The following is a 57,671-nucleotide window of genomic DNA, read 5'->3' as shown; positions in this document are numbered from 1 at the left end:
GAGGCCAGGATGAAGCCGATGATGAACGACAGCACGCCGGTCCAGAACAGGTTGGCGTGCGGCAGCATCAGCGTGAACGGCGCCACGCCGAGGATCGACGCCCAGATCACGCGCTTGCGGCCGATGCGGTCGCCGATCGGGCCGCCCAGGATGGTGCCGGCCGCCACCGCGAACAGGAACGCGAACAGGTAGATCTGCGAGCTCTGGCGGTCCAGGCCGAAGCGCTCCATCAGGTAGAACGTGTAGTAGGTGTTCAGGCTCGCCATGTAGAAATACTTGGAGAACACCAGCAGCATCAGCACGATCATGGCGCGCACCACGGTGCTGCGCGGCAGCGGCGAGACGGCGGCGGCGGCCTTGCGCTTGCGCGCGGTGTGGGCCAGCTCGCGGCCGTACCAGCCGCCGATCTGCCACAGCACGGCGATGGCCAGCAGCGCCGCCACCGAGAACCACGCCAGGCTGCTCTGCCGGTGCACGATCGCCGCGGCCAGCAGCGGGCCCGCCGCGCTGCCGGCGTTGCCGCCGACCTGGAAGATCGACTGCGCCAGCCCGTGCTGGCCGCCCGAGGCCATGCGCGCCACGCGCGACGACTCCGGATGGAAGATCGAGGAACCCGTGCCCACCAGCGCGGCCGCCACCAGCAGCACGCCGTAGGTCGGCGCCACCGACAGCAGCAGCAGCCCGCACAGCGTGAAGCCCATGCCGATCGGCAGCGACTTCGGCTTGGGATGCTTGTCGGTGTACAGGCCCACCACCGGCTGCAGCAGCGACGCCGTGATCTGGTACGTCAGCGTCAGCAGGCCGATCTGCGTGAAGCTGAGGTTGAAGCCGCCCTTGAGCATCGGATAGATGGCCAGGATCAGCGACTGGATCATGTCGTTGAGGAAATGCGAAAAGCTGATCGCCGACAGCACGCGGAAACCGGTCCGCTCGGCGGACTGCGTACTGTGGGAAGGCTGCGCCTGGCCCTGCGGCGAGGCGGTCGCGCCGCCTGGCGCGGTGTCGATGCGGCTGCTCATGATGGAGTCGGGGGCTGGAGAGACAACAAGATTGGGAATCTGGCAGCCATGCTAATTGGCGCGATGGCGCCTGTCCTGCGAGAATAGGGCCAGAACCTTGGAGAAAAGGACATGCCGCGCCGTCCCGCCACCGCAGCCGCCGCGGCTACCGCAGCCACGACCGCCGCTACCGCCGCTACCGCCGCTACCACCATTACCGCCACGACCGGCCAGCGCCGCCGCCCGGCCACCGCCCGCGCGCGCGCGGATGATGCGGATGGCGCGCCGGCCGCGCCGCCGTCCGGCATGCCCGGCGTGCCGCTCGCGCCGCCCGATCCCCTCGATCCGTCACACCGCCCTCCCCACCTCGCGCCACACCTCCCGGCCCACGCCGAGGACCGCGCCGACACCTACAGCGCCGCGCCGGCCTACCTGCGCTACGACCGCGGCCCCATGCCCGTCACCGCGATGGCGGCCGACTACCTGCCCGGCCACGTCACCAAGCCCCACCAGCATCCGCACGCGCAGCTGGTCCATGCCGTGCACGGCGTGATGGTGGTCGCCACCGCCGAGGGCCAGTGGATCGTGCCGCCCACGCGCGGCATGTGGATGCCGGGCGGCACCGTGCACTGGATCCGCATGGTCGGCCACGTGCGCATGCGCACCGCCTACATCCGCCCCGACGCCGCCGCCGACCTGCCCACGCGCTGCACCGTGCTCGGCATCAGCCCGCTGCTGCGCGAGCTGATCCTCGCCGCCATCGACATCCTGATTCCCTACAAGGCCGATTCGCGCGACGGGCGCCTGATGCGGCTGCTGCTGGACGAAGTGATGCTGGTGCCCACCCTGCCCCTGCACCTGCCGCGCCCGGCCGACGCCGGCCTGCGCCAGATCTGCGAGGCCATCGTCGGCGCGCCCGACACGGCGCTCACGCTGGCGCAGTGGGGCGAACGGCTCGGCATGGACCCCAAGACCATCCAGCGCCGCTTCGCGCGCGAGACCGGCATGACGTTCGGGCAGTGGCGCCAGCAGGCCCGGCTGCTGGCCGCGCTGGAGGGGCTGGCCGCGGGGGCCAAGGTGGTGGACGTGGCGCTCGACCTCGGCTACGACAGCCCGAGCGCCTTCTCGACGATGTTCCGCAAGCAGTTCGGCGTGCCGCCGAGCGCTTTCTTCAGGTAGCTCCGGCACCGGCCGGGGATGCCTCGCCGCGTACCCGGGACTGCGTGCCCGAGCCTGCCTGCTTGGCCTGCCGCGTACCTGGCCGGCGCGCACGGCCGGCAAACTCTGGCTGGCGACAGCCGGGCCGGCAGCCAAAATCCCGGACCGCGAACCCCGCCGCCAGACATTCCCGGCAAAACGCCCTCAGGCCCGGCATGGCTGATGCAGGTACGGCCGTTAATAGCGAAATTCACGAGAACCCGCGCGCCATGCCGGCGCGAAGACATGCGCCGCGGCCGGGCGCGGACCGGCCCCGACGCCGCGCCGCCGCCATGTCATCGTCACTCCATCGCCGCGCCGTCGCCGCACTCCGGCGCGGCACCGCGGGTCACGCCAGATACCGCTCCACCAGCCGCGTCCAGTACGCCGCGCCGATCGTCAGGTTCTCGTCGTTGAAGTCGTAGCCGGCGTTATGCAGCAGCGGCTGGCCGGTGCCGTTGCCCATGCGCACGAAGCAGCCCGGGCGCTGCTGCAGGAAGTAGGCGAAGTCCTCGCTGCCGGCGATCAGCGGGAAATGCCCCACCACCTTGTCCGGGCCGACCAGTTCCTCGGCCACCTGCCGGGCGAACTCGGTCTCGCGCTCGCTGTTGACCAGCACCGGGTAGCCGCGGATGTAGTCGATCTCCACGGTGGCGCCATAACCTTCCACGTGCGACGTCACCAGCCGCGTGATGCGCGCTTCCAGCGTGCGGCGCACGTCCGGGTTGAACGAGCGCACGCTCAGTTCGAGCTTGGCGCTTTCCGGGATCACGTTGGGCGCGTGGCCGGCGTGCAGCGTGCCGATGGTGACTACCGCGGTCTCGTTGGGGTCGACATTGCGCGAGACCACGCTCTGCAGCGCCATCACGAGGCTGCCGGCGACCAGGATCGGGTCGATCGACTGGTGCGGGCGCGCGGCGTGGCCGCCCTTGCCGCGGATGGTGATGGCCACCGTATCGCAGGCGGCCATGAACGGCCCGCTGCGGAACATGAAGGTGCCGGTCTCCACGCCGGGATGGTTGTGCAGGCCGAAGATCGCGTCGCACGGGAAGCGCTCGAACAGGCCGTCGGCCAGCATGCGCTCGGCGCCGCCGCCCGCGCCGATTTCCTCGGCAGGCTGGAAGATCAGGTGCACGGTGCCGTTGAAATTGCGCGTGCGCGCAAGCTGGCGCGCGGCGCCCAGCAGCACGGTGGTGTGGCCGTCGTGCCCGCACGCATGCATCTTGCCGGCGTTGAGGCTGGCGTAGGGCAGGCCGGTGCGCTCGTGGATCGGCAGCGCGTCCATGTCGGCGCGCACGCCGACGGTGCGCGGGCTGTCGCCCTGGCGCAGGCGGCCGACCACGCCGGTGCCGCCGACGTGGCGCGTCACCTCGTAGCCCCAGCCTTCGAGCTGGCTGGCGACCAGCTCGGCGGTGCGCACTTCGTCGAAGGCGAGTTCCGGATGCTGGTGGATGCTGTGGCGGATGGCTTCGAGCTCGTCGCGGCTGTCGACGGTGTCGGCGAGTTCGCAGAAGCGGGCAACGCGGGCGGAGAAGACGGAAGGGCCGGAAGCGCAGCCGGAGGATGGGCCGGAAGATGGGCTTGATTGCGAGCGGGAAAAAGCGGAATCGGGATCGGAGTCGGCGAGCAGTGACTCCATCAGTTCGGGGGCGTGTTCTGACATGGCGGGCTCGTGTTCGAGGCGTATAGAAAACAGTATTTCACGCTGGCCGGGGAGCGCAAACGGTTTAACCCTTTGTAGCGAAATCGCGCGGGAAGTGTTGCGAACGGGGGACGGTTTGCGCGCGCGGGGATCACAGGGGGAACTCGCGGCGGGGGATGGGATCACAAGCCGCCGTTTCCCGCGGCGGTTTTCCTGGGGATGGCCTGCCGCGTGGCTTGCCGGCATGAGGTGTCGCCGGCGGTACAGCTTCGATGCGGAGGTGCTTTGTTTGCGTTGCGCGCGTGGCGCCATGCGGGTGTGGGGCGATGCGATCGCGATGGCTTCGGCGGGCGCCGGCCCTCCCCCCCGGCCCCTGTCCCGCCGGGCGGGAGAGGGGAGAAAACCATGCGCCAAAGCAAGGCGCGGCAGCAAAGAAAAAGGCGGCCGATTGCTGGCCGCCCTTCCCTTCGCTTTTCCTTCGCTTTCCTTCGCCGCCACTTCGCACGCACCGGCCGGCGGCGTCACCCCTTGGCGTAGGCCACCACCGTCTGCGCCTGCTCGCCGAGGCCGTCGATGCCCAGGCGCATGCGGTCGCCGGCCTTGAGGTAGCGCGGCGGCTTGAAGCCCATGCCCACGCCCGGCGGCGTGCCGGTGCAGATCAGGTCGCCCGGGTGCAGCGTCATGAAGCGGCTGACGTAGCTCACCAGCGTGGCCACGTCGAACACCATCGTGGCGGTGCTGCCCTTCTGCACGCGCTCGCCGTTCACGTCCAGCCACAGGCCGAGCGCCTGCGGGTCGGCCACTTCGTCGCGCGTGACCAGCCACGGGCCGACCGGGCAGAAGGTGTCGCAGCCCTTGCCCTTGTCCCAGGTGCCGCCGCGCTCGATCTGGAATTCGCGCTCGGAGACGTCGTTGACCACGCAGTAGCCGGCCACGTGCGAGAGCGCTTCCTCGCGCGAGACGTCGCGCGCGAGCTTGCCGATCACCACGCCCAGTTCCACCTCCCAGTCGGTCTTCGCCGAGCCGCGCGGCAGCATCACCGCGTCGTCGGGGCCGTTGAGCGAGCTGTTGGCCTTGAGGAAGACGATGGGCTCGGCCGGCAGCGGCATGCCGGCCTCGGCGGCGTGGTCGGCGTAGTTCAGGCCGATCGCCACGATCTTGCCGATGCCGCTCCAGGGCACGCCGAAGCGCTCGCCCTGCACCACCGGCAGCGCGGCCGGGTCGAGCGCGGCCAGCTTCGCCAGCGCCTCGGCCGACAGTTGCTGCGGCCCCAGGCCGTCGATCACGCCGGACAGGTCGCGCACGCGGCCCTCGGCATCGATCAGTCCCGGGCGCTCGGCGCCGGGCTTGCCCACACGTACCAGTTTCATCGTTGTTTCTCCTTGGCTTGGCTTTGGTGACGGAACGGCCGGCGGACTTTCTTTTGGCTGCCCGCTTTCGGCTCACCGGCGCAGCATATCCGCATTGGCGGCGGCACGCTTATCCGTCCGCCTTATTCATCCGCCTGCCCGTCGAGCCGCACGTGCCCGGCGAGATGCGCGACCACGGTGGCGATGCGGCGCAGGTGGCGCGACTCGGGATGGGTCAGCAGCCACAGGTCGGTGTCGCATTCGTCGAGCGCTCCGGTGAGCTGCACCAGCCGGCCGCTGCGGCGCCCGATCATCAGCGAGATGATGCCGATGCCGAGTCCGCCTTCGATGACCTCCACCACGCCGGCGATACTGTTGACGCGGTACTGCGGCGACACGCGCGGCAGGTGCCTGCGGCGCCAGCGCACCGAAGGATGGTCGGGCATGGCTTCGTCGGGCGCGGCCCAGGGCAGGGCGGCCAATGCCGCCGGCGCCACGCTGCCGCCGTCGCGCGGCGGCGCCACGCCCGCCACGGCGAGCAGCTCGCGCGAGGCGAACACCGCCACGCGCAGCGGGCCGAGCCGCCGGCCGATCAGGTGGTCGGGCGGCTGCCGCGTGGCGCGCACGGCGATGTCGGCATCGCGCCGGGTCAGGCTGGCGAGTTCGTTGGTGGCGGTCAGCTCGAAGCTCAGGCCGGGATGGGCGCGCCCGAGCGGCGCCAGCGCCGGCAGCACCATGCCGTGCAGCACGGTGTCGGTGGTGGTGATGCGCACCAGCCCCGTGACCGTGCCCGCGCTCACCGACGCCTGCGCGCGCGCCGCTTCCAGCTCGGCCTCGATGCGCTCGGCGTGCTGGGCGAACTGCTGCGCGAGTTCGGTGGCGAGGTAGCCCGCGCGGCTGCGCTCGAACAGGCGCCGGCCCAGGCCTTTCTCGATGCGCTGCAGGGCGCGGAACACGGTGGAGGCGTCGAGCCCGAGCCGCCGCCCGGCCTCGGCCAGGGTCGCGCCGCGCACCAGCGCCAGCACGATGTCGAGATCCGGGGAGGTCAGTTGGTAGGGCATTGCAGATCCGCATTGATTGCTTGCAGCCGCGCGCATTGCGATTGCATATTCGCAATCCTAGACTGCCCGCACGCCCGTCACAAGCCGTGGCGGCAAACCCCGAAGCCTCCCAGAGGAATCATCCCGATGAAGCTCTACTACACCCCCGGCGCCTGCTCGCTCGCCGTCCATATCGCGCTGCGCGAAGCGGGCCTGCCGTTCACGCTGGCCAAGGTGGACCTCGCCACGCACACGCTGGCCGAGGCCGAGAACGGCAGCACCGATTTCTACGCGGTCAGCCCGCGCGGCTACGTGCCGATGCTGCAACTCGACGACGGCTCGCGCCACACCGAGGCCGCCTCGCTGCTGCAGTACGTGGCCGACCTCGCGCCCGCCGCCGCGCTGCTGCCGCCGGCCGGCACGGTGGCACGGCTGGAAGCGGTGGGCTGGCTCACGCTGGTCTCTACCGAGCTGCACAAGGTGTTCAGCCCGTGGCTGTGGCGCAAGGAAACCGCCGAGAGCACGCGCGAGGCGTGCAAGGCCAAGGTGGCGCTGCGCTTCGCCGAGCTCGACCGCCACCTCGCCACGCGCGACTACCTGGCCGGCGACCGCTTCGGCGTGGCGGATGCGTACGGCTTCGCCATCGTCAACTGGGCCACGATCCTGCGCATGCCGCTGAACCCGTATCCGGCGCTGCAGGCCTACCTGTCGCGCGTGGCGGCGCGGCCCCGCGTGCGCGAGGCGCTGGTGGCCGAAGGGCTGGCGCGCGATTGAGCGGGACCGGGCGCGGTCAAGCGCGGCCGGCGCGGCTGGACACGGTTGAGTGCGATTGAGTGCGATCGATGGCGCGGCCGGACGCGAGCGGGGCGGACCGGCGCCGGTCGCGCGGACGGCCCGGCGTCAGGCGCGCGCCGCGGGCATGGGCGGCAGCCGGTAGTCGTCCTGGCTCAGCAGGTCCAGCCCGCACGCCAGCGTGGCCACCCAGTCGATGAACTGCGTCACCATCGCCTTGCCGCGGAACGACGGGCCGTGCTGCGGCACGATCCACTCGATGTCGAGCCCGCGCGCCATGTTGGCCCACAGCCGGCACGCGCGGTTGCCGCTCATGTAGCGCTGATGGAAGGGCAGCATGGCGCGCGTGTGCGCATCGAAATCGCGCACCGTTTCGCTGGCCTCGCTCGCGCTGGTCAGGGCCGCGCCGAGGTCGCCCGAGAACAGGATCTTGCTGACCGGGTCGTAGAACTGGAAGTTGCCTTCCGAGTGCAGGAAGTGCGCCGGCACCGCCAGCAGCGTGCTCTGGCCGAGCGCGATCGGCATGCCGGCGTCGGGGATGGAGATGATGCGCCCCTCGGTGCGGCCGGCCTGGCAGAAATGCGGCAGGAAGCGCGCCCACACGCGCGAGATCGCGATGCGGCTGTCGGAGGCGGAGAGCCAGCGCCCGACCGAGGCGACGATGTCCGGGTCGGCGTGCGAGGCGAGCACGTAGTCGAGCTGCTTGGGCGGGAAGTAGCGGCCGATGGCGAGGTACAGCTCGCTGTAGGTCATCTGCCCGCCGGGGTCGATCAGCGCGCCGTGGCCGTGGTCCACCACCAGGAACTGGTTGGTCTGCACCACCTCGCCGTGCTCTTCCTCGACCAGGTCGGAAAACATCAGGCAGGTGTGTCCGCCGGCGTCGTACAGCGTGATGGCCATCGCTCTTGTCTCTCCCCAAAGCGGCGAAAGTAGCGACGGCGGCGCGGTGGCGGCTTGACGCGGATCAAGGAACGGTGGAATCGGGTGCCGAATCCGGCGCCGGATCGGGTATGGCATGCGGCGCCGAGGCGCCGGACCCGCCCGCCTGCGCCGCGGCGATCTCCGCGCGCAGCGCGTCGAACAGCAGCGCCAGCGGCGCGCCCAGCCGGCGCGGCAGCGGCGCGTGCAGCAGCCACGCGGTCAGGCCGGCGCGGAAGCCGCGCACGTCGAGCACCTGCACGGCATCGCGGTGCGCGCTGCGCGCCAGCACCTCGGGCGTCACCGCGCCGATGCCGACGCCGCGCGCCACCAGCGACAACTGCAGCTCCGCGCCGAACGCCTCCACCGCCACGTTGAACGGCAGGTGCGCCGCGTCCAGCGCGCGGCGCAGCACCGAGCGCATGCCGCAGCCGTCCTGGTTGAGCACCCAGGCATGCCCGGACAGCTCGCGCAGGCTCAGGCCCGCGGCCGGCGCGCGCATGCCGCGCGCGGCCACCACCAGCGTGGCGTAGCGGCCCAGCTCGCGCGCCGTCAGATGCGCGGGCGGCACCACGCCGTCGGGCAGCAGCGCGGCCACGGCATCCAGGCGCGCGCTTTCCACCTGCTCCAGCAGGCCCGGCGACCAGCCCGCCGTGACCCGCACCGTCAGCCGCGGAAACTGCTCGCGCAGGCGGTCGATGGGCAGGGCGAGCGCCATGTCGGAGAGGAACGGCGGCATGCCCAGGCGCAGTTCGCCCACCACCTCGGCGCCGCGCGCCGCGCGCGACATCAGGTCGTCGGTGGCCAGCAGCACGCGCTTGCCGAGTTCGTAGACCTCATGGCCGGCGGCGGTGGGCCGCAGCGGCTTGGCCTGTCGGTCCAGCAGCGCCACGCCGATCAGCGCTTCCAGGCTCTGCACGCGGCGCGTAAGCCCGGGCTGGGTCAGGTGCAGGCGGCTGGCGGCCCGCACCATCGAGCCGGCTTCGACGACCGCGATGAAGGCTTCGATGTCACGCGTGTTCATGGCGGGCTCCGTGGGCGAACCGCGGCGTGCGAGCCGGCACGCGGCCCGGGACATGCAAACAAACCGGCATAAAGATTATCCCTATATTTCAATTGCCGCATGGATAGCCGGATCCTAACATTGCCAGCCCGGGCCTGCCGGGCCGGCGCACGCCAATGTGGCGCGCCGCACCGGCGCGGGCCCTCTTGCCGGAGATGCCATGTCTTGCCCCGCCCTCGCCGAACCCGCCGTGGTCCATCCAGCCGCGCCGCCGCCCGCCACCGCCCTGCCCGAACTGACCGGGCGCCTCGCGCTGTTCCTCGCCGCCGCGGTCGGCGTGATCGTGCTCAACCTGTTCGCCGCCCAGCCGCTGACCGGCCCGGTCAGCGCCTCGCTCGGCCTGCCGCCGGCCTGGCGCGGGCTGGTGGCAATGCTGCCGCAGCTCGGCTACGCCGCCGGCCTGGTGCTGCTGGTGCCGCTGGCCGACCTGCTGGAAAACCGCCGCCTGGTGACGGGCACGCTGCTGCTGTGCGCGGCCATGCTGGCGCTGGCCGCGGCGGCGTGGTCGGGCGCGGTGTTCTTCGTGGCGGTAGCCGCGGCCGGCGCCGCCTCGTGCGCGATCCAGATGCTGGTGCCGCTGGCCGCGCTGATGGCGCCCGAAGCCCGGCGCGGGCGCGCGGTCGGCAATGTGATGAGCGGCCTGATGCTGGGCATCCTACTGTCGCGCCCGCTGGCCAGCCTGCTGGCCGGCGCGGGCGGGTGGCGCGCCTGCTACGCCGTGCTGGCGGGGCTGGACGCGCTGCTGGCGGTGGTGCTGATGCGCTGGCTGCCGCGCCGCCAGCCGGCGGGCGGCCACCGCTACGCCGGCCTGATCGCCTCGATGTGGCACCTGCTGCGCGGCCAGCCCGTGCTGCGCCGGCACGCGCTCACGGCGGCGCTGTCGATGGGCGCGTTCAGCGCGTTCTGGACGGCGGTGGCGCTGCGGCTGGCGCAGCCGCCGTTCGCGCTCGGCAGCCACGGCCTGGCGCTGTTCGCGCTGGCCGGCGCGGCGGGCGCGGTGGCGGCGCCGCTGGCCGGCCGCCTGGGCGACCGCGGGCACGGCCACGCCGGCACCGGCGCCGCGCAACTGGCGGTGCTGGCCGCGCTGCTGCTGGCCGGCGCGGCCGGCGGCGGCTGGTTCGGCTTCGACGCGCAGGCGCACCGCGCCGCGGCGATCGGCCTGCTGGTGGTGGCCGCGATGGTGCTGGACGCGGGCGTGACCGCCGACCAGACCTTCGGCCGGCGCGAGATCAACCTGCTCGACCCCGCCGCGCGCGGGCGCCTCAACGGCCTGTTCGTCGGCATCTTCTTCGTCGGCGGCGCGGCCGGCGCGCTGGCCGCCGGCGCCGCGTGGGCCGCGGGCGGCTGGCGCGCGGTGTGCGTGGCTGCCATCGGCTTCGCCGTGCTCAACCTGCTGGCGCACGCCGCGATGGGACGCCGCCAGCCCGGCTAGCGCGTGGCGTTCAGCAACTGCTCGATCTTGCCGACGAACTGCTTGTCGTCCGGCTTGGTCGCGCTGTTGAAGCTGCCCGCCACCTCGCCGTTGCGGTCGATCAGGTACTTGTAGAAATTCCACTTCGGCGTGGTGCCGGACGCCTTCGCCAGCAGCGCGTACATCGGATTGGCCTCGCTGCCGCGCACGTGCGACTTGCCCAGCATGGGGAACTTGACGCCGTAGGTGTTGTAGCAGAAGTCCGCGATCTCCTTGGACGAGCCCGGCTCCTGCGAGAAGTCGTTGGACGGGAAGCCCAGCACCACCAGGCCGCGCTCGCGGTACTTGGCGTAGAGCGCCTCCAGCCCTTCGTACTGCGGGGTGAAGCCGCAGTAGCTGGCGGTGTTGACCACCAGCACCACCTTGCCGGCGTACTGGCACAGGTTCTGCGGCGCCTCGTCCTGCAGGCGCGGGAACTTGAAATTGAGCGCGGCCGGGCAGGCGCCCGCGGGCTGGGCCGCGGGCGTGGGCGCGTCGGCGGCGCGCGCCGGGCGCGGCGTCACGATGGCGGCGGCCGCGGCGAGCGCCAGCGCGCCGGCCAGCGCGGCGGTCGATACGGTGGTCGAACGCAGCGCGCGCGGGCGCTGGGCGGGAAGACGGCGCATGGAGGGCACTCCGGGATCAGGGTGAGCGTAGTTTACGCCGACCCGCGGGCAACGATGCGCCGGGCCCCTCAATCCATCGCCAGCGCGGCGCCGTGCTCGGTCACGCTGCTGCGCAGCTCCGCGTCCGGCATGCGCCGCACGATCGCCAGCGCCAGCAGCGCGGCCAGCGCGCCGCCGGCGAAGATCAGCCGGAAGCCGGTCTCCACGCCGCCGGTGAGCGTGTCGCGCACCGCCGGCGAGAGCCGCGCCAGCGTCTCGCTGCCGTGGCGCAGCGCGCCCAGGTCCAGCGCCTGCGTCACGCCCGAGGCATGCAGCGCGTTGTGGAAGGCCAGCGTCAGCAGCGTGCCCGCCAGCGCGCCGCCGAAGGCGCTGCCCAGCGAGCGCAGCACCAGCAGCGCGCCGGTGCCGGCGCCGGTGTCGCGGCGCTCGAGCACGTTCTGCACGCTCATCAGCGTGCCGACCATCGTCATGCCCAGGCCCACGCCGGCCACCGTCATGGCCAGCAGCTCCAGCGCCACCGGCGTGCCGGGCGAGACCGCCACCAGCCCCAGCAGGCCCAGCGCGGCGGCGATGAAGCCGCCGGTCAGGATGCCGCGCATGCGCCCCAGCCGCGGCGCCAGCCCGGCCACCACGAAGTTGCCGGCCACCGTGGACAGCAGGAATGGCACCACCAGCAGGCCCGACTGCGCCGCGCCGGCGCCGCGCACCAGCTGGAAATGCAGCGGCAGCGCGAAAATGCACAGGAAGATGTTGAGCGCCGCCATCGCCGACGCGGCCACGCCCAGCACGTAGGCGCGGTTGCCGAACAGGCGCGGCGGCAGCATCGGGTCCGCCGCGCGGCGCTCCTGCCAGACCAGCCCGGCCAGCGCGGCCACCGCCAGCAGCGCCAGCCCGACGATCTGCGGCGACACCCAGTCGTAGACGTCGCCGCCCCAGCTCATCGCCAGCAGGAAGGCCACGATCGACACCGTGAGCAGCAGCGCGCCGCCCCAGTCCACGCGCGCCGCGCCGCCGCGCGCCTGCAGCTGGCTCAGGCCGCGGTGGCACATGAACATCGCCAGCACGCCGAGCGGCACGTTGATCCAGAACAGCCAGCGCCACGACAGGTGGTCCGAGGTCCAGCCGCCCACCAGCGGGCCGGCGATCGACGCCACCGCCCACACCGTGGCGAGGTAGCCCTGGTAGCGCCCGCGCTGGCGCGGCGCCACCACGTCGGCGATGGCCGCCTGCGCGAGCGACATCAAGCCGCCGCCGCCGATGCCCTGCAAGGCGCGGAACAGGATCAGCTGCTCCAGCGACGCGGCCAGCGCGCAGGCCACCGAGGCCAGGATGAACAGGGCGATGGCCAGCATCAGCAGGCGCCGCCGGCCGTAGCTGTCGGACAGCTTGCCGTACAGCGGCGTGGATACCGTGGAGGTGATCAGGTAGGCCGTGACGATCCACGACAGGTGCCCGAAGCCATTCAGGTCGTTGGCGATGGCGGGCACCGCCGGGATGACCACGGTCTGGTCGAGCGAGGCAAGCAGGATGCAGAGGATGATGCCGCCGATCACGCGCATGATGTCCTGGTGGCTCAGGGCGGGCGTGGCGGGGGCGGAAGCGGAGGCTGGCATCGGGGCGGGCGGGAACGCGTAGGCCGGACGGCCGTCCGCGGCGAACAGCCGGCAACGTGTGGCGTTTGCCGGCGTACAGCAGCGAACATGGCCGCAACAGGGAATTCAGCCGAGCTAGTGCGTACCCGGTGCTGCGCTTGTGCGCGGCGGACCGGCCTAATTCAGCGAACGCATAATTATATGCGGATAATGAATATCAAGTGCAAGGCTAACTCGGTTTGCGCGCTTGCGCGGAAGGCCGCCGCGGCGCGTTGCCGGACGTTGGCGTGTTTTGGGGGCTTGCCGCGGCACGGTTGCGCATCGTTGCGCACCGTTGCGCGCGATTGCGCATGACCGCGGACGGAACGCGACGTACCGGATTCAGCGGGGGAAGTGTCGCGCGCAACCCGCGGCCGCCGCCCGGACGGACGGCGGCCGCGCGGGTCGGGCAGGGCGGCGCTACGGGTGCACGCTGCCGGTGATGTAGTGCTCGAGCTGCTCGATGATGAATTTCTGCTCGGAGATGATGTCCTTCACGAGGTCGCCGATGGACAGCATGCCGATCAGCTTGTCGCCGTCCATCACGGGCAGGTGGCGCAGGCGGTGCTGCGTCATCAGCGCCATGCATTCGTCGGTGCTCTGCTCGGCGCGCACGTAGATGACCGCCGAGGTCATGATGTCGCGCACGAAGGTCTCGCGCGAGGTGCGCTGCATCAGGATCACCTTGCGCGCGTAGTCGCGCTCGCTGAGGATGCCGACGATGTCGCCCTGCGCGATCACCAGCAGCGCGCCGATGCCCTTTTCCGCCATCAGCTGCAGCGCGGCATACACCGTGGCGCCGGGCGTGATGCTGTAGATAGCCTGGGTCGGCTTGGATTCCAGAACCTGCCGTGCGGTTTTCATCACCCACTCCTTGTTCCGTCCGAAGGATTTGCAGCCTCGATTTGCCACCGCCCGCGCGCCGGCGGCGGGTACACCCGGCTACGCGCGCAACTCCCGCGCGGCACGGTGCTTTCAGATTAGCACTCGCGGCGCGCGTCTTACAGGGTGACGCCCACGAATCTTTGTAAAAACGCTTCAGACCAGAATGCAGGGAAATGAACAACGGCGGCGGCCCGCGCCGGCATGGTGCGCGGCGGATAACGGCAGCAGCAATGGCAGCAGCAACGCCGGCGGCTTACTCCGCGCTTTGCAGGTAGCGCAGGCGCGCTTCTTCCTCGAGGCGCACGTCCTCGACTTCCTGCAGCACCGCGTCCACGTCCACGGGCGTGTCGTCGACCGCCACCTGGCCGCTCAGCGCGATGCCGGGATGCAGCAGGCCGGCCTGGTAGAGCGCCCAGATTTCCTTGCCGTAGCGCGTGCCGTTGAGTTGCGGCACGAACTGGCCGAAGTAGAAGGCGAGGTTGTCCACGTCGCGCTCGAGCATCGCGCTGGCGTCGTTGTTGCCGGCGGCGTCCACCGCCTGCGGCAGGTCGATGATGACCGGGCCTTCGGCATCGACCAGGATGTTGAACTCGGACAGGTCGCCGTGCACCACGCCGGCGCACAGCATGCGCACCACCTGGCCGAGCAGCGCGTCGTGGAAGGCCAGCGCCGTGGCCTCGTCCAGCGCCACGTCGTTCAGGCGCGGCGCGGCGTTGCCGGCGGCGTCCACCACCAGCTCCATCAGCAGCACGCCCTCGAAGCACAGGTAGGGCGTGGGCACGCGCACGCCGGCGGCGGCCAGGCGGTACAGCGCGTCCACCTCGGCGTTGTGCCAGGCTTCCTCGGCCACCTTGCGGCCGTAGCGCGAGCCTTTTTCCATCGCGCGCGCCTGCCGGCTGTTCTTGACCTTGCGCCCTTCCTGGTAGGTCGCAGCCTGGCGGAAGCTGCGCTGCGCCGCGTCCTTGTAGACCTTGGCGCAGCGGATCTCGCCGCCGCAGCGCACCACGTAGACGGTGGCTTCCTTGCCGCTCATGAGCTGGCGCATCACTTCGTCGACCAGGCCTTCCTCGACCAGCGGCTGCAGCCGCTTCGGCGTCTTCATCGGGCGCGGCCCCGCGGCAGCCGGCGCGCCGCCCTCACTCGGTCAGCATGCGCACTTTCACGCGCTTGCCCTTGACCTTGCCATCGTTGAGCTTGCGCACGGCCTCGCGGCCGATGCCGCGCGCCACCGCCACGTAGGTGGACATCTCCATCACGTTGATCTTGCCGATCTGCTCCTTGGCGTAGCCGGCCTCGCCGGTGAGCGCGCCGAGGATGTCGCCGGGGCGCATCTTCTCCTTGCGCCCGCCGAGGATCTGCAGCGTGACCATCGGCGGCAGCAGGCGCTCGCTGCTGGCCGGCGCCAGCGCGGACAGCGGCTGCCATTCCATCTCCACGCCGAGCTGCTGCTCGATGTTGCCCACGCGGCCCATCTCGTTCATGCTGGCCAGGCTCAGCGCCATGCCGTCCTGGTCGGCGCGGCCGGTGCGGCCGATGCGGTGGACGTAGACCTCGGGGTCGGGCGTGACGTCGACGTTGATGACCGCCTCCAGCTGCGCGATGTCGAGGCCGCGCGCGGCCACGTCGGTGGCCACCAGCACCGAGCAGCTGCGGTTGGCGAACTGCACCAGCACCTGGTCGCGCTCGCGCTGCTCCAGCTCGCCGTGCAGCGCCAGCGCCTCGAAGCCCTGCGCGCGCAGCAGCTCCACCAGATCGCGGCAGCGCGCCTTGGTGTTGCAGAACGCCAGCGTGCTGACCGGGCGGTAGTGGTTGAGCAGCAGCGCCACCGCGTTCAGGCGCTGGCCTTCCTCGACCTCGTAGAAGCGCTGGCGGATCTTGCTGTCGTCGTGCTGCTCCTTGAGCTTGATCTCGTGCGGCTTGCGCAGGAACTGCTGGCTCAGCCGCGCGATGCCCTCGGGATAGGTGGCCGAGAACAGCAGCGTCTGGCGTTCCTTGGGGCACTGGCGCGCCACGTGCGCGATGTCGTCGAAGAAGCCCATGTCGAGCATGCGGTCGGCTTCGTCGAGCACCAGCGTGTTGAGCCCGTCGAGCACCAGCGTGCCGCGCTCCAGGTGATCCATGATGCGTCCCGGCGTGCCCACGGCGATATGTGCGCCATGCGCCAGGCTGTCGACCTGCGGGCGCATCGGCGTGCCGCCGCACAGCGTCAGGATCTTGATGTTCTCCTCGGCGCGCGCCAGGCGGCGGATCTCCTGCGTGACCTGGTCGGCCAGCTCGCGCGTGGGGCACAGCACCAGCGCCTGCACGTCGAAGCGGCGCGCGTCGAGCCGGTTGAGCAGCGCCAGCGCGAACGCGGCGGTCTTGCCGCTGCCGGTCTTGGCCTGCGCGATCAGATCCTGGCCGGCCAGCGCCACCGGCAGGCTGGCGGCCTGGATCGGCGTCATGGTCTGGTAGCCGAGCTGCTCGAGCGTCGCCAGCGTGGCGGGCGAAAGGGGCAACCGGGAGAAAGAGGCGCCGGCGGCAGACGCCGCGGCGGATTCGGGGCTTGAGTTCATGCCGGATTATAGCGGGCTGGCGCCCGCCCTCATTTGGCTGCGCCGCGGGCCTTGGCGGCGGTCTTGGTAGTGGTCCTGACGGTGGTCTTGATTGCGGTCCCGGTGACGACTTCGGTACCGGTCTTGCCGCCGGCCTTGCCGCCTTCGTCCCACGGCGGCGGCGCCCATCCGAGGCGCGCCAGCAGCGCGCCGGCCGCCGCGGGCGCGCGCTCCTTGGCGCCGTTGATGAAGAAGACGAAGACCTCGCACCCGCGCGCGGCCGCGGCCTTGCCTTCCACGCGCGGCAGGTCTTCGGGCGCGCCGCCCGCGGCCCAGGCCTGCACGCGGTCGCGCCACGCATCGAGGTCCGCCGGCGCGTAGCCGGTCCCGATCTTCTCGCTGCTGCACATCAGCCGCGCGTAGACGAAGTCGGCGGTGAGGTCGGCGAACGACGGGAACTTCGGCGAATCGGTAAACACGGTGGCGGCCTTGTACTTGCGCGCGAGCCTGAGATAGTCCGGCGTCATGAAGCTGTCGTGCCGCACGTCGAGCACGTGGCGCAGCCTGCGGCCTTCCACCGCATCGGGCAGCAGCGCGAGGAAGGCCTCGAAGTCCTCCGCCTCGAACGGCTTCGTCGGCGCGAACTGCCACACCACGGGGCCGAGCTTGTCGCCCAGCTCGGCGATGCCGCTGTCCAGGAAGCGCTCGACCGACTCGCCCGCCTCGGCCAGCACGCGGCGGTTGGTGGCGAAGCGCGAGGCCTTGAGCGAGAACACGAAATCGTCGGGCGTCTCGTCGCGCCACCTGGCGAACGAGGTGCGCTTCTGCGTGCCGTGATAGGTGCTGTTGATCTCGATGGCGGTGAGGTGGCGGCTGGCGTATTCGAGCTCCCGGCTCTGCACCAGCTTCGCCGGATAGAAGCTGCCGCGCCACGGCGCGAAGTTCCAGCCGCCGATGCCGACGCGGGCGCTCTGGACGCTCTGTGCGGCCGCCGCCGCGTTCTTTTTCCCGGCACTGGTTCCAGCCATGCGCGCGCATCCTTGTCAGAAAGGCAAAGCAAGAAGAAAGAAAAACGGGCAAGCGGATTCAGCAGAAACGCAGGCAGTGCACCGGCGGCAGATGCGCCGTCAGCAGCTTCCAGTGCTCGCCGCCATTCTCCGACATCCACAGGCTGCCGGTGGTGGAACCCAGCGCCAGGCATTCGCCGCTATTGTCCACCGCCAGCCCGTGGCGGTCGACCACGTCGTAGGCCGGCGCGGCGGGCAGGCCGTCGTCGCAGGGCTCGAAGCTGCGCCCGCCGTCGCGCGTGCGGCTGACCGCCAGCCGGCCGTCCACGGGCACGCGGCAGTGGTCGGCGGCCAGCGGCACGAACCACGCCGTGTTGGGCCGGTGCGGATGCGCCGCCACCGTCAGGCCGAAGCCCGCCGTGCTCAGCATGCCCGCCATGCCCGCCGTGCCCGCGCGCAGGCGCTGCCACGTCATGCCCGCGTCGCCGGAGCGGAACATGCCGCCGCGGTGCTGCACCCACATGGCATGCGCGTGCCCCGCGCACTGCACCAGCCGCAGCGGGTCCTGGTGCTGGCCGTGCTCGTCGCGCGACGGCGCCATGCCGGTGACGGTGCGGACCCAGCTGATGCCGCTGTCCCGCGTCTGCCACACGCCGCCGCACGACACCGCGATGGTGACGTGGCGGCTGTCGTGCGGATCCACGCAGACCGAGTGGATGCCCGGCACCTCGCAGCCGTGGCCGGCCCACGCGCGGCGCTCGGGGCGCTCCCACAGCGGCCGGTTCAGCGCCCAGTTGCCGCCCTCGTCGGCCGAGCGGAACAGGCCGCCCGGCATGGTGCCCGCCCACAGCGCGCCGGGGTCGTCCGGCCCGCCCGCCTCGAGCACCCAGATGCGCTGCAGCGCGAGCCCGCCCGGCCCGGCGCCCGACACCAGTTGCGGCGGATAGGCCGGCAGGCCGCAGCCGTCCCAGTCCGCGTCGCGCGGCCGGCGCCGCCACAGCCGCACGCCGCGCCCGCGCCCAAGTGCCGCATAGAGCGTGCCGCTGCGCGGATCGGCCAGCGCCGCGCTCACCGGCGCGCCGAGGAAATGCACGGCCGCCTGCCGCCAGCCGCCCGCGCCGTCGCGCCGCCACATGAACAGGCCCTTGCCGGTGCCAACGAGAAGCTGGTCGCTCATGCCGGACTCCTGTACTAGAGCCGGCACATGGCCGGCGGCGGGGCCGATCCTTAGCAGTCTAGGAAATTCTGCCGGGAATGCGCGCGGGATCGCGCCCTGGCGGTACTCGGAGTGTTGTGGCGGATGCGCGGCAAGGCAGGGGGTGGTTTGCGCGCCGCGCTGATGAACGGGGGCTCGCGCGTGGGGCGGGTGGTGACTTCGTGGGGGCGCCGGCCCTCTGCCCCGTCCCCTCTCCCGCGGGCGGTGTACAGGCGGGAGAGGGGAGCAAACCGTTCGGCATTTGCCGTGCGTCGCCGGCATTGTCGGAAATGCCGGCAATGCCGGCGATCGCGCTACGGATTCAGCGTCGACAGCGACTTGCCCGCGGCGTACAGCGCCTTCACTTCGGTGGCATCGAGCACGCGCGACCAGAAGGCGAGGTCGTTGTACTCGGGCGCGACCGCCGTCGGCGCGGTGTAGCCGGGATAGGCGGTGCCGGTGGTGTCCTCGTTGAGCACCAGGCGCGTGTCGCGCAGGTTGGCCATCGTCAGCGTGCCGAGGTTCATGGCGGTGCTGCGCACGCCCAGCACCGGGTCGGCGATATAGGCGGTGGCGGTCTTGGCCACGGTGTCGACGGTCAGCGCGACATACACCCACTGGTTGGCGGTGAAGCCCATGAACGCATCGGCGCGGCGCGAGCCGTCGCCGAAGTTGAAGGTCATGGTGCCGGCCGAGGACTGCCCGATGATGAAGCCGCGGTTGGCGCCCGAATTCCAGTCCTTGTTGGTCAGCACCGGCAGCCACGCCTGCTGCGCGTCCGACTTGTACCAGAAGCCGACCGAGAACTGCGGCTGCAGCGGCACGTCGCTCGGCAGGTCGTAGCTGGTCCTGTCCGGGTCGATCGCCAGCGACCTGCCGCCGAAGCCGTCGTCGCCGGACAGCGGCGCCGGCGCCGGGGTCTCCAGCGCGCGCAGCGCGTCGGCGCTGCGGGTGTCGGCCAGGCCGGTGTCGAACGAGAAGAAATGCATCAGGCGGTCGAGCAGCGTGGCTGGCAGCACGATCGGCGGCACGTAGGCGATGGCCGCGCGGTAGGCGAGCGGCACCGCGCCGGCCATCACCACGTAGTCGAAGCGGTAGGTGCCCTCGGGCTTGCCGGCCAGGCCGACGTCGGCATCGACATAACCGGTGGCGTCGCCGGCGAGCGTGGCCACCTTGGCGCCGTCGCGGTAGATCTCGATCCGCGCGGGCGGAGGCGCGTCCGGCGCCAGCTTCCAGCTCAGGCTGACGCTGCCGGCGTCGCGCCCGGCGCTGGCGCGCAACTGCTGCACGCCGGGCGTGCCGAGCAGCGACTGGCCCTCGATCGCGTACTGCGCGGCGACCGGCGCCACGCCGAGAAAGTCCAGCACCGTGGGCGTCACGTCGGCGATGCCCGGGCGCGTGTAGAGGTCGGCCCTGGAGGCCGGCATCGCGTCCCTGGCCGAGGCGGCGAAGACGGCGTTGCCGGCGCGGTTCAGGCCGATGAAGCTGGTGTCGTCGATGGCCGCGGCATCCGGCGCGTAGTCCTTCGCGCGCATCGGGCGGCTGGTGGTGGCGACCACCAGCCAGTCCTCGCCGGGACGGGCGGTGCTGCTGGCCTGCAGCGCCGCCATCAGCCGGCCCACTTGCTGGTCCAGCGTGGCGAGGGCGCGGCGGTAGTCGCTGTCCAGGCCGCCGGCGGCCTGCGCCGGCGCGTGGAAGTTGGCCACCACCACGCCATAGTCGCGGTCGGCCACGGCGCGCAGCGCGGCGTCGGTCACGCAGGCGTCCACGCCGGCGCAGTCCACCAGGCTGTCGATGCGGCTGGCCCAGGCGTCGGCGCCCAGCTGCTGCGCGAGCGTGCTCCAGCCCGCGGCCACGGCGATCTTGCCGCCCGCGCGCGCCTGCCGCAGCCGCGCGAACAGCGTGTCGGCGCGCAGCAGCTGCCCGCCCTGGTCGGTGGTGATGCCGTGCCGGTTGGCCCAGGTGCCGGTGAGCAGGGTGGCCCAGCCGGGGCCGGCCAGCGCTTCCTGCTGCGTGACCGTGCCGCTGACGCCGCCGGTGTAGGCCGGCCCCAGCGTCAGTTGCGCCAGCGCCGGCGCCTGCTGCTGCGCCAGCGCGGCGCGCAGCTCGGGATAGTTCACGCCGTCCATGCCGATCAGCAGCACGCGGCGCGTGCCGGCGGCGGGCGGCGCGTCCGCGGGCGGCAGCGCGCCGGCGGCCGGGGCCGTGCCGTCGCCGCCGCAGGCGGCCAGCAGCGTGGCCAGCGCCAGCGCGCCGGCCGCGAGAGTGCGCATGGCGCGCGTTCCGATTTTGCTCATGACGGTTCCTGTGCGGGCGCGGTTCACAGCATGTCCACCGCGGCGCCGCCGATGCGCGGATCGGTCAGGCTGTGGCGGCCGGTTTCGATATGGCCCGCGAAGCGGCGCAGGAAGCCGTCGCCGGCGTCCGTGGTGAGGCGCACGTCGAACCACTGGCTGGTCGCGCTCAGGTCCCAGCTGTCCTGCTGCGAGGCGCCGGGCGCGAGATGGTAGGTGCGCGCGTCGGCGCTGTCGTAGCCGTCGGCGGCGTACATCACGCACGCCTGCTTGCCCTGGTTGACCAGCGTCAGCAGCAGCTTGCCGTTGGTGATGTCGTAGCAGGCCGCCACTTCGGGCCCGGCCTGCCCGAGCTTGCCGCGGAACTGGTTGAGGAAGCCGTTGGGACCGTAGACGGAGAGATCGTAGCGGCCATCCTGCGCGCCGGCCGGCTGCGGCATCCAGTTGTCGGACAGGCTCTTGCCCGCCTCGACGGTGTACTGCCACACGCCGCCGCCGTTGTTGAGCGCGTCGAAGGTGGCGGGCGGGAACACCGTGTCGTCCTGGTCGTGCGGCTTGTCCGGCTCGGCGTAACTGGTGCCGCCGTTGGCATAGACGATGAAGCCCGCGCCGGCCGCGCCGGTGTTGGCGAAATCGATCCAGAAGCGCTTGCCGTCGGCATCCGCGCGGCCATGCGCGAACAGCTCGTAGGGCAGGGCGCGCGCGCGGCGCTGGCCGACCTCCTGCACCGGGCGCGTGGGCGCGGACGGCACCGCCGGGCTAGGACGGGTGCGGGCCGCGTCGGCGTCCGCCTTGTAGTACGTGGTGTTGGGCAGGTCGGTGGGCAGGTCGCCGTTGGGCTTGGTGAAATCGAAGGCCGAGGTCAGGTCGCCGCAGACCGCGCGGCGCCACGGCGAGATGTACTCGCACGGCACGCCGAAGCGCGCCTCGATGAAGCGCAGCACCGAGGTGTGGTCGAACACCTGCGAGCACACCCAGCCGCCCTTGCTCCACGGCGACACCACCATCATCGGCACGCGCGGCCCCAGGCCGATCGGCACGCCGTTGTAGTTTTCCTCGTCCACCGACACCGTGCTCTGGCCCTGGTAGCCGTACATGGCGGTGTTGACCGGCGGCACGTAGGCCGGCATGTGGTCGAAGAAACCGTCGTTCTCGTCGTAGTTGATGATGAACACGGTCTTGGCCCACACCTCGGGATTCGAGGTCAGCGCCTTGAGCAGCTTGTCCACCAGCGCCTGGCCGGCCGCCGGCGAGGCGTCCGGGTGCTCGCAGTAGGCATCCGGGCAGATGATCCACGACACCTGCGGCAGCGTGCCGTTCTGCACGTCCTGGGCGATGGCGTTGGCCAGCTCCTCGTCGTAGGCGGCCTCGTTCGAGGCCAGCTTGTTGCCCACGTAGGCGCGCCCGCGGCGGTACTCGTCGGACTGCTTGTCGAGCTTGCGGAAGGTCTTGTGGAAGGCGACGGAGTTGCAGCCGTAGTTGGAATACGCCTGGTACACGCGCCAGTCGATCTTCTTTTCCTGCAGCCGCTCGGCGTAGCACTTCCAGGTCAGCCCTTCCCAGGCCTCGTCGAGGTCCATGTTGGCGGTCCAGTTGTTGTCCAGCTCCTGGCCCTTGAGGCGCTTCCGGGTGCCGGCCTGGTAGCCGCTCATGGTGTAGACGCTGGCGCCGCTGGTGTAGTACTGGCGGTTGGGCTCGGTGTTGGCGAAGATCGAGCAATGGTTGGCGTCGCAGATGGTGAAGGCGCTGGCCAGCTGGTAGTAGAACGGCAGGTCCTTGCGCGCATCGTAGTAGCCCATCGACATGCGGCTCTTCAGCGGCACCCAGGCGTCCCAGTGCTTCCAGATGCCTTGCTCGAGCTTCCAGTTGTGGTCCGTGCCGCCGAGATGCTGCGCGTTGGTCGTGGTGGTGTCCAGGCGGAACGGCAGCACGTACTTCTGCTGCGCCTGCAGCACCGGATCGCTCTCGTACCACTGGCTCGTCTTCGGCCAGTTCGCATAACCCACGTTGGCATAGCCGGTGCGCGCATCCGCGTTGCGCCCGGCCGGCTGATACCACACCGGCCTGCCGCTGCGCAGCGGCACCGGCTTCGGATCGCCGAAGCCGCGCACGCCGTTCATGGTGCCGAAGTAATGATCGAACGAGCGGTTCTCCTGCATCAGCACCACGATGTGCTCCACATCCTGGAGCGTGCCGGTGCGGCGGTTGGCGGAAATGGCCAGCGCGTCGCGGATGCTTTGCGGCAGCACCATCGAAGCGGCGGCGGCACCCGCCGAAGCGGCTCCGAACTTCAGAAACTGGCGACGACTCTTCAGGGACTTCGAGGACATGTGACGGCGATCCGGTGAGCTGGCTTATTTCGGGCTGACGGCAGGCGCGCAGCGGATGACCGCATCGGCCACGGGCGCCTGCGGCGCGGGGGCCGCGGGCGTGGCAACGGTGTTCGCGCCGTCGTCGCCGCCGCCGCAAGCGGACAGGCACGACAACGTCATCAGCAACGCAAGCAGGGTCTTGGACATGGAATGGAAAGCGCGGCCCGCGCGGGCATGGGCGAACGAAAGCCGGCACGCCGACGGCCAGGAGGAAGCGCTAGGGATGGGACGGGAGCGGATTGTGGCGGGTACGTATTACGGGGGCGTGAATGAACGTATCAATACATATGGGATTGGGGGGCGGATTTTCTTGTTCGGGCTTTTGTGGGCCTGGCGGCTCGGGCTTGATTGGTGGTTTGGGCTTTGGGTCCTTGTTCTAGCTTTCGTGGGCCTTGAGGCTCGAACTTGATTGGTGGCTTGAGCTTAGGGTCCTTGTTCGGACTTTCGTGGGCCTTGAGGCTCGAACTTGATTGGTGGCTTGAGCTTAGGGTCCTTGTTCGGACTTTCGTGGGCCTTGAGGCGCGAGCGGTTTTGGTGGTTCGGGCTTGGTGAAGATCGTTACTTTTCTTTGTCTCGACAAAGAAAAGTAACCAAAAGAAAACGACCCCTTGCAGGGGGGCTGGGCGCTCAGACGTTATGGCTGGTGCTGGTTTCGTGGTGCGGGCGCTGGCTTCGATGAGACTGCTGACGCTACCGGTTTGCTTGCCTGCGGCATCGCGAATGGCGTTCGATTCGTGGTGGCGCTGCATGATGGCGTTGGCCCAGGCCCTTCGGGCTGCTGCCGCGACCGGAGCGGATGGGTTCGTCATAGGGACGATGCTGGTTTCGTGGTGGGCGCGGTGGCCCCGGCTTGAAACGTACCGACACGAGAACGCTCAACGCTGATCGAAACCCGACACACCCGCGCCGGGTCCACCATGCCCACCACGAAACCATGAGGGTGCTATGTCGTGGTGTCCAAAGCCGGTAACGGCAGATGGCCGAACCAGCAGTGCACTCGCCATCATAGGTCTGACCACGAAGCCACTACAGCCAGCAGTGTCGTGGCCGCTCGCACCGGTAACGGCAGATGCACGCAGAACCACCGGCCCCACCACGAAACCACCAACAATTAGAAATCCCAACGTTTCTGCCCCTGCCGGCCAGGCAGTCCGCTTTCTTGGCCTACTTTCTTTTCGGACAAAAGAAAGTAGGTCGCTCCGGAGGAGCGAAAGCCTTTGACTTTGACTTTGACTTTGACTTTGACTTTGACTTTGACTTTGACTTTGACTTTGACTTTGACTTTGACTTTGACTTTGACTTTAACTTTAACGTTAAGCAGCCGACTTCGAAGCCAAATCCCTTGAAGCCGAAGTCAAAGTCGACTCTAAAGAAATCAAACACCCCCCCAATCCTATTCCCCTCCCGGCACCGGATACTTCCCCGCATTCACCACCATCTTCGCCTTCACCGCCGCATCCAGATCCACCCCCAACACATTCAGCAACTGCGACAGATAAATCGCAATATCCGCCAGCTCCTGCTCCACATGCTCCCGCTCGTCGGTCGCCATGATCCCGCGCGATTCCTCCTCGGTCTTCCACTGGAAAATCTCCACCAGCTCGGCCGCTTCCACGCTCAGCGCCATCGCCAGGTTCTTGGGGCTGTGGTATTTCCCCCAGCCGCGGGCTTCGCCGAATTCGTGCGCGGCGCGCTGGAGGTTCTTGGTGTCGATCAGGGTCATGATGGTCTGCGATGCAATGGAACGAACGCTATTGAACCACGGTGCCGCGCCGCGGGCCGCGCTTAGCATGGCTTCTGCGCAAGCCGTGCGCAGATCCGCTACGATAGCGCCTCCCGAAAAATAAAACAGGCGACAAGTTCAGATGGCGACCTCGGCAAACTGGCCACGGCTCGAAAGCGATATCCTGTCCTGCATGCCTCCCCAGGCGGAGGCGCGCATCTTCTCCGGGGAGCTGCTGTCCCGCGTGCAGGCGAAGTATGGCGAGCAGGCGCCGGGGCGCGACACCGTGATCCGCGCGCTGGACCGCCTGTGCGAGGAAGGCCTGGTCGGCAAGGAAGGGCGCTCGCGCGACAAGAAATGGTGGCGCACCGGCAAGAAGGCGGTCTCGGGCACGGCGCGCCGGCCGCCGCTGGAGCTGGCCATCGCGCTGCTCACGCTGCAGCGGCATGCGCCCAATCATCTCCCGAGCCACGTCATCAGCCAGCTCGAGGATTATTTCGTCGGCGCCGCCAGGGTGCTGCAGGAAAGCCCGGTGGACCCGGCGCTGGCCACCGCGCGCGCGTGGGCGGCCAAGACGGTGCGCATCGACGCCGGTTATCCGCTGCGCTCGCCGCCGATCCGCGAGGACATCCTCAACGCCGTGCGGCGCGCGCTCTATGCCACCCAGGTCCTGTCGGTCTGCTACCGCAATTCCCGGCTCGACAGCGAGGAGCCCGCCGCGTTCAACGTGGTGCCGCTGGCGCTGGTCGAGCGCGGGCCGGTGCTTTACCTGGTGGCGAGCCGCGAGCGCAGCGACGGCAGCTTCAAGCGCTACCAGCTGCGGCTGGACCGCTTCGTCCAGGCCACCTGCACCGAGGTGGCCGGCAGGGCCGACCCGGACTTCGACCTGGACGCCTACGTCCTGCACAACCAGTTCTTCTCGTTCTTCCCCGAGGCGCCGGTGCGCGTGGAACTGCGCGTCAGGGAAGACGGCGAGATCAAGAACCTGTTCCGCGAGCAGAAGCTGGCCGACGACCAGGAGATCGTCGAGGAGGAGGGCGGCTTCCGCCTCACCGCCACGGTCATTCCCTCGGTGGAGTTCCGCAACCTGCTGATGGAGCGCTCGGCCCGCGTCGAGATCCTGTCGCCGGCGCATCTGCGCAGGGAGATCGCCGGGAACCTGTCGCAGGCGTGCCGCGCCTACGCGGACGCGCTCGCATCGGGGGCGCCGGAGGCGTCAGGGACATAGGGCGTCATAGCGCCGGCACGCACGGCGCCGGCCACGGATAGGCGATGGTGATGTCGGCCGCGAGGTCGAGCGAGCCGGTGTCGCGCCGGTGCGCGCGGATGCGCTGCAGCAGGTTCGGGTTGAACGAGTCCACGTGGTCCATCACGTGCGTCTGCGCGGCCACCAGCAGGCGCGCGGGCATCGAGTACGAGCGTTCGACCGCCGTCCACAGGACCGAGACGATGCGCCGGGACAGGGCCTCGCGGTCCTGCTCCTGCTCGCGCGCCAGCACGCACAGCGCGTTCATCGACGCCAGCTCGTGAAACCCCGTGCGCCGGCCCGCGCCGGGCGCCAGCAGCGGCTCGATGGCGGTGCGCGCGAGGATGTCCAGCGCCGCGGCCAGGCTGCGCTCGCCGGCCAGCACCCAGCAGCCGTCGCGCTCGGGCGGCAGGTGCTGGGCCGAGCCCAGCACCAGGGCGATCTCGCTGGTGCCGCGCCGGCGCGCGCGGCGCATGGCGTCGACCGGGCCCATCGCGTTCCAGCGCGCGCCGCCGAACACGCCGCTCAGGCGCGTGGCATCCACGAGGTGGATGACCAGGTCGGGCCGCGGCCGGGCCTGCTCGTCCAGCGTCCACGCCAGCCGGCCCTCCAGCGACGGCAGGTCGAGCAGCAGGCCTGCGGCCTCCTGCTCGGAGAAGCCCCAGCGGCGCAGCAGCACGCGCTGCGGCCGGACCTGCGAGGTGGCGATGGCGGTGCCGGAAACGGTTCCGGGAATCGTGACGAATTGCATGGCTTGCCCTCCTGTTCTGCCGAGGAGTGCAGTGTCGCCACGCATCTGCGCATCCGGTGCGCAGATGCGGCACCGGCATGCAATCCGTCGCGGGAGGCGGGCAACGGGACGCCGTGCCCGCTCTCCCCAGCCTCTCCCGCGCCCCTCCCGCGCCGCCCCGGAGAACCTACAGCCGGTCGTACAGCAAACCCGCCGCGCGCTCGGACAGCACCAGCACCAGCTTCATCGTCGCCCGCGTCGCGCCGACGAACAGCCGGCGGATCTCCTTCTCGCCGAGCGTCTCGAAATCGATCTCGGCGAACACGATGGCGGGCGCGGACTGTCCCTTGAAGCGGAACACCGATTCCGCCAGCACGTCGCCCTGCGAGTAGACCGGCTGGCCCTGCGCGTCGTAGGCGCCGGTAAACGAGCGCAGCCGGTTCGGGCCGAGCTGGTCGTAACCGAGCAGGCGGGAATTGTCGCGCCCGCGGTAGCTCAGCAGCACCACATCCTCCTGCCGGAAGCCGTCGGAGTAACACAGGCGCAGGCCGTCCTTGACGCGGTCGAGCAGTTCATGGTCCCGGTACACCAGGAATTCCACCTCCGCCGTGGCGATCGGCGCGGTGGCCTCGATCTCCACCTCGGGCGGCAGCAGCGGCTGCAGCAGCTTCACCACCGGGCGCGGGCTGCGGAAGTTGCTGCGCGCGCGCAGGCGCACCCAGCCCGGCAGCTCGGCCGGCGGGTGGCCGTACAGGTTCTGCATCGGGTCTTCCAGCCACAGCGCGCGCGCCGCCGGGCCCGCGTGCCGCAGCACCAGGTCGCGCCAGTGCGGCGCGAAGTCCTGGCCTTCGTCCACGATCAGCGTGTCGAAGACGAATTCGCCGGGCACCGCGAGCCGCGCCACGTCGTCCACCAGCTTCGTGAACGCGTCGGGCTGCGTGAAGTCCGGCACGCCGCCGTGATGGCGCAGCAGCGATTCGCACAGCATGTGGAACGTGCAGGCCAGCCCGCCCGGCGGCGCGATGCGCGCGAAGTGGTCGGCCAGCGGGCGGTTGAAGCAGACGTAGAGCGGGCGCCGCCCGCGCGCGATCGCGTCGCGGTACTCGGCCAGCGCGAGCTGGGTCTTGCCCGAGCCCGCGGTGCCGGTCACGCGCAGGCGGAACGGCTCGATGTCGAGCTGCCGCGCCCAGTGCGACAGGCCGCCGGACACGCGCGTCACCAGCGTGCGCGCCTGGCCGATCAGCGCGCTGACGTCGGTGTCGAGCTCGATGGTGTCGCACAGGAAGCGATGGATCCGCTCGGCCACCGGCGCGTCCTCGCCCGGCGGCAGGATCGCCCGGATGATGGCGCACAGCTGCGCGCGCCGGCCCGCGTCGACGATGCGCTGCGGCGACAGCCCCGCCGTGACCGGATTGCGCACCGTGTAGTCCGGGCAGTACAGCAGGTGCTCGATGAACACCGGCTGGCCGCCCAGGCTGCGCATCAGCTTGCCGCGCAGGCCGTCCGCGGTGCGGCCCATCTGCACCGAGACCACGCGCGAGCGCGTGCCGTAGTGCTTGACCAGCCCCTCGGGCGTCTCGTCGAGGAAGCCGCTCTTCTGCTCGATGATGAGCAGCTGCCCCGCGCGGTTCACCACCACGAAATCGATCTCGCCGTAGATGGCGTGCACGTGCGCCACGTTGGTCCAGTGCACCGAGTGGTAGACCGTATAGCCGTCCGGCAGCCCGGCCGCCAGCACCGCGAGCGTCTCCAGCTCGCGCTGGGCGGGGCCGCTGGCCTCCAGGGTTTCCCAGCCGTCGGGAATGATGCGCGCCACGGGAATGCTCCGTCGTCTCTTGGAAAGAGCACGAGAATACCCGAGCGGCCGCCACGCGGCCATCGCGGCGTGCGGCACAATGGCGGCACGATGACAGCACAAAGGCGGCGTCCCCCGCCGGCACGACAAGACAGAAAGACCATGCGCTTATTATCGAAATCCAAACTGATGGCCTTCCGGCAATGCCCGAAGCGGCTCTGGCTGGAAATCCACCGCCCGGCGCTGCGCAGCGATTCGGCCGCGACCGAGGCGAGCTTCGCGATCGGGCACCAGGTCGGCGAGATCGCGCGCCGGCTCTATGACCCGCGCGGCACCGGCGCGCTGGTGGATGCGCAGGCGGAAGGCTTCGAGGCCGCCTTCGCGCGCAGCCAGGACCTGCTCGGCAGTTCGGCGCCGGTGTTCGAGGCGGGCTTTCGCGCCGAGGGCGCACTGGCGTTCGCCGACGTCATGCTGCCGGACGGCGCCGGCGCGGCGCGCACCTGGCGCATGGTCGAGGTCAAGTCATCCACCAGCGTGAAGGACTACCACCTCGACGACACCGCCGTGCAGGCGTTCGTGGCGACGCGCGCGGGCGTGCCGCTCAGCGGCATCGCGCTGGCGCACATCGACAGCCAGTGGGTCTATCCGGGCGGCGGCGACTACCGCGGCCTGCTGGCCGAGGCCGACGTCTCCGAACAGGCCTTCGCGCGCGCCGGCGAGGTCCAGGGCTGGATCGCGCAGGCGCAGGCCGTCGCCGCGCGGGCCGGCGAGCCGGAGCAGGCCACCGGCCGGCACTGCGGCACGCCCTACGAATGCGGCTTCCTCGACCATTGCCGCGGCCAGGAGCCGGCGGCGCAGTATCCGGTGCGGTGGCTGCCCCGCATCCAGGCCAGGGCGCTCAAGGCGCTGATCGAAGAGGACGGCGTGGCCGACATGCGCGACGTGCCGGACCGCCTGCTCAACGACCGGCAGCGCCGCGTGAAGGCGCACACGCTGTCCGGCGAGGTCTTCTTCGACACCGCCGGCGCCGCGGCCGAGCTCGCCGCGCACAAGCTGCCGGCCTTTTTCCTGGACTTCGAGACGATCCAGTTCGCGGTGCCGGTCTGGCCCGGCACGCGGCCGTACCAGCAACTGCCGTTCCAGTTCAGCCTGCACCGGCTGTCGCGCACGGGCAAGCTGGAGCACCGGTCGTTCCTCGACCTGTCCGGCGACGATCCCTCGCTCGCGTTCGCGCGGGCGCTGGTGGCCGGCTGCGGGCAGGCCGGCCCGGTCTTCGTCTACAACGCCGCCTTCGAGACCGCGCGCATGCGCGAGCTCGCCGCGCGCTTTGCGGCGCTGGAAGCGCCGCTGCTGGCCATCTGCGCGCGCGTGGTGGACCTGCTCCCGGTTGCCCAGCAGTACTACTACCACCCGGACCAGCAGGGCAGCTGGAGCATCAAGAAGGTGCTGCCGGCCATCGCGCCCGACCTGCGCTACGACGCGCTGGACGGCGTGCAGGACGGCGGCATGGCCATGAGCGCCTACCAGGAAGCCATCGCGCCCGGCACCGCGCCCGCGCGCAAGGCGCAGATCGAGCGGCAGCTCACGGACTACTGCGGCCTCGACACGCTGGCCATGATCCGGCTCTGGCGGTTCTTCACGGGCCGCGGCGACACGGCGGGCTAGGGCGCGCCGGCCACGCTCATCGCGCTCATCGCGCCCACCGCATTCACAGGCGGCCGAGCAGCGCCGGCATCTGCGCGACCAGGTACAGCACCGCGCCGATCAGCCCGCCCACCAGCGTGCCGTTCATGCGGATGTACTGCAGGTCGCGCCCCACGCTGAGCTCGATCTGGCGCGCCATCTCGCGCGCGTCCCAGCCGCGCACGGTGCTGCTGATATGGCGCGTGACGAATTCCGCGAAGTCCGGCGCCATGCCGCGCGCGGCTTCGCGCAGATGGTCGTTGAGCGAGGCGCGCAGCGACGGGCTGCGCGCCAGCTCGGCGCCGATCCAGTGGCCGGCTTCCATGACCTTGCGGTGGACCACGGAATCCGCGCGCGCGAGGTCCTGCTTGAGCCAGCCGCGCCAGTCCGCCCACAGGCCGCCGAGGTAGGCGTTGAGCGCGCTGTCGCCCTGGAGCTGCTGCCGGATCCGGTCGGCCCGGGCGTGAAAGGCCGGGTCGTCCTTGAGGCGCGCGATCAGCGTGGCCACGGCGTCGTCGAACGCGCGGCGCAACTGGTGCGTGGTGTCCGCCTCCACCTGCCCCAGCACGCGGCCCAGCGCCGCGGCGACGAGGTCGGCGCCGTTGCTGCCGATCCACTCCGTGGGCAGGATCCGCTCCTTCTTCGGATGCTCGCTCTTGAGCCATTCCACGATGCGCTCGGCGATGAACGCGCGCGTGCCGGGCTCGTTGAGCAGCCGGATCAGCTGCGCCAGCGAGGCGTCGAGCAGCGCCTGGTGGCGGCCGTTCTCGGTCAGGCTCTCGAGGATGGTGGCGGCCGAGCGCGACAGGTCCACCTTGCCGATCATGGCGTGCGCCGCGTGGCGGATCGCGGCCTGGATGTCCCGCTCGTCCATCAGGTCCAGCGCGGTGCCGGCCACCTTCGCCACCACGTCGCCGATCTCGCGCGTGTTGCCGGGCGCGGCCAGCCATTGCGCCACCGCCTGCGCGGGATTGTGCCGGTCGATCAGCGCGACCACCGACGGCACGTCGAGGAACTTGTCGCGCACGAAGGCGGCGAGGCCGTCGGCGATGTCGTCCTTCTTGCGCGCGACGATGTTGGTGTGCCCGGCCAGCCCCGGCAGCGGAATGCGGCGGAACAGCGCCGCCACCGCGAACCAGTCGGCCAGCCCGCCGACCATCGCGGCCTCCGACGCGGCGCGCACCCAGCCGGCGGCGAAGCCGTGCGGCACGAACAGGGTGGCGATGAAGACCGCGAAGGCGAACAGCAGGAATGCCAGCGCCTTGCGCTTGGCGATGCGGAGTTCGGTGTCTTGCTGCATGCGTGGCGAGGTAGTCAAAACGTGGATGGAGGATAACTTGCCCGGAACGGGCCGGCACAGTCTGTCCGCGTATCTGCGCACGCGATGCGCAGATACGCGGACAGACTTCCGCGAAGCCGGCGCGATCCCCCCCGAAAGCAGGACTCCATTTTTGCGGGCCGCTGCCGATAGTAGGTCACTTGACGTTCGCATCGCGCCCCGGCGGCAGAACCGGGGCCGGCACGGGCGGCGCGGGCAGGCCACGCCCGGATGCCGCGCAATACATGGGGAACACGCTTTGAACGAGAACACCACCGGGGGCGGGCGGCTGGCGGCGCCCGAACGCGGCCCCCGCCCGGGCGCGCCGGACGACGGCGCGCGCTTCGCCGCGCGCGCGCCGCGCTTCCGGCTCGGCGCCGACGTCATCCTGTCCGACGCCACGGCGCTGCGCCTTGCCGAATGCCTGACCAAGCTGCGCCACCGCAAGACCATCTACGTCGACTGGGACTTCGGCGCCGTGGACCCGCTCGGCCTGAGCACCATCCTCAACTTCTACGGCCCGCCCGGCACCGGCAAGACGCTCGCGGCCGAGGCCCTGGCGGGCACGCTGGACCTGCCGTTCATGTCGCTGGGCATCGCCGAGCTGGAAAGCAAGTTCATGGGCGAGACCGCGAAGAACATCCAGGCCGCGTTCGACGCCGCGCGCGCGGCCGGCGCGCTGCTGTTCTTCGACGAGGCCGACACCCTGCTCGGCAAGCGCCTGTCCTCGGTGACGCAGGGCGTGGACAACGAAGTCAACGCCATGCGCTCCACGCTGCTGATCGAGCTGGAGCGCTTCGACGGCGTGGCGGTCTTCGCCACCAACTTCGCCAAGAACTACGACGAGGCGTTCCGCAGCCGCATCGGCTATCACGTGCACTTCGACCTGCCCGACCTCGACGCGCGCCAGCGCCTGTGGTCGCGCATGCTGGTCGCGGGCATCCCGCTGCGGGATCCGCGCGAGCCCCTGCTGGCGCGCTGCGCCGCGCTCAGCGACGGCTTCTCCGGCCGCGAGATCCGCACCTGCATGCGGCTGGCGCTGCCCAAGGCGCTGCACGAGGCCGAGCGGCACGGCCAGCCGCCCGGCCTGGCGCTGGCGCACCTCGAAGCCGCCATCGGCGAGGTGCGCAAGGCCGGCGACGAGGTAGCCGGTTCACCGGAACACCGCCGCGGGCCCGCGGCCGACTCCGCAACGACCCGGCGGCTGCTGGGCGTCGACTAACAGGAAAAGAGGGAATCATGGGGCTGTTTTCATTTGCAAGATCGGTCGGGAGCGCCTTCGTCTCGGCCGCCAAGAGCATCTACGACACGGCGCGGAACATCGCCGTGAAGGCCATCGACTGGCTGGCCGACGAGGCCGAGACCTTCGTGGGCACGGTCAAGGAAACCTGGCGCAAGGTGCGCCCGGTGCTGCAGCGGATCAAGCCGTACTTCGCGGTAGCGGCGACCGCGGCGAAGAATATGGGCCTCCCCTGGCTCGGCGACGCCATCGTGGCGATCGACACCGCGCTGACCGCGCTGATGAAGCTCGAGAACAGCCCGGTCCTGCAAAAGCTGGAGAAAGCCATCAACTGGGCGATCCAGCGCGCGCGCGCGCTGCGCAAGAAGATGAACGCCGAGGAAGAGGCGCAGGCCCGCCGGCACAAGAAGACCTTCGAGGAAGCGCGCTCGCGCCTGCCCGAGACAGCGCGGCACGGGCTCGACCTCGCCGCGCTGGTCAACGACTACGTGCTGGCCACCGCCGGCGTCGACAACCTGCTCGAAGCGGGCGAGCTGCAGAGCTTCGACCACTACCTGCGCCTGCGCGCCACGCAGAAGCTGCTCAGGTCCGCCGAGCACAAGCTGGAGAAAGCGCGCGACATCGCCGACATCTCGGCCGACGACGTCTTCCTCGTCAAGGTCGCGTCGGACCTGATCGCGCCCGAGCCGACGCTGTCGGCGGCCGACACCGACAGGCTCGACGCCATCATCGCCGCGCGCCACGGCAAGAAGCTGCTGCCGTTCGTGTTCGAGGAACTGACCAAGGCCTGGGACGTCGCCCTGCAGGCCGACGAGAAGCAGTGGCAGGCGGACAACCAGCGCCTGGCCAGGGAGCAGGTGCTGCTGCGCCGCCTGGAGACCGCCCGGAAGCTCGGCGATCTCGCGCCCGACGAGGCCGCCATGCTGGCCGAGCTCCAGTCCACCGTGCCCGCGCTCAAGGCGCAGGCCGACAGCCTGGCCAAGCGCAACCGCGAGCGGCGCAACTACGTCTATGCCAGCGAAGGCTTCATGCAGATGCTGGAGAAGAGCGAGGAGCAACTCGCCAGCGAGGACCGCGCCTACCTGCTGCGCCAGGGCAGCGAGGTCGGGACGATCCTGATCGACTGCGCGCAGAACGGCAAGGCCTGGGAGGCGCTGAACGAAGACCAGCAGATGCTGATCATCGACTTCGCCAACATCTTCGAGGAAGAATGCCGCGCGCGCAGCGGCGAACTGGAGGTCGAGAGCCGTGCTTGAACAGATCCTGCACTTCATCCTGCCGCAGGTCCTCCCGCCGGAGTGGCTGCAGATCGGCTTTTTCACCGTCATCTTCGTGGCGGTGATCCATGCATGGCGCGGCGTGCGCCGGCACGCGACGCCCGACAACTGGGCGAGGAACTGGCACCGCGAGGTCGACGGCAAGGCGGGCCATGAAACGGGCAATGAAGCGGGCAGCGACGCCGGCCAGCTGGACGTAGAGCACGGCTCCGTCAACGACCTCAGCGCCGCCGTGGCGACGCCGCAGGAAAAGCTCGCCGACATCCTGCCCGGCATGCTGCTGATCGTGGGCCTGCTCGGGACGTTCGTCGGCCTGGGCCTGGCGCTCGACAAGGCGTCCGTGATCCTGTCGCAGGCCACCGGCAGCGGCGGCATGGACAGCATGATGGACAACCTGATGTCGATGATGCACGGCCTCGGTTCCAAGTTCAAGACGTCGACCTGGGGCATCCTGGCGTTCCTGACGCTGAAGATCTATTGCAGCCGCAACGGCTTCGAGGAGCGCCGCCTGAACTGGTGCATCGGCAAGATGAAGACCGAGGTGGACCGCCGGCGCAAGGAGGCCCGCGAGCTGCAGGTCGCGGACAACCGGCAACTGGTCGACGCCATCGGCGCGCTGGGCGCCGTGCTGCGTGACAACGCCGCGCAGCAGGCGCAGGACGGCGCGCAGCGCCACGCGCAGCAGCTCGAAGCGCTGGCGGCGCTGCGCGCGGGCCTGAAGGCGCAGACCGCGCAGGGCACGCAGCAACTGGCGAAGATGGACGAGCTGGTGGTCCACAACGAATCCACGCGCCACGCCATCGAGACGTTCGTCGACGGCGTGTCCGCCAACATCACGGCGATGGCGGAAGCCTCGGCGAACATGGCCAGCGCCGCCGTCATGGCCGGGCGCTCGACCGCCGAGCTGCAGGCCGCGATCTCCGAGTTCCGCGTCAGCGTGGCGGAAGTCCTGGACGACATGAAGTCCGACCTCGGCCAGACCATCGCCGACATGTCCGGCCGCTTCGCCGAGAACATGGCGGTCATCTCCGAGAAGATGTCCGACGCCACCGGCGACATCTCGCGCTCCATCACGACGCTGTCGACGAGCGTCGACACCACCCTGAAGTCCGTCGAGGCGGCCGTCGGCCAGTCGCTGTCGACGCAGCAGAAGGCGCACGGCATCTTCGTCGAGTCCAGCGACACGCTCAACGTCAACGTGCAGGCCATGACCAATCTCGTGGAGGACCTGCGCGAGAAGATCGTCTCCGGGCTCAAGTCCGTGTCCGAGAGCGTGCGCCGCACCGCCGAGCTTGGCGGGCACTACGAACGGATCGCCGACGTCAGCCAGAACGTCACCGGCACGCTCGAAGCCGCCGCCGCGACGATCAGGCAGGCCGCCACGGCGAACAAGGACGACCGTACCCGCCGCGACATGCTGGCGGCGCTGCACAGCATCGACAACCGGCTCGACACCGCCGTGATCCAGATGACGAAGCCGCCCGCGAGCGAGCGCCGCGCGCGCGGCGGCCGCGCCGACACCTGAAGCCGCACGCCATGAAAGAGAAGCCGAATGAATGGGTGGCCATCGCCGACCTGATGGCCGGCGTGATGGCGGTGGTGATGCTGCTGCTGGTGCTGTCGGTGGTGCAGAAGCAATATGCCGACGTGCGTCACAAGGCCGAGATGGAGCAGGGCTCGGCGGCGCAGCGCAAGCATATCGCGCAGATGCTGCAGGACATGAAGGCCGCGTTCGCGCAGCAGGGCGCCGAGGGGCTGGTGTCGATCGACGCGCAGGCCGGCAAGGTGGTCCTGCGCGACAACGTGTTCGCGCGCGGCAGCGCCTGCATCACGCCGGAAGCCAGGGCGGCGTTCGCGCAGGTCGAGGACAAGATCTCGGCCTACCTCGACAGCATGCCGGGCGGCCAGATCTACGTCGAGGGGCACACCGACAACCTGCAGGTCGCCCGCCCCGTCACCGACTTCAGCCACTTCTGCACGGTCTACGACGACAACTACACGCTGTCGGCCGCCCGCGCGCGCGAGGCCCGGCGCCTGCTGATCGGCAAGCTCGACGCGCAGGTCGCCAAGCGCGTGGTGGTGGCCGGCTTCGGCGACTCGCATCCGCTCGCGAACGTGCCGCCCGAGGACGCGCGCAACCGGCGCGTGGAAGTCCGCTTCGTCGCGCAGCAGAACGGCTGAGCCGCGCGGCGGGCCGAGGCGGGCGGCGCGGCCCGCGCGCGGCGCCTGCCGCTTATATCGCCTGCCGCCTGTCGCCTAGCGCAGCAGGATCAGCTGCGGCACCGCATCGGCGCCGCTCCACACGATCGCGTTCTGGCCGTGGCGCGCGCCGAGCGCCCGGGCCGCGTCCAGCGCCAGCCCGAGCACCAGCAGGCTCTCCTCGCCCGGCCAGCTGCCTGACGGATGCTGGCCGATGCCCTCGATCGCATGCAGGCCCCGTTGCGCCAGCTCGCGCGCCAGCGCCTGCTGGCGCGCCGCGTTGGCGGCCGGGTCCGGCTCGGGCCGGCTGTGCGGGTTCCACGCCGTCACGAACGCGCTGCAGTCCACGCCCGCCGCCGCGTGCAGCGCGGCCAGCGCGGGGCTGGCCTCGCCGATCGCCAGCGTGAGCGGCGCATCGCCGCGCACGTGATAGCGCGTCTCCAGGTAGGCCTGGATGAGCGCGGGGTCGATGCTGGAGCCGTGAAGCAAGAAACCCTCCGTGAAATGACTGCGGCATGCGCGCGCGTCCGGCCGGCCACGGCATGGCCCGGCGCGCCGCGGACGCAGGCCGGCGGGCTCGCACTCGGGCGGGACGGTTCGGGCTGGAACGAGGCGGTCGGGAGCGTCGGCGGAACGGTGGCGCGCGCCGGGCGGCGCGCCCGAAACTAAATCGTACTTATCCGTGCAAGCAGCGTATGCTCGACGGAGAAAGGAGATCATCATGTCTCAGAACAATGCGATCTACAAGGGGTTCAAGGTGTCCGCCATCGTGCGCCGCGCCCCCGGCGGCGGCCACGGCGCCACGCCGGTGCCCGCCGGCTTCCTCGCCACCGTCACCATCACGCAGGTCAGCCGCGACAGCGGCTCGCTGCGGCTGGTGCCGCCGCTGGAGCAGCAAAGCGGGCGCACGCCGCACGACGCCATCGCGCTGGCAGTGACCCATGCGCGCGCCGTCATCGACGGCATGTCCACCTCGGTCGCGCACAAGTAGCAGTGCCGGGCCGCCGTCCCGGCGGCGCCGCACCGGCTCGCGGCGCCGCCACGGCAAGCGCGCGCGCCGGCAGGGAAACGCCATCGGTGTTATCATCCGCCATCTTGCCGATGCGCCAGCGTGCGTCGATGCAGGCTCGCCGACAGGCCCTGGCGCCTGACGGACACGTCACCGCGATAGCAGGCGAACTTACCGCCGCGGTGGCCCACCAGCCGGGCAAGGCACCCGGCAAAATCAGGGCGATACGCGCCCCTCACCCATCCGACCCGCGGCACACAAGGCCGCTCCGCAGCGCCACGCAGGGCTATCCGCGTGTGCCGGCTGCGCAGGCACGGTCCACCTTCGCCGGCCCCTTTTTCCGCGTACCTGCGCGGCCATCGGCGGCGCCCGGCAAATCCGCAGCACAACCCATGCGGCGAGCGATCACCGAAAGAACACGTCGCGCACAGTGAGTGCATCCGGCGCGCCCCGGACCGTCCGCCCAGATCAGGACATACCTTGCAGCACAATCCGTCTCCGTACACCGTGTCGGTGTACCCCATCGAGCAGCAACCCGGCGTGTGGTTCGCCACGTACATGATCAGCGAATACCGCAGCGGCGCCGAGCGCGTCGTCGCCAACGTCACCATGCGCCACGCCACCCACGGCACCGAAGCCCAGGCCAAGCAGGCCGCCCGCTTTGCCGCCGAACGCGCCGCCGCGGGCATGCGCCTGCAGTGAACGCCACGGCGCGCGCGGCCGGCGCATGGCGCCGCGCCCGCACGCCACCCAACCTAGAGAGGCATCATCCTTGGCAAAAGAAGAACTGGTGGAATTCGGCGGCAAAGTCTCGGAAGTGCTCCCGGACAGCCGCTTTCGCGTGATCCTGGAAAACGGCTTCGAAGTCTGGGCGTACTCGTCCGGGCGGCTCAAGAAGAACCGCATCCGCATCCTGGCGGGCGACCGCGTCACGCTGGAGATGTCGCCATACGACCTCACCAAGGGCCGCATCAACTACCGCCACAAGTTCTGACGCCAGCGCGCGGGACCCGCGCGCGCGCCGCGGCGCCGGCATCCGCGGCCGGTGCGCCTCCCCGGCATCATCAACGCATCCACTGAAGGAGCAAAGCATGTCAGTCAGCGAAGAATGGGAAGAAATGCACCTGACCCCGGACGGATGGGTCGCCGGCAGCTACCAGCACGTGCCCGGCCCCGTGGTCACGCGCGCCGCGCCGGCCAACGACGTGCTCACGGTGCGCCGCCACGTCACGGCCACCTACGGTGGCCCCTCGCGCGCCATCGAGGACCGCACGCCGCGCACCGACCGGCTCGAGCTGCTGGAGCAATTGCTGGACCGCTACGGCAGCCCCGCCTTCAGCGTCTAGCGATCTCGCGGTCCCGCACGCCCGGGCTCTATCCCCGGGCATGGCGGCATTCCCCGCCCTGCCCCGGCCATCCGCGCGCATCGCGCCACGCGGACCGGCGCACGGCAAAAGCGGCGCACGATGGCGCCGCCCTCACTTTCCCATCTCGACCAGGACGCGCTACAGCGTCGTCACCGATTCGCCTGCGATCAGGCCGTTGATGATGTCCTCGCCGAACTTGACCGCGCCACGGCGCGCGGTGCCGATGTTCTCCCACTCCTCGGTTTCGGCTCGTCGGGGGAATCTGTGGGTAGATGGAGGCGATTTACGAGGAGCAGAGGAAGCGATAGAGCTTCTTGCAGGTCGCATCGAAGGCGCTCTGGGCCTGCTCGTCGAGGTGCCGGGAGATCAACGGACCTCCGTACTTGTGAATTTGGTGGAGAACGAGCGTGCGGGCATCCATGGCGGCCGCGTCCGGGTCTTCGTGGCGGACCTCAATGAGATGCTCCGCCGAGCATCCAGAGGTGATCGCGGTGATAATTCAACGTTTTGCGCGCATATCCCAGTGTGAGCAGGTGTTGCAGGAAAGGCGTGAACACTTCGACGAGTGCCTGCCCGGGCGGGAGGTCCTGGTCATCGAAACGCCAGGACGCGGGCCAGTTCTGCAGGTCCGGCACGTAACGCGCCAACGCATCCTGGTCCGGGGCGACAATAGCGACTTTTTTGCCCTTGCCGCTTGGGGCCGCGCTAACCATGTTGCTGACTCGCTTGCTCAACGCCTGCCACCATTTTCCCGGTTTTGTCTATGAAGGTGCGCGGCTGTGCGAAGCAACCCAGTCCATCGAGATCGAGGTACGACCGCGCAAGGGTTCCAAGGCGATCTGCTCATGCTGTAGCCAGCCTGCGCGGGGTTACGACACGCTTGCGCAGCGCAGGTTCGAGTTTATTCCAGTCTGGGGTTTTGCAGTGTTCCTGCTTTACACCATGCGGCGCGTCGATTGTCGTGACTGTGGCGTGAAGGTCGAAGCCCTGCCGTGGGCCAGTGGCAAGCACACGCTCACCCGAGCGTACATGCTGTTCCTGGCGCAGTGGGCACGCAAGCTGTCGTGGAGGGAGACGGCACAAAGCTTCCGCACCAGTTGGGAGAAAGTCTTCAACGCAGTGGAGTGGGTGGTCGACTGGGGGCTGGCCCATCGCGAAGTCGGTACGATCCGCGCCTTTGGCGTCGATGAGATTCAGTATGGTCGTGGACACAAGTACCTCACACTGGTCTACCAGATCGAGGCCGGCTGCACGCGCCTGCTCTGGGTCGGGCAGGAGCGCACGAAAGAAAGCTTCTCGAAGTTCTTCGCCATGATCGGAAAACAGGTATGTGAGAAGGTCGAGTTCGTCTGCTCTGACATGTGGAAGCCCTATCTCGAGATGATCGCGCTGCATTGCCCCAACGCACTGAACATCCTGGATCGCTTCCACATCGTTGCCAAGATGAACAAGGCGATCGATGAGGTTCGCGCCGAGGAAAGTCGCCGCATGAGCCGCGACGGATACGAGCCAGTGCTCAAGAAGTCCCGCTGGTGCCTGCTCAAGCGGCAGGAAAATCTGACCGACAAACAGCGGGTGCGTCTGCGCGATCTGCTGCAATACAACTTGCGGACCGTGCGGGCCTGGCTGCTCAAGGAAGAGTTCCAGCAACTCTGGGATTACATCTCGCCCGAGTGGGCCGGCAAATTCCTCGACCAGTGGTGTACCCAAGTGATGCGCTCGCGCATCGAGCCGATGAAGAAGTTCGCCCGCACCGTGCGTGTCCACCGTGAACTGATCCTCAACTACTTCCGTGCGCGCAAGCAGTTCTCCAGCGGCGTCGTCGAGGGTCTGAACAATAAGGCCAAAGTCACCATGAGAAAAGCGTACGGCTTCCGGACCTTCAGAGCCACGGAAATCGCGCTATATCATGCACTTGGGAACCTTCCGGAGCCTCCGGGCACCCACACATTTTCCTGACGATCCTCGGTTTCCAGGCGGAACACCTTGGTGCGCTCGCCGCCGGGCCGGTAGCCCTCGCGGCAGATCACCACCGACGCGGTGAAGCTGCGGTCCGGCTTGGCGCGCGGCCACGACTGGGCGGGCTGGACCTTGTAGACCAGCGGATAAAGATCGAAGCCCTTGTAGCTCGCGCTAGGCGTATTGTTCACGTCGTTTGCTCCATGCGGCAGCGTTGCCGTCGGCCGCGCCATCCCGGCGCCAGGGTCAGAACGGAACCAGGCGATCGATCACGATGACGATCACCCCGTCGGCCCCGCTCATCCGGCTGTGCGAGCCCAGCCGTGCGCGCAGGAACGCGTCCAGGCCGCGCTGCAGTTGATATAAGGCGCACTGGTCCGCGTGGCGCAATTGCTCCGCGGCCTCGTGCGCGATTTCGATCTCCACCTTCCTGGCCGACCAGTTGCGGCTGCTGGTATCGGGAATCTGCCAGTTGGCGTTGACCACATGCCGCCGCACCGTCCAGGTACGCACGTCCTGGCCCGTGATCTCGTCGAGCACAGGCTTGATGAAAGCCACCAGGTCCAACATAGGCCCCCTCGCACGGCGCCCCGCCAGGCAGCGGGGCCTGCGCGGCACGCAAGGCGGCAACACGGCACCTGGCCGCGAGCGGGATGCCGGACGGGCTGGCGACGCAAAGCGCCGGGATTGCCCACGTTCCGGCCCAAGTACCCCACTCTACTCCGAAGCGCGCGGCAGCGACGATCTTATTTTGCCGCCGGCGGCGCGCGCCGGCGCGGTCAGCGTCAGCAGCATGTCCGCGTACCAGGCCGAGTTCAGGCCCAGCGCCTCGTCCTCGGCGAGGTCGCGCGTGCCCACGTCGAAGCGCGCCGAATGCACGCCCAGCAGCAGCCACGGCAGGTCATGCCGCTTGCCGCGCGTGCCGCGCATGCGCATCACCACCGGCGCGCCGCTGGTGCCGCGGTGCGTGCGCGCGTCGGTCAGGAAAAAGCCCTGCCCCTGGAAGCGCAGGCCGAACGCCGACGCCACCACCGCCTGCCGCGCCACCGGCAGGTGATGCAGGGCATCGTGGAAACCCAGCGGAAAACCGACGATCAGCAGCGAATCGCCCACCTCCACGTGATCCGAGGTCTGCACCAGGTGGTCCGGCGTGAACGCGCGGTACACCAGGCCCGCCGGCAGCGCGCTGCGTTCCAGCTCCACCACCGCCACGTCCACCGGGCCGCCGCCATCCTCGCCGATGCGCCAGACCGCCACGCCGTCGCGATACAGCGGAATCGAGAAGCCGATCGAATTGGCCATGTTGCCGGCCTCGCGGTGCAGCTCGATCTCGATGCGGTCCGGATGATGGCCGGAAGGCTCGTCGAAGACCACGTGGCGGCTTGTCACCACGAACAGATGGTTGTCGCGCTCGAAGAAAAATCCGCTGGCATTGGCGATGCCTTGCTGGCCGTCGAAGGACGAAACGCGGACCGCGGAAAGCAGGATGGATTCGACCATAGGTTCCAAGAAAGCAGGACGTTGCACGCCGCGGTGGTTTCGCGCGCGGGCGGGGCGGAGAATCCGGCGCGGGCGGGAGCCGGGGCCGGTCATGGCCGCGGCATGGCCTTGTTGTCATGTGCCTTGTCGGGGACGCACGTGGGCATTGTCGCCGCAATTGGGCACCGCGGGCGGGATTTACCCGCGATGGATGGAATGCGCCGGTACGCGGCAAGCACATCGGACGACACCGCAGCGCGCGGGACGCGCCATCGGCCTCCGCCCTGCTCGCGGCCAATGGCGACATATAGTCCATGCGTCACATATCAAACCGCCCTGAACTTCTTTCCTCCAGAGCGAGCGCGAAAATGAGCGCCACCGTCAAACTATTGACATGGCCTATGGACCGGATAACAAACCGGTCTTGGACCTATCGGCCGATTCCCGCCATCCTTGCGCCATCGAATCACGGCACACACCGATGGAGCAGGACCATGCAAGACATCGTCGACGGCGTACTGAAGTTCCAGCGTGACGCCTTCCCGCAGCGCTCGGACCTGTTCAAGCGGCTGGCCAACGGCCAGAGCCCCGCCACGCTGTTCATCGCCTGCTCCGACAGCCGGGTCGTGCCCGAGCTGCTCACGCAGCGCGAGCCGGGCGAGCTGTTCGTCATCCGCAATGCCGGCAACATCGTGCCCGCCTACGGCGTGCAGCCCGGCGGCGTGTCGGCCAGCGTGGAATACGCGGTGGCCGGGCTCAACGTCACCGACATCGTGATCTGCGGCCATTCCGACTGCGGCGCCATGACCGCCGTAGCCACGTGCCAGTGCCTCGACCACATGCCAGCCGTGAAAGGCTGGCTGCATCACGCGGACGCCGCCAAGGCGGTCAACGAAGCGCGCGAGCACGCATCCACGCGCGCCCGCGTGGACTCGATGGTGCGCGAGAACGTCATCGCCCAGCTGGCCAACCTCAAGACCCACCCCACCGTGGTGCTCGCGCTCGAACAAGGCCGCATGACGCTGCACGGCTGGGTCTACGACATCGAGACAGGCACGATCGACGCGCTGGACGGCAACACCGGCCAGTTCGTCTCCCTCGCGGCGCATCCCGACGTGGCCGCGACGCCCCCGGTCAGGCGCGCACAGAGCGCCACCTGAATGCCCCGCCCCGTTTTCCACTCCCATCCGTCCCAAGGAACAGCCATGACCCAATCCCAATACAGCCAGGCCCCGCGCCAGGCCCTGAGCGACCGCATCATCGACGCCAAGATCCGCAAGGGCCTGACGTTCGAGCAGATCAACGAAGGCACCGGCCTGAGCGTGGCCTTCGTCACCGCCGCGCTGCTGGGCCAGCACCCGCTGCCCGCCGACGCCGCCAAAATCGTGGCCGCCAGGCTGGACCTGGACGACGACGCGGTGCGCCAGTTGCAGACCATCCCCCTGCGCGGCAGCATCCCCGGCGGCGTGCCGACCGACCCGACCATCTACCGCTTCTACGAGATCGTGCAGATCTACGGCTCCACGCTCAAGGCGCTGGTGCACGAGCAGTTCGGCGACGGCATCATCAGCGCGATCAACTTCAGGCTTGATATCAAGAAGGTGGAAGATCCCGAAGGTGGCCACCGTGCGGTGATCACGCTGGATGGCAAGTATTTGCCGACCAAGCCGTTTTGAGCGTTTTGCTGGCGGATGGGTGTGCGGGCCTTGCGAGGTATTCGTCCGCTGCGTCGCGCGCGGCCTGGCGATTCGACAGTCATATGGAATTGCCTGCTGTGAGCCTGCAGCATCCACCACCAGGCGAGCCACGGGCCACAACGTCAATGCCAGTGCACCCGCGCTGAGCCAGCACTTACTGAGCACCCTCCGCTCCGCCGGCCGATGACTAGCCGATGAAACCGTGAGAGGCGATGGCAGAGATGAGGGCTGTATCAGGACGGCAAGGACATCATGTTGACGTCTTAGCCATCTCCGGCTGAATTGCGGCGTGCTTCAGTATTACCGCCAAGCGCTCAAGCGTAAAGGCAACATCAAGGAAGCGCAGCGCCAGCACGTAAAAGAACACGGCAATGGATGTCGCTGTCAGCCAGATGAAGGAAGGGACCCCATCCTGGTGGAACTTGATTAGCGCCACTGATGCAGATGCCACAACGGGAATCACTCCGACTTTATCAAGCGCTCCGACGAAACACGCCAGCCGTGAACGCAGTTGCGAACTAACGGCCGTCACATAATCCTGTGCAAAGTGAATCTGATCAGGGGTGTATGTCTTGCGAATCGTAGAAATCGTCCCATACCAGACACTCATCCGTTTGCTCACCCCTTCCAGCATGTCGACTTCAACCGTTTTCCATTCTTGCAAGAAACCCTTCGCACTGGATACCCCAGAGCCGACTGCCGCAAGAGCGCCGAACACAAGTGCCCCAAGAGACAAATAGGAAACCCACACGGGTGCACCTCGCTCGGCTGCGACTGCGGTGACCCATGCGCATAACATTGCCGCCAAGCAAGCACATAGAAGTCTGTTCTGGTAGCGTGGCGTTGACCCGCTGCTCTTGCCATCCTGCCCTGCCGACACCACTGCCCTGAGTTCAACCATGAGCGCCTCAAGAGTGGGGGCTTCCTTCTGGGCAGTGACCTCGGGCGGCATGTTGTTGTCTTCCATCTTGATCGCGGTCGATGAAGGCACACTCAGTCTCCTATGTTTGCGTTTCGGCAGTAGAACGTACCTTCTGCCGTCGCCTGTGAGGGGCTATGAACGAAGTCCCGACACATTGGAGGCTAGGCTTATGTTGCAATGTGGGCTATCCGCGCCGAGTTGAGCGATCCACCCACGGGTTACCAGAAAAACTCTAGCAATGCGAAAGGCGGCAAATTGACCATGATGCGTCCCTAGTCATAAATTGCGACCGACCCGATGCACTACCTCCCATGACGTACCAAGGGGTTCACCACGCAAGAGCCCCTTCCGTTGAACATATTCGTCAAGTTTGCTAGGGGAGATGCCAATCAGCCACTGAGGCTGGTCAAGCCAATGGAGCTGAACACACCAATACGCGCCGTGGGGTTTCGGGTAATCCATTGCGCTCATACCTTCTGATAATATTTCTTCCGCATCCGACACAATCCGAGCCAATGCAATTTGTTCTGTCGCCGGGCAATAGAGAAGCAGAAGCTGGGCGTAAAGTAAGGCAGCGTCGGCTCGAACGCCTCCAGGCCTTCCTTCTGCTCGCACGTTGTAGACCTTGTGTTCTTGAATCCACGCCCAATGCTCTGCACTTTTCACAAAACCGAGCAGCACACTTGTTTCGGGAAGTGGCAGCAGAAGGCGATCTGCCAAACCACTCGGATATGACGCTCCATGCATCTCTTCGAGCCAGTGTCGTCCTCTCTCATGCATCGTCAAACGAGTAGCAACGTGATCCAGCACGTCCCCGATAAACCGCTTTAATGCCGGCGCGCCGCTTGCGTTGCCGATGTCTGTTGGGCGAAGTACGAAGGCACCGAGACCGGGCAGCAACTCGTGATATTCGAGGAACTGCTGATTGTGTAGCTCCTCATCCCCGCCGGGATAAAGAACATAAGCCCCCGCCGTCCTGCGGATTGCATCCCGATAAGCGTGCATTTTCAGCAGATCTGCTCGTAGCACACCACCGCGCTCCAATCCGATCGGCGTGTCCTGCTCAATGGCATCGCTCCCATCCTCATCGCCTTGACCGAATATCTCTTTGACAAAATCAACTCGGTACTTGGCATCGAAGTGGAGCACGATCGGCTCGAAGACTGCCTTTTCCCCATTTGCGGGACTGATCAGAAGGGAATAGTCCGGCCTCATGGGCCGGGTCCATGAAGCAACACGCCCAGAGCCGAGACGGTATGTTCTGTTGAAGCACAGCTCAATGGCCATACGCCGGCCAAAGCGCTCCACCTCCCCCTTGAGGACAGTCTCCACACCCGATTGAATCCCGACAGTCAGCCCATCCGGTCGAGACTGAACAAGCGGCCCCATGTCGAAGGTCTGGCCGACTAGGTCCGCAACAACCTGCGCAAGCTGAATGAATGCCCAGTACTCATACAAGGTGGCGACGTCACGCTGCCCCGCGGCATGATCATCGGATGAGTCGCGCCACGACAAACGTGCGGCAAATTCCAGCTCGACGTATGCCTTAAAGATGTCCCGATAGCCCTCGCGCTTCTGGAGCACTTGGTCATCCGCAGGGAAGCGTACGATCCTACCGACTTCGGCAAACAGGTCATGGTGAAGAACCTCTTCCAACTGGATCATCACTGCAGCAATCTCGCGCCGGCCGCGAATAGCGGCTGGTGTGGGCTTTCCCGCCGCGAGTCCTCTGTCAATGTCACCAAGAAGTTGGGACCAATGCTCTAGCGCAAACTTCACAAAGCGGTTGGGCGTGGTGTCATGCGTTGCCTCCGTCCGCTTTCGTTCGAGGAGAGCAGGCACCGAGTAGATAGGTCCATCGGGCCATGCTGACCGCGCACCCGCTTTAGCGAGCTGCCGGAGGACATGCGAATCTGCGTGAATGCCCATTCCCGGGCGAACCGTGTCACCAACAGACTCCCATGCTGTATGCGGACGGCGGAGAATTTCACGGATGGCGCTTTGGAAGTTTTCGCTTTCGAATAGCGCTCGCAGGAAGGTAAAGCGTTGATATAGCGTGACTGCGTCGCGCATCTCATCCTGCTCGAAACGGGTGTCGCTGACGGCGAAGCGATCCATCACCAGCTCAGTCATGCGCTCTGCAATGTCGCGAAGCATCCATCGATACTCGGACAAATAGCTGAGCTTACGCGAACGTACTTCGAGCTCCAGCTCACCAAGTACTTCTGACTCGTCGCGCAACACGACACGCACTGTGCCTGTTGCTAGCCCAGGACGCAGCCGACCGGTCAGCCCTTCCGTTGTGTCAGGTTGAAAGATCTCTTCTGGATCGGCGAGAACAACCTCTGTTGTTGGGGCAAGTGGCTTCCACGTGTACCGGTACTCCATCCCCTCGAGCACTTCTATGGCGCCAGCTTTCACGCCCGGGTCTGGTAACTCACTGGCCGCCCAGAGCGATGAGAAGGACGCTCCTCCTCTGCGTGGCAACACCGCGATGTGCAATATTGCAGTGATCTCCCCCGACGAGTTGCGCAGAACAGCATGAGCTTCTGTGACGGCGTGCACGGCTACTCTGTGAAACTGGCAAACTGATTGGCGCGCAGGCCGCGAAGCATACGCATCGTCTTTGCATACGCGGTCGGCAACGCTGCACCCTGCGCGGGAAACGCCTCAACACCGGCCGCGTGCAGCTTGTCATCAGTTACGATGACTTCAGGCAAGTCCCGGCAATACTGGCCAAGCGCGAGCAACGGTAGCTCCAGCCTGCGGCGTGACCCGTGTAGGCGGGGCAAGATCTTCTGCATCACGATGCGGTCCAGCAACGAATGCAAGCCAGAGATGCCGGCCCCTTCTGCCAACGATGCGAAGCGAACAGCCTCGTAGAACACCCGATGACCAAACTCCAAACCATAACGACTCAGCAGCTCGTGCAGCTTGCGGAGGTGGCTTGTGAGCTCATCAAGGGATTCGCCCTGACGATCGAGATGCCAGTTATCGTCTTGCGCAATGCTCAAGAGACCTCGGACTAACTCGGGGTCGCCGGGAGCGCAGGGGACAGGTTTGCGCATTTCAAGCGCGAGGTCACTTGTGTGGACGCGAAACTCGAAGGTATTCGCCCGGTCCAGCACCTTCGGCGAGAACATGTAGGTAGTCTCGTCGATATTGACAGTACCGACAATCCAGAGATTGCGAGGGAAAGGAATCCTCATCCTCCCTGTATTCCGTACTCGCCAGCAACCGTCGGCGCCCTTATGCAAGTTCGGCAGACAGTCCTTGCCAGACTCCATCCCTGATAACACGTCGGCGAAGTAGCGCTCGACGTGCGCGAGGTTCATCTCGTCCAACAGCAACACATGGGGGTGTTGAGAGTCTGCCGCCGCCTTCAGCATGAACTCAAGTGGAGCGGGAACCGACCAAGCTGCTCGTCCGTCGACCTCCCGTTTGAGTGCGTCCTCATAGCCGAACAACGCTTCCGCACCAGTCCAGTCCGGACGGACAGCGGCAACGTGTAGCCGATCCTTGCCCAGCCATTCCCCGAAGCGCATGGCAATTTGCGTTTTGCCGGAGCCAGATAGGCCAGTTAAGATGACCAATGGCTTCGTGACAAGGCTGGAAATGAACGCGGAAATCAGTGAGTCATGTTGCTCGCCAAATTGCACACCAGAAGCCCGCAGGGCATCCCCGAATGACTGCACCGATTCACGCAGGTCAGCTCGCATTGGCAACTGTACGTCAGTTGAGTCCGCGTCCTGGGCGGGTTCCGTCGGTAAGTCAGCAGCATCTTCCGCGGACAGAACGCGTTGATAGACATCGATTACGTCATCGAGATGCTGTGTCAGCTCAGCGATTGGCAAGGGCTGAGTGACATCGTAAGCTGCGCGAACAAAGGACGCGCCGTATCGGTCTGGCGCGTGTCCATAGTGGCTTCTGAACCATGCATTTACCGTTTGCGCGCCCCCGAGATCTCCCCAACTCAGTCGGGCTGGCCCTTCCTCACTGACGCCATAGCAGAGAAGAAGTTGCCGCTTGTCACGGAAGAGGAGGAGCACTGGATAGACCCCCTCCGAAACCGACTGGCCATCACCAAGAAATGCAATCCAGGGGATTCTGGCGAAATTGCCCTTCCCAAAGCTCACTCGAACTTTGAGGCCTTGATATTCGCGTAGATAGCCTTGTGCACTGAGATCCTTGCCTGCGTCGGCTTGCTCGAGAAAGCGATCGAGCAGCTCAGCAACGCCGCTCGGAGATTCGATCTTCGGTTGAATCTCGAACCCAAGCCTGCGCAAGAGACGGAATGCTGGTGACTCCTCCCCTCCTGAGAAATTAGCGCGATCCAGCGGCTCGCCAGTGGCGTGCTTTACCGCGAGCGACAATACAAGCTTGGGTGGATAACGGTGACCGCCGTCAACAAGGTCGTAGCCAGTTGATTCTGCATCTTTTGGAACGCCGTCACGTTGGATCTCTTCAAGTGCCTGACGGATATGTTCGGCAGCCACACCCTCCGTTGCTGCGGCAAACGTCTCGCTCTTCCATTCGCCCTTGAGAGGCGGCACGTAGTAGTCAAGCTGCGTGGTGCCTCGCTCCGCCTCGAGCTGCTTGCGAATGGACTGAAGCTCACGATCCAATTGAAGCGCGTCCATTCGATTCACTTCGCGGCGATCGTGCTTTGAGTAATGACGAACGATGGTCTTGCGATCGTTCTGACCGAAGATGCGCTCGAAATCGTCGGGGAACAGTAGGAAGAGCAGCATGTGGCGAAACTGCCTCACCTCCCAATCAGGCACTTGCTTGAGCCATTCATCAAACTTCCAGCCGTCCGCCACCAATTGCTGCTGCTCAGTGGCATCAAGCGCGCGGAACTTGCGCATGAAGTTGACAAGGAACGCGAGCTCCCGCCATTGATTCTGGTTGAAGCCGGGGCCAGCGCTACCGACACCAGCCAGCACGTCGTCGTCTAGCCATCGCGAGTTCGAAGGAACTGCCTCTCCCGTCCAAGCCCAAATAGCCTGGACGGTCTTGCGCTTGTGCGCAGCGGTGAGGCTACTGGGGCAGAGATACATGAGCCACATCATCTCTGCCACTAGCAACTTTGCCGCGCTCTCTGCCGGCGCAAGTTGTTGCTCTAGCTTTTCAAAGAAAGTCCCTTTCCCCAGATCCGGCCGCTGCACGAAGTAGTAATCAATCTGGTCTAGTAGCGGCGAGGTCCAAAGCTGGTGACTAGTGAGCACCGAGCCGCCGCCAAGTAGGCATGAGCTGCGCCAATGCTCGGCCGCATCCAGAATTGACTTGGAATCATCATCCCCACAATACCGACTCATTCCGTCTCACCTTTGATCACCAATCAGTCTATCGATTGCTATCGAAAAATTTTGCATAGTACACGCGTTTCAGACGTCTAACCGCAGCGTACCTTCAATGTGAAGGAACGAATACCCTTGTAACGAAATATGTACCGGTCAACTAGCTCGACTCGGAGTCAGTCTTTAGAGGAAGTCGCGTCACAGCTGCTCTCTCCAGCAAATAGAGCTGATTAAGAAGAAGAAACTCTGCCAGCTCCGCAGACCTGTCGGAGTCCACCTCTTTATGTGCCCGAGGATTACGATACGCCATGTAGACAGCAGCGAATAGCTGGCCGCGCCCCTTCTGTTCCCCCGAGTCAAGACCGGGCCACGTCAGATGTGACTCCTCCCCCTGGAAGGCCATAGCAAATAACCGAGTGCTACTGGCATCCGTATTTAGGCGCAGTCTTATGATGTCCTCCAGACGACGGAACGCATTCAGAATGCTGCGATCGGGGTCGTTGAAGAATTCGGTTGCCAAATCAACAATCCGAGAATCAACAATCGCCCAGGGCATGACCGGCCTATAGAGCGCCCACGCGTCTTCACTCTTTGCATCGCCATATCCAGCATCATAGATATAGTCAAACCAACGCATTGGACGCACTACCTCACACGATTGTATAAGTACTATATCCCTTTTAGTAAGCGCTGAATCATCTATGCGATCCAGCAGAGCTTTTGACACACTGGATTCTTCTATGTCTACCCCATACGCCTGAAGCATGTGGAGTACTTTCGCAAATGCCCGAGGTCCTTCGCCACTATACCCGGAACGAAACCCGGACTTGATCGCTACAAGCTCATCACCACACAATGTAAGAAGTATGCAGTGGACATTGTTTGCGGTTAAAATTCTAGCCTCTTCGATTCGCTCATCAAATTGGATGAATCGCATAACGGCCTCAAGACAACTCGCGGAGACACCTGCTATCCCTGCGTATTGGATTGCTGCTAAGCCACCGTTCCGAGTCATCACGTTATCCCTTTCGAGTAGTAAGAAACCATACTTAGCAGCGTACCATGCCGATTCAACGCATACATCGGTGGCGCAATTTCACTTTTCTCGAAGATTTACGAGTCAGCTGGATTCTTACCCTTGCTTGCATTGAAGTAGATGAGATCAACCTACATCGGTCGATCTTTCAACCACCTTTTGCATCAAGATCATCATCCACATCTAAGCGGACTATTTTGGATATAGCGAAAACTGAATTGTCACCCAGATCTACTATCTGCCGTCAAGTCGAGGGCGGCTCGGTGCCGCGAAACTAATAGAGAGAATCGGCGACCTAGTCAGCCACCGACGCCAGAAAGAAAAAAGGCCAGCTCAATGAGCTGGCCATTCTTTTTCCACGATTAAGTCGTAGCGGAAACGGCGGAATCTAGATACAGATCAAACATCAATATTCCGCGCCACAAGCGCATTACTTTCAATAAAATTCCTACGCGGCTCCACCTCATCCCCCATCAGCGTAGTAAAAATCTGATCGGCAGCAATAGCATCCTCAATCTGCACCTTAAGCAGCCGCCTTTGAGTCACGTCCAGTGTGGTCTCAAAAAGCTGCTCAGGATTCATCTCCCCCAGCCCCTTGTACCGCTGGCGAGAAACCCCACGCTCGGCCTCGGAAAGCAGCCACTGCATGGCGCCGTGGAAATCATTCACGGTCTGGTCGCGCAGCTTCTCGCCCTCCCCACGCCGCACCTTGGTGCCCTCGGGAATCAGCCCCTGGAAGGTCTTGGCGGCCAGTGACAGCGCTGCGTAGTCCGCGCCGTGGACGAAGTCCGCGTCCAGGTGGGACAGGCGCACGTTGCCGTGGTGGCGGCGGGCGATCATCAGGCGGTGCTTGTCGGTCTTCTCGTCGAACTGGGCGTAGACGTCCGCGGTGCCGTCGTCGTTGACGGCGGCGCCGAGCAGGGTCTTGGCGTGCATTTCGCTGAGCTTGGCCTTGAGCGCGGTGGCTGAGGCTTCGGCGGCGGCGGTGCTGTCGAGGTCGAGTTCCACGCCGTCGGCGATGGCGCGCAGGGCGTCGGCGTCGACGATGCGGGAGAGGCGGCCGATCACGCCTTCGGCGAGCTGGTACTGGCGGGCGAGTTCGGTGAGGGCGTCACCGGAGACTTCGCTGCCGTCCGGGTTGATCAGCGCGGCTTTTTCCATGGCCAGGCGCAGCAGGTAGGCGTTGAGCTCGTTGTCGTCCTTGATGTAGCGCTCTTCCTTGCCGTGCTTGATCTTGTAGAGCGGCGGCTGGGCGATGTACACGTAGCCGCGCTCGATGATGTCGGGCATCTGGCGGTAGAAGAACGTGAGCAGCAGGGTGCGGATGTGGGAGCCGTCCACGTCCGCGTCGGTCATGATGATGATGCGGTGGTAGCGCAGCTTTTCGAGGTTGTAGTCTTCCTTGCCGATGCCGGTGCCCAGCGCCGTGATGAGCGTGAGCACTTCCTGGCTGGAGAGCATCTTGTCGAAGCGGGCGCGTTCCACGTTGAGGATCTTGCCCTTGAGCGGCAGGATTGCCTGGAACTTGCGGTCGCGGCCTTGCTTGGCGGAGCCGCCTGCGGAGTCGCCCTCCACCAGGAAGAGTTCGGACTGGGCGGGGTCTTTTTCCTGGCAGTCGGCGAGCTTGCCGGGCAGGCCCATGCCGTCGAGCACGCCTTTGCGGCGGGTCATTTCGCGGGCCTTGCGGGCGGCTTCGCGCGCGCGCGCGGCGTCGACGATCTTGCCGCAGATGATCTTGGCGTCGCCGGGGGTCTCGAGCAGGAAGTCGGACAGTGCCTTGGCGACGAGTTCTTCCACGGGCAGGCGCACTTCGGAGGAGACCAGCTTGTCCTTGGTCTGGGAGCTGAACTTGGGCTCGGGCACCTTGACGGAGAGCACGCAGGCCAGGCCTTCGCGCATGTCGTCGCCGGTGGTCTCGACCTTGGCCTTCTTGGCGATCTCGTTTTCTTCGATGTACTTGTTGATGACGCGGGTCATCGCGGCGCGCAGGCCGGTGAGGTGGGTGCCGCCGTCGCGCTGCGGGATGTTGTTGGTGAAGCAGAGCACCTGCTCGTTGTAGCCGTCGTTCCACTGCATGGAGACTTCCACGGCGATCCCGTCTTTCTCGGTGTTGGCGTAGAAGATGTTCGGGTGCAGGGTGCTCTTGCCGCGGTTGATGTACTCGACGAAGCCTTTGACGCCGCCGGAGAAGGCGAAGTCTTCTTCCTTGCCGGTGCGCTGGTCGGTCAGGCGGATGTGCACGCCGTTGTTCAGGAACGAGAGCTCGCGGATGCGCTTGGAGAGGATCTCGTAGTGGAACTCGACGTGGGTGAAGATTTCCTCGTCGGCGAGGAAGTGGACTTCGGTGCCGCGCTTGTCGGTCGGGCCGATGATCTTCATCGGCGAGACTTCCACGGGCTGGCCGTCGGGGCCGGTGACGGTTTCCACCAGGCGGTTCTGCACCGCGCCTTGCGCGAATTCGAGCAGGTGGGCCTGGCCGTCGCGGCGCACGGTGAGGCGCAGCCACTTGGACAGGGCGTTGACGCAGGACACGCCCACGCCGTGCAGGCCGCCGGAGACCTTGTAGCTGTTCTGGTTGAACTTGCCGCCGGCGTGCAGCTCGGTCATGGCGATCTCGGCCGCGCTGCGCTTGGGTTCGTGCTTGTCGTCGAACTTGACCAGGGGCGGGATGCCGCGGCCGTTGTCGGTGATCGAGATCGAGTTGTCGCTGTGGATGGTGACCTGGATCTCGGTGCACCAGCCGGCCAGCGCCTCGTCGATGGAGTTGTCCAGCACTTCGAAGACGAGGTGGTGCAGGCCGGTGCCGTCGGACGTGTCGCCGATGTACATGCCCGGCCGCTTGCGCACCGCCTCCAGGCCTTCCAGGATCTGGATCGATCCTGCGCCGTAGCTGTTTTCCTGTTGCGGTTGCGGTTGTTGCTGTTCGGTCATGTTCTCTTACTCACGGCGAATGCGGCGTTTCGCGCGGCGCCCGGTCGGGCGCGCTGCGGATGGGCCGCATGGCGGGTTACATAAAAACGGCAAAAGGGGCGGATCGAGAGATCCGGCCCCTGCGTGCTGCGGTGCGTCTTTCGCCTGCCGGGCGAGAGCCGTAGCCTGCCGTTCGATGTTCCGGTGTTGCGTATGTTGTTTTCCTTTTACCTTCTACCGGATCATCAGATACGCATCGGCATGACGACGTACTTGAAGTTGTCGTCTTCCGGCACGGTGATCAGCGCGCTCGAATTGGAGTCGCCGAGGCTGACCTGCACTTGCTCGCTCTTGAGGTTGGCAAGGACGTCGAGCAGGTAGGTCACGTTAAAGCCGATGTCGAGGGCGTCGCCCGAATAGTCGAGCTCCAGCTCTTCCTGCGCCTCTTCCTGGTCGGCGTTGGTGGAGCTGATCTTGAGCACGTGCGTGTCGAGAATGCAGCGCACGCCCTTGAACTTGTCGGTGGTCAGGATGGCGGTGCGCTGCAGCGCCTGTTGCAGTTGCACGCGGTCGATGGCGAAGGCGTTCTTGTAGCCCTTCGGGATCACGCGCTGGAAATCGGGGAACTTGCCTTCCACCAGCTTGGAAATCAGTTCGATGTTGGCGAAGGTGAACTTGACCTGGTTGGCGGCGAGCTGCACCTGCACGGGATCGTCGTTGTCTTCGAGCAGGCGTTGCAGCTCGAGGATGGTCTTGCGCGGGATGATGACTTCCTGGCGCGCGCCTTCGCCGGTGGCGGCGGTGTCCAGTTCCACGCCGCAGTAGGCCAGGCGGTGGCCGTCGGTGGCGACCGCCATGACCTTCTTGCCGTCCACCACCAGCAGCATGCCGTTGAGGTAGTAGCGGATGTCCTGCTGGGCCATGGCGAAATGGACCATCGCGAGCAGGTGCTTGAAGGTCTTCTGCGGCAGGCTGACCGAGGCGCCGAACTCGCTGGCTTCGGCCACGGTCGGGAATTCCTCGGCGGCCAGGGTCTGCAGCGCGAAGCGGCTCTTGCCGGACTGCACGGTCATGCGCTTGTCGTTGAGCGACAGGGCGACTTCGCCGTCGGGCATGGCGCGCAGAATGTCGAGCAGCTTGCGGGCGGCCACGGTGGTGGCCACGCTGTCGCTGCCGACGCCGCATTCGGCGTGCGTGGTGATCTGGATCTCGATGTCGGTCGAGAGGAAGGAAACGCCCGCCCCGGACTTGCGAATCAGCAGGTTGGCCAGGATCGGGAGGGTGTGGCGGCGCTCCACGATGCCGCTCACGATTTGCAGCGGACGCAGCAGATTGTCTCGCGAGGTTTTGACCAATTGCATTGAATTTATCCTTCGTCGTTTGTAGTAAGCGACCGCGGGTTGCGCATTCCTCCCGGCGACTCCAAATTTACTTTGGAATCAAGGAGTTAATTTGCCATTGTACCAAGGATAAGCCGCTGCGGTGAAGCGGGAGAAGCGCGATCGGAGGTAAAAATTGTGCGACATCGCGCACAATTCTGGGGCTTGCCCGGCCTTGTTCCGGCCGCACCCTCCGCCCGCTCGTCCCGACTCACCGCAAAGCCTTAGCCCAGGCCGCTTTCGCGCCAATGACCGGCAACGCCCCGGCGATGCTTGCCGATTGATTCATGCGCCGGATCGTGCCCGGCGCGTACCCTACAGTATGCCAGCCCCGCGTGGCGGTTCCGGTAAATCCGTCCTTGCGGCACAAAGTGCCCCAGGCCTTGCTGCCGGGCGCCTGTTTCACGCCCGGTTTCGCGCCGTGTTTTGCTCCCCTCTCCCGCACGCGGGAGAGGGGTTGGGGGAGAGGGGCGGAGCTTCCACGAAGTGGCGGCCTTCGCCATTCGCAAACGCCCATCCTCTCCCCCGGCCCCTCTCCCACAAGTGGGAGAGGGGAGAACACCATCAGTCATGCTGGCGCCCCGCGGTACATCGCGGGAGAACACCTGCCGTCATGCCGGCCTCGTCGACGCACCGGCATGACATCGCCGCAACTCAACCCTTGAGCGTCTGCTCCAGCACGTGCAGCTCGTGGTTGAGCTGCGCGTCCTTGCTGCGTTCGTCGGCGATCTTGCGCACCGCGTGCAGCACGGTGGTGTGGTCGCGCCCGCCGAACAGCTCGCCGATTTCCGGCAGGCTCTTCTGCGTGAGTTCCTTGGCCAGGTACATGGCGATCTGGCGCGGCCGCGCGATGTTGGCGGGCCGCTTCTTGCTGTACATGTCCGCGACCTTGATGTTGTAGAAATCGGCGCAGGTCTTCTGGATGTTTTCCACGGAGATCTGGCGATTCTGCACGGTCAGCAGGTCCTTCAGCGCTTCGCGGGTGACATCGATGGTGATGTCCTTGCCGTGGAAGTTGGAGAAGGCCAGGATCTTGCGCAGCGCGCCTTCGAGCTCGCGCACGTTGGAGCGCAGGTGCTTGGCGACGAAGAAGGCGACTTCCTCGGGCACGCTCACGTTCTCGGCGGCGGCCTTCTTCATCAGGATGGCCACGCGCATTTCCAGCTCGGGCGGCTCGATGGCCACGGTCAGGCCGGAGTCGAAGCGCGAGATCAGGCGGTCGTCGATGCCGCTGATTTCCTTGGGGTAGGTATCGCTGGTGATGATGACCTGGGCCCGGTTGGCGATCAGCGCCTCGAACGCGTAGAAGAACTCTTCCTGCGTGCGGTTCTTGCCCGAGAAGAATTGAATATCATCGATCAGCAGCAGGTCGAGCGAGTGGTAGTAGCGCTTGAACTCGTCGAAGGCCTTGCGCTGGTACGCCTTGACCACGTCGGAGACGTACTGCTCGGCGTGGATGTAGCGGATGCGCGCGCGCGGGTTCTCCAGCAGCATGAAGTTGCCGATGGCGTGGATCAAGTGGGTCTTGCCCAGGCCCACGCCGCCATAGAGATACAGCGGGTTGTACGACTTGCCGGGGTTGTTGGCCACCTGGATGGCGGCGGCGCGCGCGAGCTGGTTGGCCTTGCCGGTGACGAAGTTATCGAACGTCAGGATCGGGTTCAGGCGCGAGCGCTCGTGCACCGTGTCGTTCTGCTGCTGGCCGCCCTGGCCATTGCCGGGATGGCCGCCCGGGTGATTGCCGGGGTGGCCGCCCTGGCCGCCGCCCGGCATGGGCTGCTGCGGCTGGGGCACGCGGTAGGAGCGGGCGCTGGCTTCGGCCGGGTCGAGCTGCGGCACGTCGATGTCGACCAGTTCGCCGACCATGCCGCCCATGCCGGCGCCCTGGCCGGCATGGCCCGCGTGGCCCGGATGAGCCGCCTGGGCCCCGGCGTAGCTGGCGGAGTAGGGCGCCTGCGCGCCGCGCTGGCCGCCCTGGCCGTTCTGGGCCGGCGCGGCGCCCTGGTGCATCGGGTTGCCGTAGCCGGGCTGCATGCCGGGCTGGCCGAAGTTCTGCGACAGCGGCTGGCCGGTGGGATAGCCGGGGCCGGCCTGCTGCGGCGCCATGCCGGGCTGGCCCGGCTGGCCGCCTTGCGGATAGCCGGCGGCGGCGCGGCCCGAGGCGGCGGGGTCGAGGACGAAGTGAACGCTGACGTTGGCCTCCCAGTACTCGCAGGCGAGCGCCGTGATGCGGCCGGAGAACTGGCTTTTCACCCAGTCGAGCTTGAAGCGGTTGGGCGCGGCAATGCGCAGCGCATGCGCTTCCTCGTCGAAGGCGACAGGCGCCAACGGCTTGATCCAGGTCTTGAACTGTTGCGGCGTCAGCTCGCGCTCGAGTTGCGCGGCTGCCGCCTGCCAGAAATCTTGCAT

General features: G+C 67.4%; 48 protein-coding genes (1 of these 48 running past the window's edge). 16 read left to right on the top strand and 32 right to left on the bottom strand.

Annotation, left to right across the window (positions count from 1 at the left end):
* Positions 1–1,019 carry the 5' portion of an MFS transporter gene (locus ACWTPI_RS00240; protein WP_020204643.1) on the bottom strand. Its footprint begins 238 nt before the window's first position, so 1,019 of the gene's 1,257 nt are visible here — the first part of the coding sequence; its start codon is at positions 1,017–1,019; its stop codon lies off the left edge, out of view.
* A gap of 285 nt (positions 1,020–1,304) precedes the next feature.
* Here ACWTPI_RS00240 and ACWTPI_RS00235 point away from each other — a divergent pair, with 285 nt between their 5' ends.
* Complete coding sequence (locus ACWTPI_RS00235) at positions 1,305–2,177, top strand: AraC family transcriptional regulator (RefSeq protein ID WP_454732428.1); 873 nt, start codon at positions 1,305–1,307, stop codon at positions 2,175–2,177.
* Positions 2,178–2,544: 367 nt separating this feature from the next.
* Here ACWTPI_RS00235 and ACWTPI_RS00230 read toward each other — a convergent pair whose 3' ends face one another.
* From ACWTPI_RS00230 to ACWTPI_RS00220, 3 genes are all read right to left on the bottom strand, one after another.
* A complete protein-coding gene (locus ACWTPI_RS00230) occupies positions 2,545–3,858 on the bottom strand; it encodes a M20 aminoacylase family protein (RefSeq protein WP_454730685.1) in 1,314 nt (437 codons plus the stop codon).
* Positions 3,859–4,358: 500 nt separating this feature from the next.
* A complete protein-coding gene (locus ACWTPI_RS00225; protein WP_454730684.1) occupies positions 4,359–5,207 on the bottom strand; it encodes a fumarylacetoacetate hydrolase family protein in 849 nt (282 codons plus the stop codon).
* 122 nt (positions 5,208–5,329) lie between these two features.
* Complete coding sequence (locus tag ACWTPI_RS00220; RefSeq protein WP_454730683.1) at positions 5,330–6,247, bottom strand: LysR family transcriptional regulator; 918 nt, start codon at positions 6,245–6,247, stop codon at positions 5,330–5,332.
* A gap of 126 nt (positions 6,248–6,373) precedes the next feature.
* On the opposite strand from ACWTPI_RS00220, the gene gstA reads away from it, so the two are divergent.
* Entirely contained in the window at positions 6,374–7,000 is a 627-nt protein-coding gene (gene gstA, locus ACWTPI_RS00215) for a glutathione transferase GstA (RefSeq protein ID WP_454730682.1), read from the top strand.
* 126 nt (positions 7,001–7,126) lie between these two features.
* Here gstA and ACWTPI_RS00210 read toward each other — a convergent pair whose 3' ends face one another.
* Positions 7,127–7,918: an oxygen-binding di-iron domain-containing protein gene (locus tag ACWTPI_RS00210; protein ID WP_020204649.1), complete on the bottom strand. Its 792-nt coding sequence runs from the start codon at positions 7,916–7,918 to the stop codon at positions 7,127–7,129.
* 64 nt (positions 7,919–7,982) lie between these two features.
* Entirely contained in the window at positions 7,983–8,960 is a 978-nt protein-coding gene (locus ACWTPI_RS00205) for a LysR family transcriptional regulator (RefSeq protein WP_454730681.1), read from the bottom strand.
* 199 nt (positions 8,961–9,159) lie between these two features.
* On the opposite strand from ACWTPI_RS00205, the gene ACWTPI_RS00200 reads away from it, so the two are divergent.
* Positions 9,160–10,431, top strand: coding sequence for an MFS transporter (locus ACWTPI_RS00200; protein WP_454730680.1), 1,272 nt, complete (start codon positions 9,160–9,162; stop codon positions 10,429–10,431).
* On the opposite strand, the gene ACWTPI_RS00195 is transcribed toward ACWTPI_RS00200, so the two are convergent.
* From ACWTPI_RS00195 to ACWTPI_RS00145, 11 genes are all read right to left on the bottom strand, one after another.
* Entirely contained in the window at positions 10,428–11,075 is a 648-nt protein-coding gene (locus tag ACWTPI_RS00195) for a glutathione peroxidase (protein WP_454730679.1), read from the bottom strand. The genes ACWTPI_RS00200 and ACWTPI_RS00195 overlap by 4 nt on opposite strands.
* Before the next feature lie 68 nt (positions 11,076–11,143).
* On the bottom strand, positions 11,144–12,688 hold the full coding sequence (locus tag ACWTPI_RS00190) for an MDR family MFS transporter (RefSeq protein WP_454730678.1): 1,545 nt from the start codon (positions 12,686–12,688) through the stop codon (positions 11,144–11,146).
* Between the two features lie 438 nt (positions 12,689–13,126).
* The gene (locus ACWTPI_RS00185) at positions 13,127–13,570 is read right to left on the bottom strand and encodes a CBS domain-containing protein (RefSeq protein ID WP_020204655.1); all 444 of its coding nucleotides are present in this window, start codon (positions 13,568–13,570) and stop codon (positions 13,127–13,129) included.
* 274 nt (positions 13,571–13,844) lie between these two features.
* Positions 13,845–14,693, bottom strand: coding sequence for a PA4780 family RIO1-like protein kinase (locus ACWTPI_RS00180; RefSeq protein WP_454730677.1), 849 nt, complete (start codon positions 14,691–14,693; stop codon positions 13,845–13,847).
* Positions 14,694–14,727: 34 nt separating this feature from the next.
* Positions 14,728–16,146, bottom strand: a complete 1,419-nt coding sequence (gene dbpA / locus ACWTPI_RS00175; protein ID WP_059411021.1) for an ATP-dependent RNA helicase DbpA — start codon at positions 16,144–16,146, stop codon at positions 14,728–14,730.
* Between the two features lie 29 nt (positions 16,147–16,175).
* Complete coding sequence (locus ACWTPI_RS00170) at positions 16,176–17,153, bottom strand: DUF72 domain-containing protein (RefSeq protein ID WP_454730676.1); 978 nt, start codon at positions 17,151–17,153, stop codon at positions 16,176–16,178.
* A gap of 58 nt (positions 17,154–17,211) precedes the next feature.
* Positions 17,212–18,309 carry a WD40/YVTN/BNR-like repeat-containing protein gene (locus tag ACWTPI_RS00165; RefSeq protein ID WP_454730675.1) on the bottom strand — a complete coding sequence of 366 codons (1,098 nt, stop codon included), beginning with the start codon at positions 18,307–18,309 and terminating at the stop codon, positions 17,212–17,214.
* Between the two features lie 332 nt (positions 18,310–18,641).
* Positions 18,642–20,624, bottom strand: coding sequence for a hypothetical protein (locus tag ACWTPI_RS00160; protein WP_454730674.1), 1,983 nt, complete (start codon positions 20,622–20,624; stop codon positions 18,642–18,644).
* A gap of 23 nt (positions 20,625–20,647) precedes the next feature.
* The gene (locus tag ACWTPI_RS00155) at positions 20,648–22,951 is read right to left on the bottom strand and encodes a phosphocholine-specific phospholipase C (protein WP_454730673.1); all 2,304 of its coding nucleotides are present in this window, start codon (positions 22,949–22,951) and stop codon (positions 20,648–20,650) included.
* A gap of 24 nt (positions 22,952–22,975) precedes the next feature.
* Positions 22,976–23,140, bottom strand: a complete 165-nt coding sequence (locus tag ACWTPI_RS00150; RefSeq protein WP_156173742.1) for a hypothetical protein — start codon at positions 23,138–23,140, stop codon at positions 22,976–22,978.
* A gap of 1,246 nt (positions 23,141–24,386) precedes the next feature.
* Entirely contained in the window at positions 24,387–24,716 is a 330-nt protein-coding gene (locus tag ACWTPI_RS00145) for a nucleotide pyrophosphohydrolase (RefSeq protein WP_020204175.1), read from the bottom strand.
* A 142-nt stretch (positions 24,717–24,858) separates the two neighbouring features.
* On the opposite strand from ACWTPI_RS00145, the gene ACWTPI_RS00140 reads away from it, so the two are divergent.
* Positions 24,859–25,944 (top strand): helix-turn-helix transcriptional regulator, encoded by a 1,086-nt coding sequence (locus tag ACWTPI_RS00140; RefSeq protein ID WP_020204176.1) that lies wholly within the window; start codon positions 24,859–24,861, stop codon positions 25,942–25,944.
* Positions 25,945–25,948: 4 nt separating this feature from the next.
* Here ACWTPI_RS00140 and ACWTPI_RS00135 read toward each other — a convergent pair whose 3' ends face one another.
* Both ACWTPI_RS00135 and ACWTPI_RS00130 read right to left on the bottom strand, forming a co-directional pair.
* A complete protein-coding gene (locus ACWTPI_RS00135; RefSeq protein ID WP_059411013.1) occupies positions 25,949–26,713 on the bottom strand; it encodes a hypothetical protein in 765 nt (254 codons plus the stop codon).
* Between the two features lie 166 nt (positions 26,714–26,879).
* Positions 26,880–28,508, bottom strand: a complete 1,629-nt coding sequence (locus tag ACWTPI_RS00130) for an ATP-binding domain-containing protein (protein WP_454730672.1) — start codon at positions 28,506–28,508, stop codon at positions 26,880–26,882.
* Positions 28,509–28,676: 168 nt separating this feature from the next.
* Between ACWTPI_RS00130 and ACWTPI_RS00125 the strand changes: the two genes are divergently transcribed.
* Positions 28,677–30,152 (top strand): DUF2779 domain-containing protein, encoded by a 1,476-nt coding sequence (locus ACWTPI_RS00125; RefSeq protein WP_454730671.1) that lies wholly within the window; start codon positions 28,677–28,679, stop codon positions 30,150–30,152.
* A 43-nt stretch (positions 30,153–30,195) separates the two neighbouring features.
* On the opposite strand, the gene ACWTPI_RS00120 is transcribed toward ACWTPI_RS00125, so the two are convergent.
* Entirely contained in the window at positions 30,196–31,470 is a 1,275-nt protein-coding gene (locus tag ACWTPI_RS00120) for a DUF445 domain-containing protein (RefSeq protein ID WP_020204180.1), read from the bottom strand.
* Between the two features lie 277 nt (positions 31,471–31,747).
* On the opposite strand from ACWTPI_RS00120, the gene ACWTPI_RS00115 reads away from it, so the two are divergent.
* Genes ACWTPI_RS00115 through ACWTPI_RS00100 form a run of 4 tightly spaced genes read left to right on the top strand, consistent with a single transcriptional unit; the run spans position 31,748 to position 36,186 of the window.
* Positions 31,748–32,710, top strand: coding sequence for an ATP-binding protein (locus tag ACWTPI_RS00115; protein WP_063922975.1), 963 nt, complete (start codon positions 31,748–31,750; stop codon positions 32,708–32,710).
* A gap of 17 nt (positions 32,711–32,727) precedes the next feature.
* Positions 32,728–33,984 (top strand): hypothetical protein, encoded by a 1,257-nt coding sequence (locus ACWTPI_RS00110; RefSeq protein WP_454730670.1) that lies wholly within the window; start codon positions 32,728–32,730, stop codon positions 33,982–33,984.
* Positions 33,977–35,530, top strand: a complete 1,554-nt coding sequence (locus ACWTPI_RS00105) for a hypothetical protein (protein WP_454730669.1) — start codon at positions 33,977–33,979, stop codon at positions 35,528–35,530. The genes ACWTPI_RS00110 and ACWTPI_RS00105 overlap by 8 nt, the downstream gene beginning before the upstream one ends.
* An 11-nt stretch (positions 35,531–35,541) precedes the next feature.
* A complete protein-coding gene (locus tag ACWTPI_RS00100; RefSeq protein WP_020204184.1) occupies positions 35,542–36,186 on the top strand; it encodes an OmpA/MotB family protein in 645 nt (214 codons plus the stop codon).
* Positions 36,187–36,261: 75 nt separating this feature from the next.
* Here the strand turns inward: ACWTPI_RS00100 and ACWTPI_RS00095 are convergent, their stop codons facing one another.
* Positions 36,262–36,693 carry a DUF3293 domain-containing protein gene (locus ACWTPI_RS00095; protein ID WP_454730668.1) on the bottom strand — a complete coding sequence of 144 codons (432 nt, stop codon included), beginning with the start codon at positions 36,691–36,693 and terminating at the stop codon, positions 36,262–36,264.
* Positions 36,694–36,925: 232 nt separating this feature from the next.
* Here ACWTPI_RS00095 and ACWTPI_RS00090 point away from each other — a divergent pair, with 232 nt between their 5' ends.
* The 4 genes from ACWTPI_RS00090 to ACWTPI_RS00075 all read left to right on the top strand — a co-directional run bounded on the left by ACWTPI_RS00090 (position 36,926) and on the right by ACWTPI_RS00075 (position 38,559).
* Positions 36,926–37,195: a hypothetical protein gene (locus ACWTPI_RS00090; RefSeq protein ID WP_059411008.1), complete on the top strand. Its 270-nt coding sequence runs from the start codon at positions 36,926–36,928 to the stop codon at positions 37,193–37,195.
* Between the two features lie 498 nt (positions 37,196–37,693).
* Entirely contained in the window at positions 37,694–37,915 is a 222-nt protein-coding gene (locus tag ACWTPI_RS00085; RefSeq protein WP_020204187.1) for a hypothetical protein, read from the top strand.
* 70 nt (positions 37,916–37,985) lie between these two features.
* Positions 37,986–38,207 carry a translation initiation factor IF-1 gene (gene infA, locus ACWTPI_RS00080; RefSeq protein ID WP_020204188.1) on the top strand — a complete coding sequence of 74 codons (222 nt, stop codon included), beginning with the start codon at positions 37,986–37,988 and terminating at the stop codon, positions 38,205–38,207.
* Between the two features lie 97 nt (positions 38,208–38,304).
* On the top strand, positions 38,305–38,559 hold the full coding sequence (locus tag ACWTPI_RS00075; protein WP_059411007.1) for a hypothetical protein: 255 nt from the start codon (positions 38,305–38,307) through the stop codon (positions 38,557–38,559).
* A gap of 473 nt (positions 38,560–39,032) precedes the next feature.
* Here the strand turns inward: ACWTPI_RS00075 and ACWTPI_RS00070 are convergent, their stop codons facing one another.
* The gene (locus ACWTPI_RS00070; protein ID WP_454730667.1) at positions 39,033–39,293 is read right to left on the bottom strand and encodes a hypothetical protein; all 261 of its coding nucleotides are present in this window, start codon (positions 39,291–39,293) and stop codon (positions 39,033–39,035) included.
* On the opposite strand from ACWTPI_RS00070, the gene ACWTPI_RS00065 reads away from it, so the two are divergent.
* On the top strand, positions 39,292–40,539 hold the full coding sequence (locus ACWTPI_RS00065) for an ISL3 family transposase (RefSeq protein WP_439672887.1): 1,248 nt from the start codon (positions 39,292–39,294) through the stop codon (positions 40,537–40,539). The genes ACWTPI_RS00070 and ACWTPI_RS00065 overlap by 2 nt on opposite strands.
* Here the strand turns inward: ACWTPI_RS00065 and ACWTPI_RS00060 are convergent.
* The 3 genes from ACWTPI_RS00060 to ACWTPI_RS00050 all read right to left on the bottom strand — a co-directional run bounded on the left by ACWTPI_RS00060 (position 40,488) and on the right by ACWTPI_RS00050 (position 42,039).
* Positions 40,488–40,730 carry a hypothetical protein gene (locus ACWTPI_RS00060; RefSeq protein WP_454730666.1) on the bottom strand — a complete coding sequence of 81 codons (243 nt, stop codon included), beginning with the start codon at positions 40,728–40,730 and terminating at the stop codon, positions 40,488–40,490. The two genes, ACWTPI_RS00065 and ACWTPI_RS00060, sit on opposite strands and share 52 nt — an antisense overlap.
* Positions 40,731–40,785: 55 nt before the next feature.
* Positions 40,786–41,109 (bottom strand): hypothetical protein, encoded by a 324-nt coding sequence (locus ACWTPI_RS00055; protein ID WP_020204191.1) that lies wholly within the window; start codon positions 41,107–41,109, stop codon positions 40,786–40,788.
* A gap of 147 nt (positions 41,110–41,256) precedes the next feature.
* Positions 41,257–42,039, bottom strand: a complete 783-nt coding sequence (locus ACWTPI_RS00050; protein ID WP_454730665.1) for a trypsin-like peptidase domain-containing protein — start codon at positions 42,037–42,039, stop codon at positions 41,257–41,259.
* 473 nt (positions 42,040–42,512) lie between these two features.
* Between ACWTPI_RS00050 and ACWTPI_RS00045 the strand changes: the two genes are divergently transcribed.
* Positions 42,513–43,178 (top strand): carbonic anhydrase, encoded by a 666-nt coding sequence (locus tag ACWTPI_RS00045; protein WP_059411005.1) that lies wholly within the window; start codon positions 42,513–42,515, stop codon positions 43,176–43,178.
* 45 nt (positions 43,179–43,223) lie between these two features.
* Positions 43,224–43,694 (top strand): cyanase, encoded by a 471-nt coding sequence (gene cynS / locus ACWTPI_RS00040; protein WP_020204195.1) that lies wholly within the window; start codon positions 43,224–43,226, stop codon positions 43,692–43,694.
* A 271-nt stretch (positions 43,695–43,965) separates the two neighbouring features.
* Here the strand turns inward: cynS and ACWTPI_RS00035 are convergent, their stop codons facing one another.
* The 7 genes from ACWTPI_RS00035 to dnaA all read right to left on the bottom strand — a co-directional run.
* Positions 43,966–44,706, bottom strand: a complete 741-nt coding sequence (locus tag ACWTPI_RS00035; RefSeq protein WP_454730664.1) for a hypothetical protein — start codon at positions 44,704–44,706, stop codon at positions 43,966–43,968.
* 207 nt (positions 44,707–44,913) lie between these two features.
* Positions 44,914–47,058, bottom strand: coding sequence for a DUF2357 domain-containing protein (locus tag ACWTPI_RS00030; RefSeq protein ID WP_454730663.1), 2,145 nt, complete (start codon positions 47,056–47,058; stop codon positions 44,914–44,916).
* Between the two features lie 146 nt (positions 47,059–47,204).
* Positions 47,205–49,955, bottom strand: a complete 2,751-nt coding sequence (locus tag ACWTPI_RS00025) for an MrcB family domain-containing protein (RefSeq protein ID WP_029043853.1) — start codon at positions 49,953–49,955, stop codon at positions 47,205–47,207.
* Between the two features lie 142 nt (positions 49,956–50,097).
* Positions 50,098–50,574: a TIGR02391 family protein gene (locus tag ACWTPI_RS00020; protein WP_196812900.1), complete on the bottom strand. Its 477-nt coding sequence runs from the start codon at positions 50,572–50,574 to the stop codon at positions 50,098–50,100.
* Between the two features lie 798 nt (positions 50,575–51,372).
* Positions 51,373–53,904 (bottom strand): DNA topoisomerase (ATP-hydrolyzing) subunit B, encoded by a 2,532-nt coding sequence (gene gyrB / locus ACWTPI_RS00015; protein ID WP_059410985.1) that lies wholly within the window; start codon positions 53,902–53,904, stop codon positions 51,373–51,375.
* Between the two features lie 224 nt (positions 53,905–54,128).
* Positions 54,129–55,244, bottom strand: a complete 1,116-nt coding sequence (dnaN, locus tag ACWTPI_RS00010) for a DNA polymerase III subunit beta (RefSeq protein WP_020204199.1) — start codon at positions 55,242–55,244, stop codon at positions 54,129–54,131.
* A gap of 672 nt (positions 55,245–55,916) precedes the next feature.
* Positions 55,917–57,671, bottom strand: a 1,755-nt coding sequence (gene dnaA, locus ACWTPI_RS00005; protein WP_020204200.1) for a chromosomal replication initiator protein DnaA, incomplete at its 5' end; no start/stop codon positions are given.

Source organism: Cupriavidus ulmosensis (assembly GCF_977008105.1).
Note: the sequence above shows the minus strand (reverse complement) of the source record. Positions and strands in the feature narration are given on the sequence as shown.

Bases quoted from the DNA above. Each gene is read 5' to 3' on its own strand.
- ACWTPI_RS00235 (WP_454732428.1), top strand. From the start codon at position 1,305: ATGCCCGGCGTGCCGCTCGCGCCGCCCGATCCCCTCGATCCGTCACAC.
- ACWTPI_RS00230 (WP_454730685.1), bottom strand. From the start codon at position 3,858: ATGTCAGAACACGCCCCCGAACTGATGGAGTCACTGCTCGCCGACTCC.
- ACWTPI_RS00225 (WP_454730684.1), bottom strand. From the start codon at position 5,207: ATGAAACTGGTACGTGTGGGCAAGCCCGGCGCCGAGCGCCCGGGACTG.
- ACWTPI_RS00220 (WP_454730683.1), bottom strand. From the start codon at position 6,247: ATGCCCTACCAACTGACCTCCCCGGATCTCGACATCGTGCTGGCGCTG.
- gstA (WP_454730682.1), top strand. From the start codon at position 6,374: ATGAAGCTCTACTACACCCCCGGCGCCTGCTCGCTCGCCGTCCATATC.
- ACWTPI_RS00210 (WP_020204649.1), bottom strand. From the start codon at position 7,918: ATGGCCATCACGCTGTACGACGCCGGCGGACACACCTGCCTGATGTTT.
- ACWTPI_RS00205 (WP_454730681.1), bottom strand. From the start codon at position 8,960: ATGAACACGCGTGACATCGAAGCCTTCATCGCGGTCGTCGAAGCCGGC.
- ACWTPI_RS00200 (WP_454730680.1), top strand. From the start codon at position 9,160: ATGTCTTGCCCCGCCCTCGCCGAACCCGCCGTGGTCCATCCAGCCGCG.
- ACWTPI_RS00195 (WP_454730679.1), bottom strand. From the start codon at position 11,075: ATGCGCCGTCTTCCCGCCCAGCGCCCGCGCGCGCTGCGTTCGACCACC.
- ACWTPI_RS00190 (WP_454730678.1), bottom strand. From the start codon at position 12,688: ATGCCAGCCTCCGCTTCCGCCCCCGCCACGCCCGCCCTGAGCCACCAG.
- ACWTPI_RS00185 (WP_020204655.1), bottom strand. From the start codon at position 13,570: ATGAAAACCGCACGGCAGGTTCTGGAATCCAAGCCGACCCAGGCTATC.
- ACWTPI_RS00180 (WP_454730677.1), bottom strand. From the start codon at position 14,693: ATGAAGACGCCGAAGCGGCTGCAGCCGCTGGTCGAGGAAGGCCTGGTC.
- dbpA (WP_059411021.1), bottom strand. From the start codon at position 16,146: ATGAACTCAAGCCCCGAATCCGCCGCGGCGTCTGCCGCCGGCGCCTCT.
- ACWTPI_RS00170 (WP_454730676.1), bottom strand. From the start codon at position 17,153: ATGGCTGGAACCAGTGCCGGGAAAAAGAACGCGGCGGCGGCCGCACAG.
- ACWTPI_RS00165 (WP_454730675.1), bottom strand. From the start codon at position 18,309: ATGAGCGACCAGCTTCTCGTTGGCACCGGCAAGGGCCTGTTCATGTGG.
- ACWTPI_RS00160 (WP_454730674.1), bottom strand. From the start codon at position 20,624: ATGAGCAAAATCGGAACGCGCGCCATGCGCACTCTCGCGGCCGGCGCG.
- ACWTPI_RS00155 (WP_454730673.1), bottom strand. From the start codon at position 22,951: ATGTCCTCGAAGTCCCTGAAGAGTCGTCGCCAGTTTCTGAAGTTCGGA.
- ACWTPI_RS00150 (WP_156173742.1), bottom strand. From the start codon at position 23,140: ATGTCCAAGACCCTGCTTGCGTTGCTGATGACGTTGTCGTGCCTGTCC.
- ACWTPI_RS00145 (WP_020204175.1), bottom strand. From the start codon at position 24,716: ATGACCCTGATCGACACCAAGAACCTCCAGCGCGCCGCGCACGAATTC.
- ACWTPI_RS00140 (WP_020204176.1), top strand. From the start codon at position 24,859: ATGGCGACCTCGGCAAACTGGCCACGGCTCGAAAGCGATATCCTGTCC.
- ACWTPI_RS00135 (WP_059411013.1), bottom strand. From the start codon at position 26,713: ATGCAATTCGTCACGATTCCCGGAACCGTTTCCGGCACCGCCATCGCC.
- ACWTPI_RS00125 (WP_454730671.1), top strand. From the start codon at position 28,677: ATGGCCTTCCGGCAATGCCCGAAGCGGCTCTGGCTGGAAATCCACCGC.
- ACWTPI_RS00120 (WP_020204180.1), bottom strand. From the start codon at position 31,470: ATGCAGCAAGACACCGAACTCCGCATCGCCAAGCGCAAGGCGCTGGCA.
- ACWTPI_RS00110 (WP_454730670.1), top strand. From the start codon at position 32,728: ATGGGGCTGTTTTCATTTGCAAGATCGGTCGGGAGCGCCTTCGTCTCG.
- ACWTPI_RS00100 (WP_020204184.1), top strand. From the start codon at position 35,542: ATGAAAGAGAAGCCGAATGAATGGGTGGCCATCGCCGACCTGATGGCC.
- ACWTPI_RS00090 (WP_059411008.1), top strand. From the start codon at position 36,926: ATGTCTCAGAACAATGCGATCTACAAGGGGTTCAAGGTGTCCGCCATC.
- ACWTPI_RS00075 (WP_059411007.1), top strand. From the start codon at position 38,305: ATGTCAGTCAGCGAAGAATGGGAAGAAATGCACCTGACCCCGGACGGA.
- ACWTPI_RS00065 (WP_439672887.1), top strand. From the start codon at position 39,292: ATGTTGCTGACTCGCTTGCTCAACGCCTGCCACCATTTTCCCGGTTTT.
- ACWTPI_RS00070 (WP_454730667.1), bottom strand. From the start codon at position 39,293: ATGGTTAGCGCGGCCCCAAGCGGCAAGGGCAAAAAAGTCGCTATTGTC.
- ACWTPI_RS00055 (WP_020204191.1), bottom strand. From the start codon at position 41,109: ATGTTGGACCTGGTGGCTTTCATCAAGCCTGTGCTCGACGAGATCACG.
- ACWTPI_RS00050 (WP_454730665.1), bottom strand. From the start codon at position 42,039: ATGGTCGAATCCATCCTGCTTTCCGCGGTCCGCGTTTCGTCCTTCGAC.
- ACWTPI_RS00045 (WP_059411005.1), top strand. From the start codon at position 42,513: ATGCAAGACATCGTCGACGGCGTACTGAAGTTCCAGCGTGACGCCTTC.
- cynS (WP_020204195.1), top strand. From the start codon at position 43,224: ATGACCCAATCCCAATACAGCCAGGCCCCGCGCCAGGCCCTGAGCGAC.
- ACWTPI_RS00025 (WP_029043853.1), bottom strand. From the start codon at position 49,955: ATGAGTCGGTATTGTGGGGATGATGATTCCAAGTCAATTCTGGATGCG.
- ACWTPI_RS00020 (WP_196812900.1), bottom strand. From the start codon at position 50,574: ATGCGTTGGTTTGACTATATCTATGATGCTGGATATGGCGATGCAAAG.
- gyrB (WP_059410985.1), bottom strand. From the start codon at position 53,904: ATGACCGAACAGCAACAACCGCAACCGCAACAGGAAAACAGCTACGGC.
- dnaN (WP_020204199.1), bottom strand. From the start codon at position 55,244: ATGCAATTGGTCAAAACCTCGCGAGACAATCTGCTGCGTCCGCTGCAA.